Source organism: Gammaproteobacteria bacterium, assembly GCA_022450155.1.
Classification (GTDB): Bacteria; Pseudomonadota; Gammaproteobacteria; order Arenicellales; family UBA868; genus REDSEA-S09-B13.
The window spans coordinates 1-49,000 of record JAKUQR010000021.1; the positions used below are offsets into that span (position 1 = coordinate 1).

The 49,000-nt window shown below is 53.7% G+C and carries 45 protein-coding genes and 1 pseudogene; 29 read left to right on the forward strand and 17 right to left on the reverse strand.

Going from position 1 to position 49,000, the window contains the following annotated elements; genetic code table 11:
* Positions 1 to 139: 139 nt before the first annotated feature.
* A complete protein-coding gene (locus MK323_11325; protein ID MCH2482744.1) occupies positions 140 to 1,273 on the reverse strand; it encodes an aromatic ring-hydroxylating dioxygenase subunit alpha in 1,134 nt (377 codons plus the stop codon).
* 200 nt (positions 1,274 to 1,473) lie between these two features.
* On the opposite strand from MK323_11325, the gene MK323_11330 reads away from it, so the two are divergent.
* From MK323_11330 to MK323_11370, 9 genes are all read left to right on the forward strand, one after another.
* Positions 1,474 to 2,457, forward strand: coding sequence for a D-2-hydroxyacid dehydrogenase (locus tag MK323_11330; protein MCH2482745.1), 984 nt, complete (start codon positions 1,474 to 1,476; stop codon positions 2,455 to 2,457).
* A gap of 174 nt (positions 2,458 to 2,631) precedes the next feature.
* Entirely contained in the window at positions 2,632 to 3,261 is a 630-nt protein-coding gene (locus tag MK323_11335) for an urea carboxylase-associated family protein (GenBank protein MCH2482746.1), read from the forward strand.
* A gap of 30 nt (positions 3,262 to 3,291) precedes the next feature.
* Positions 3,292 to 3,954: an amino acid ABC transporter permease gene (locus MK323_11340; protein MCH2482747.1), complete on the forward strand. Its 663-nt coding sequence runs from the start codon at positions 3,292 to 3,294 to the stop codon at positions 3,952 to 3,954.
* A gap of 3 nt (positions 3,955 to 3,957) precedes the next feature.
* Positions 3,958 to 4,740: an amino acid ABC transporter ATP-binding protein gene (locus tag MK323_11345; GenBank protein MCH2482748.1), complete on the forward strand. Its 783-nt coding sequence runs from the start codon at positions 3,958 to 3,960 to the stop codon at positions 4,738 to 4,740.
* Between the two features lie 102 nt (positions 4,741 to 4,842).
* Positions 4,843 to 5,658 carry an ABC transporter substrate-binding protein gene (locus MK323_11350; protein MCH2482749.1) on the forward strand — a complete coding sequence of 272 codons (816 nt, stop codon included), beginning with the start codon at positions 4,843 to 4,845 and terminating at the stop codon, positions 5,656 to 5,658.
* A gap of 388 nt (positions 5,659 to 6,046) precedes the next feature.
* A complete protein-coding gene (locus tag MK323_11355) occupies positions 6,047 to 6,184 on the forward strand; it encodes a hypothetical protein (protein ID MCH2482750.1) in 138 nt (45 codons plus the stop codon).
* Positions 6,185 to 6,300: 116 nt separating this feature from the next.
* Positions 6,301 to 7,272 (forward strand): CoA transferase subunit A, encoded by a 972-nt coding sequence (locus MK323_11360; protein MCH2482751.1) that lies wholly within the window; start codon positions 6,301 to 6,303, stop codon positions 7,270 to 7,272.
* Positions 7,265 to 8,035: a 3-oxoadipate--succinyl-CoA transferase subunit B gene (locus MK323_11365; protein MCH2482752.1), complete on the forward strand. Its 771-nt coding sequence runs from the start codon at positions 7,265 to 7,267 to the stop codon at positions 8,033 to 8,035. Before MK323_11360 ends, MK323_11365 begins: the two co-directional genes overlap by 8 nt.
* A 41-nt stretch (positions 8,036 to 8,076) precedes the next feature.
* Entirely contained in the window at positions 8,077 to 9,024 is a 948-nt protein-coding gene (locus MK323_11370) for a TIGR03619 family F420-dependent LLM class oxidoreductase (protein ID MCH2482753.1), read from the forward strand.
* A 189-nt stretch (positions 9,025 to 9,213) separates the two neighbouring features.
* Here MK323_11370 and MK323_11375 read toward each other — a convergent pair whose 3' ends face one another.
* Positions 9,214 to 9,987, reverse strand: a complete 774-nt coding sequence (locus MK323_11375) for a 5-oxoprolinase subunit PxpA (GenBank protein MCH2482754.1) — start codon at positions 9,985 to 9,987, stop codon at positions 9,214 to 9,216.
* 122 nt (positions 9,988 to 10,109) lie between these two features.
* On the opposite strand from MK323_11375, the gene pxpB reads away from it, so the two are divergent.
* From pxpB to MK323_11410, 7 genes are all read left to right on the forward strand, one after another.
* A complete protein-coding gene (gene pxpB / locus MK323_11380; GenBank protein MCH2482755.1) occupies positions 10,110 to 10,838 on the forward strand; it encodes a 5-oxoprolinase subunit PxpB in 729 nt (242 codons plus the stop codon).
* Entirely contained in the window at positions 10,835 to 11,884 is a 1,050-nt protein-coding gene (locus MK323_11385) for a biotin-dependent carboxyltransferase family protein (protein MCH2482756.1), read from the forward strand. Before pxpB ends, MK323_11385 begins: the two co-directional genes overlap by 4 nt.
* 72 nt (positions 11,885 to 11,956) lie before the next feature.
* Positions 11,957 to 14,311 (forward strand): xanthine dehydrogenase family protein molybdopterin-binding subunit, encoded by a 2,355-nt coding sequence (locus MK323_11390; protein MCH2482757.1) that lies wholly within the window; start codon positions 11,957 to 11,959, stop codon positions 14,309 to 14,311.
* Positions 14,308 to 15,147: an FAD binding domain-containing protein gene (locus tag MK323_11395; protein MCH2482758.1), complete on the forward strand. Its 840-nt coding sequence runs from the start codon at positions 14,308 to 14,310 to the stop codon at positions 15,145 to 15,147. Before MK323_11390 ends, MK323_11395 begins: the two co-directional genes overlap by 4 nt.
* On the forward strand, positions 15,144 to 16,364 hold the full coding sequence (locus MK323_11400) for a 2Fe-2S iron-sulfur cluster-binding protein (protein MCH2482759.1): 1,221 nt from the start codon (positions 15,144 to 15,146) through the stop codon (positions 16,362 to 16,364). Before MK323_11395 ends, MK323_11400 begins: the two co-directional genes overlap by 4 nt.
* A gap of 508 nt (positions 16,365 to 16,872) precedes the next feature.
* Positions 16,873 to 17,802 (forward strand): LLM class flavin-dependent oxidoreductase, encoded by a 930-nt coding sequence (locus MK323_11405; GenBank protein ID MCH2482760.1) that lies wholly within the window; start codon positions 16,873 to 16,875, stop codon positions 17,800 to 17,802.
* Positions 17,803 to 18,332: 530 nt separating this feature from the next.
* Positions 18,333 to 19,214 carry an alpha/beta hydrolase gene (locus MK323_11410; protein MCH2482761.1) on the forward strand — a complete coding sequence of 294 codons (882 nt, stop codon included), beginning with the start codon at positions 18,333 to 18,335 and terminating at the stop codon, positions 19,212 to 19,214.
* 16 nt (positions 19,215 to 19,230) lie between these two features.
* Here MK323_11410 and MK323_11415 read toward each other — a convergent pair whose 3' ends face one another.
* Entirely contained in the window at positions 19,231 to 19,458 is a 228-nt protein-coding gene (locus MK323_11415; protein ID MCH2482762.1) for a hypothetical protein, read from the reverse strand.
* A 573-nt stretch (positions 19,459 to 20,031) separates the two neighbouring features.
* Here MK323_11415 and MK323_11420 point away from each other — a divergent pair.
* Positions 20,032 to 20,469, forward strand: coding sequence for a nuclear transport factor 2 family protein (locus tag MK323_11420; GenBank protein MCH2482763.1), 438 nt, complete (start codon positions 20,032 to 20,034; stop codon positions 20,467 to 20,469).
* A gap of 353 nt (positions 20,470 to 20,822) precedes the next feature.
* Here the strand turns inward: MK323_11420 and MK323_11425 are convergent, their stop codons facing one another.
* Complete coding sequence (locus MK323_11425; protein ID MCH2482764.1) at positions 20,823 to 21,209, reverse strand: hypothetical protein; 387 nt, start codon at positions 21,207 to 21,209, stop codon at positions 20,823 to 20,825.
* 1,952 nt (positions 21,210 to 23,161) lie between these two features.
* On the opposite strand from MK323_11425, the gene MK323_11430 reads away from it, so the two are divergent.
* Complete coding sequence (locus tag MK323_11430) at positions 23,162 to 24,238, forward strand: 50S ribosome-binding GTPase (GenBank protein ID MCH2482765.1); 1,077 nt, start codon at positions 23,162 to 23,164, stop codon at positions 24,236 to 24,238.
* Between the two features lie 231 nt (positions 24,239 to 24,469).
* Here MK323_11430 and MK323_11435 read toward each other — a convergent pair whose 3' ends face one another.
* The gene (locus tag MK323_11435; protein ID MCH2482766.1) at positions 24,470 to 25,261 is read right to left on the reverse strand and encodes a slipin family protein; all 792 of its coding nucleotides are present in this window, start codon (positions 25,259 to 25,261) and stop codon (positions 24,470 to 24,472) included.
* Between the two features lie 134 nt (positions 25,262 to 25,395).
* A complete protein-coding gene (locus MK323_11440) occupies positions 25,396 to 26,580 on the reverse strand; it encodes a nodulation protein NfeD (protein ID MCH2482767.1) in 1,185 nt (394 codons plus the stop codon).
* An 801-nt stretch (positions 26,581 to 27,381) separates the two neighbouring features.
* On the opposite strand from MK323_11440, the gene MK323_11445 reads away from it, so the two are divergent.
* The 3 genes from MK323_11445 to MK323_11455 all read left to right on the forward strand — a co-directional run bounded on the left by MK323_11445 (position 27,382) and on the right by MK323_11455 (position 30,372).
* Positions 27,382 to 28,347, forward strand: a complete 966-nt coding sequence (locus MK323_11445) for a Gfo/Idh/MocA family oxidoreductase (protein MCH2482768.1) — start codon at positions 27,382 to 27,384, stop codon at positions 28,345 to 28,347.
* Positions 28,348 to 28,554: 207 nt separating this feature from the next.
* Entirely contained in the window at positions 28,555 to 29,148 is a 594-nt protein-coding gene (locus tag MK323_11450; GenBank protein MCH2482769.1) for an amino acid synthesis family protein, read from the forward strand.
* A gap of 774 nt (positions 29,149 to 29,922) precedes the next feature.
* Positions 29,923 to 30,372, forward strand: coding sequence for a nucleoside deaminase (locus MK323_11455; protein ID MCH2482770.1), 450 nt, complete (start codon positions 29,923 to 29,925; stop codon positions 30,370 to 30,372).
* Positions 30,373 to 30,549: 177 nt separating this feature from the next.
* On the opposite strand, the gene MK323_11460 is transcribed toward MK323_11455, so the two are convergent.
* Positions 30,550 to 31,080 (reverse strand): class I SAM-dependent methyltransferase, encoded by a 531-nt coding sequence (locus tag MK323_11460; protein MCH2482771.1) that lies wholly within the window; start codon positions 31,078 to 31,080, stop codon positions 30,550 to 30,552.
* An 833-nt stretch (positions 31,081 to 31,913) separates the two neighbouring features.
* Positions 31,914 to 32,762, reverse strand: a complete 849-nt coding sequence (locus MK323_11465) for an LLM class F420-dependent oxidoreductase (GenBank protein MCH2482772.1) — start codon at positions 32,760 to 32,762, stop codon at positions 31,914 to 31,916.
* Positions 32,763 to 33,329: 567 nt separating this feature from the next.
* Between MK323_11465 and MK323_11470 the strand changes: the two genes are divergently transcribed.
* Positions 33,330 to 34,157 carry an ectoine synthase gene (locus tag MK323_11470; GenBank protein ID MCH2482773.1) on the forward strand — a complete coding sequence of 276 codons (828 nt, stop codon included), beginning with the start codon at positions 33,330 to 33,332 and terminating at the stop codon, positions 34,155 to 34,157.
* Between the two features lie 15 nt (positions 34,158 to 34,172).
* Here the strand turns inward: MK323_11470 and MK323_11475 are convergent, their stop codons facing one another.
* Positions 34,173 to 34,538 carry a hypothetical protein gene (locus tag MK323_11475; protein MCH2482774.1) on the reverse strand — a complete coding sequence of 122 codons (366 nt, stop codon included), beginning with the start codon at positions 34,536 to 34,538 and terminating at the stop codon, positions 34,173 to 34,175.
* 323 nt (positions 34,539 to 34,861) lie between these two features.
* Here MK323_11475 and alr point away from each other — a divergent pair, with 323 nt between their 5' ends.
* Complete coding sequence (gene alr / locus MK323_11480) at positions 34,862 to 35,980, forward strand: alanine racemase (protein ID MCH2482775.1); 1,119 nt, start codon at positions 34,862 to 34,864, stop codon at positions 35,978 to 35,980.
* Positions 35,981 to 36,055: 75 nt separating this feature from the next.
* Positions 36,056 to 36,193 (forward strand): hypothetical protein, encoded by a 138-nt coding sequence (locus MK323_11485; protein ID MCH2482776.1) that lies wholly within the window; start codon positions 36,056 to 36,058, stop codon positions 36,191 to 36,193.
* Positions 36,194 to 36,256: 63 nt separating this feature from the next.
* Here MK323_11485 and MK323_11490 read toward each other — a convergent pair whose 3' ends face one another.
* The 6 genes from MK323_11490 to MK323_11515 form a co-directional block, all read right to left on the reverse strand.
* Positions 36,257 to 37,255, reverse strand: a complete 999-nt coding sequence (locus MK323_11490; GenBank protein MCH2482777.1) for a mandelate racemase/muconate lactonizing enzyme family protein — start codon at positions 37,253 to 37,255, stop codon at positions 36,257 to 36,259.
* 673 nt (positions 37,256 to 37,928) lie between these two features.
* Complete coding sequence (locus tag MK323_11495) at positions 37,929 to 39,614, reverse strand: Mur ligase (protein ID MCH2482778.1); 1,686 nt, start codon at positions 39,612 to 39,614, stop codon at positions 37,929 to 37,931.
* A gap of 26 nt (positions 39,615 to 39,640) precedes the next feature.
* Positions 39,641 to 42,427, reverse strand: a complete 2,787-nt coding sequence (cphA, locus tag MK323_11500) for a cyanophycin synthetase (GenBank protein MCH2482779.1) — start codon at positions 42,425 to 42,427, stop codon at positions 39,641 to 39,643.
* Positions 42,428 to 42,443: 16 nt separating this feature from the next.
* The gene (locus MK323_11505; GenBank protein MCH2482780.1) at positions 42,444 to 43,274 is read right to left on the reverse strand and encodes a cyanophycinase; all 831 of its coding nucleotides are present in this window, start codon (positions 43,272 to 43,274) and stop codon (positions 42,444 to 42,446) included.
* Positions 43,275 to 43,332: 58 nt separating this feature from the next.
* Complete coding sequence (locus MK323_11510; GenBank protein ID MCH2482781.1) at positions 43,333 to 43,647, reverse strand: hypothetical protein; 315 nt, start codon at positions 43,645 to 43,647, stop codon at positions 43,333 to 43,335.
* Between the two features lie 268 nt (positions 43,648 to 43,915).
* Complete coding sequence (locus tag MK323_11515; protein ID MCH2482782.1) at positions 43,916 to 44,353, reverse strand: DUF1127 domain-containing protein; 438 nt, start codon at positions 44,351 to 44,353, stop codon at positions 43,916 to 43,918.
* Positions 44,354 to 45,003: 650 nt separating this feature from the next.
* On the opposite strand from MK323_11515, the gene MK323_11520 reads away from it, so the two are divergent.
* The 3 genes from MK323_11520 (at position 45,004) to MK323_11530 (ending at position 46,313) form a co-directional block, all read left to right on the forward strand.
* Positions 45,004 to 45,396, forward strand: coding sequence for a DUF411 domain-containing protein (locus MK323_11520; protein MCH2482783.1), 393 nt, complete (start codon positions 45,004 to 45,006; stop codon positions 45,394 to 45,396).
* 93 nt (positions 45,397 to 45,489) lie between these two features.
* Positions 45,490 to 45,951, forward strand: a complete 462-nt coding sequence (locus MK323_11525) for a GFA family protein (protein ID MCH2482784.1) — start codon at positions 45,490 to 45,492, stop codon at positions 45,949 to 45,951.
* Between the two features lie 110 nt (positions 45,952 to 46,061).
* A complete protein-coding gene (locus MK323_11530; GenBank protein ID MCH2482785.1) occupies positions 46,062 to 46,313 on the forward strand; it encodes an accessory factor UbiK family protein in 252 nt (83 codons plus the stop codon).
* A 55-nt stretch (positions 46,314 to 46,368) separates the two neighbouring features.
* Here MK323_11530 and MK323_11535 read toward each other — a convergent pair.
* Positions 46,369 to 46,515 (reverse strand): annotated as a pseudogene (locus tag MK323_11535) (tyrosine-type recombinase/integrase).
* A gap of 143 nt (positions 46,516 to 46,658) precedes the next feature.
* Between MK323_11535 and MK323_11540 the strand changes: the two are divergent.
* Together MK323_11540 and MK323_11545 are read left to right on the forward strand one after the other, a co-directional pair.
* On the forward strand, positions 46,659 to 47,264 hold the full coding sequence (locus tag MK323_11540) for an urea carboxylase-associated family protein (GenBank protein MCH2482786.1): 606 nt from the start codon (positions 46,659 to 46,661) through the stop codon (positions 47,262 to 47,264).
* Positions 47,265 to 47,382: 118 nt separating this feature from the next.
* A complete protein-coding gene (locus tag MK323_11545; GenBank protein MCH2482787.1) occupies positions 47,383 to 48,006 on the forward strand; it encodes a class I SAM-dependent methyltransferase in 624 nt (207 codons plus the stop codon).
* 576 nt (positions 48,007 to 48,582) lie between these two features.
* On the opposite strand, the gene MK323_11550 is transcribed toward MK323_11545, so the two are convergent.
* On the reverse strand, positions 48,583 to 48,852 hold the full coding sequence (locus MK323_11550) for an ester cyclase (protein ID MCH2482788.1): 270 nt from the start codon (positions 48,850 to 48,852) through the stop codon (positions 48,583 to 48,585).
* Between the last annotated feature and the right edge of the window lie 148 nt (positions 48,853 to 49,000).

Genomic DNA, 49,000 nt, shown 5'->3' on the forward strand with positions numbered 1-49,000 from the left:
GGCTGGATTTGACCAGAGACCCCCGCTGTGTGAAGAATGCAGCGGGCGAAATCGTACTGCTGAATTTCCATACCAATCTCTATGATCGCAGATCACGACGGGGCTGAGGCTTGGCTCTTGGACTGTTACCCCACCCGGTTCAGGAAGATTTGATTGTCTGGTCCAGTACCCAGTTGGCGATGGCGTGAACGCATGGCTCGTAGTAAGACAATCGGCCGGGCCGACTGCTTCTCGAATTGAGCCCCTGTTGCTGGCGTTCGGATATCGCATTGTCTTCGGGAAGCGCCTTGTCCCAGCGAGCGTAGTATTTCAGCACCTCGCGCGCGAAGTCCTCGCGAGCGATGCTCGAGCGGGGAAAGCACGAGCCGATGACTACGGTCGTGCGGTCCGGTGCATGTGGAAGGAGTTGCAGCCACCACATGCAGTCCTGGTGGGTGGCAAAGAAGGTGCCTGGATAAATCACCGAAAAGTAGGTGCCCTTGGCTGCCAGGCCACTCAGTTTTTCAATATGGGGTAGGGTGGTGTTGTCTTCGGTCAGCACGGCGATCGTGTCCGCCGCCTCGAGGTGGATTGCGGCCCACTGGCCCTTGGTAGAAACGGGAACACAGTCCTGGTTGCCGATCGAGTCCTTGTGAACGGTGGCGGTGTGGTAGTCCTCCATAGCGTTCTCGATGTAGAGTTTCCAGTTGCACTTGAGGTCGTAGCTTCTACGCCGGACACAGAGCATGTCGGCAAACCGGTATGACGCGTACTGCTCGGTCATGTCGCCGAGGTGTTCCTCGAGTGGCATCACGTCGTTAGCAAAGGAAACAAACAGGAAGCCGGCCCAGGATTCTACCTGGAGCGGGATCAGCCCGTTCTCGGCCGGATCGAACCCAGCTGTCTGCTCCATGCCTTTCATCCGGAGTAAGGTGCCGTCGAGATCATAGACCCAGGAATGGTACGGACAGACGATGGTTCGGCAGCGGCCACGGCCTTCCAGCAGCCTTGCGCTGCGGTGCCGGCAGACGTTGGCAAAGGCGCGCACCACGTCGTCCTTGCCGCGGATGACAATCACAGACTCGCCACAGAAGTCGAGCGACATGTAATCACCCGAATCCGGAATCTCGTCGAGGCGGCCGGCGAAGTTCCACTGCTTTAGGAAAATCTGTTCAACCTCGCGCTGGTAGAAGGCCTCGCTGGTATAGCACCATGATGGCAGAGTTGAGGCCTCGATCAGAGGTCGGCGGACATCTTCGTAATGCGTGGAATCGAACAGGTTGGCTGGTAACACGGGATTAAATTGCGACTGAGATTGTCTGCCTGTCTGTCTGAGTTAACGAGACGCTCGATGACCCTGGGTTGCGGCTTAGGATGACCATGAGCTACCAATTCCCGAGAGATGTAAAGTCGAGTCGTTGCTGATAGATTTTACAGCAGTTTCCCAACTAGGTCATAAAACACAATTGATCTAGATCACTCAGGTTAAGGACCATGAAATTTCATCTCCATGTCGAAAACACGAGCGCGCTGGGCCCGGTATTCGAAGCATCGCCAGCGCGGGTGGCGGCGGCATTGGACCGAGTGCCGGGATTGGCAGAATCGCTTCGGGTAACCATTGGATACGATTATGACAACCTCGATAAGCACCTGGCCACGGCCGATGCTGTGTTCTGCTGGGATTTGCCTCGCGACAGGCTCGAGGAGCGGGCACCGCATCTGCGGTGGATTCACGTACACGGGGCCGGGATCAACCATTGGATGCCGCTCGAGGCTTTGCCGAGACGAATTACCCTCACCAATAGCCGCGGCGTCCATGGCGAGCGGGCCACCGAGTACGTAATGATGGCGGTACTGGCATTGAATAACCGGTTGCCGGAAATGGTTACTCACCAGCGCTCGGGAAGATGGCAACAGTGCTTCAGTACTGCCCTAGCCGGCAAGACGTTGCTCATTATTGGGGTCGGGCATATCGGCAGTGCGGTCGCGCGCTGGGCAAAGGGTGTCGGCCTCCATGTCATCGGTATCCGGCGCTCCGGTAAGCCGCGGCGATGGGTCGACGAAATGTACCAGACAGGCGAACTAGTGTTTGTTCTTCCACGTGCGAACTTTGTTCTCATCAGTGCGCCGCACACCCGCGAGACCGACCAACTGATCGGGGCCCGCGAACTGGACAAGATGAAATCTGGGGCGGGGCTCATTAATTACAGCCGGGCTGGCCTGGTCGATTACGAAGCACTCAGGGCCCGGCTCGACACTGGCCGGTTGAGCGCGGTGCTCGACGTGTTCTCGCCGGAGCCGTTGCCAACCGAGTCACCGCTGTGGCAGACAAAGAACCTGCTGATTACACCGCACTGCTCATCGGACGACCAGGCCTATTACACACCGCGAACGCTGGACCTTGTGTTCGACAATGTTCAACGCTTTATCGAGGGCAAACCACTGCGAAACTGCGTGAGCCGCCGGCTTCAATACTGATGGGTGTTTTCCAGCGGTGTCGAGTTGGGAGAAAAGCAATCACTATTGAATCTGAATTACTGATTGTTAATGGCTTCTTGGCAGTTGGAAGGTTATTCTGTAGTTTGTGACCAATCTGTTTCTGCACGCTGTTAATTCAAACTACTGGATAACAAACCTGCTACTGGAGGGAGTATGACTTTTACTAACCCGATCGAAGGCGGTACGGTACTTGAGGATACCGTCGTTCCCGAAGGCGAACCCTGGAGCGTCAGGCTGGCCGCAGGCGATGTGCTCCGCTTGGTTGACCTTGAAGGCCAGCAAGCGGTGGATTTCCTTTGCTACAGCACCGATGATCTAGCCGACAGGTACAACGCGGCAAACACGATCAAACTCAACGGGAACATCTACCTAGGCCAAGATTCAACGCTATGGTCAGTACGGGCGCGCAAATTGATGACCATAATAGAGGATACTTGCGGTTTCCATGACACGATATATGGTTGCTGTTCAGTAGAGGTCGACGACGTGCGGTTCGGGAAAAATAACGGCAAGGGCTGTCAGGGTAATTTCGAGACGGAACTCGCCAAGCACGGGTTGGACCGAAGAGACATCGTTGCCAATGTTAACTTTTTCATGCGCGTTCCGGTTGAAGAATCTGGTGTACTAAGCATCGTCCCAGGCCTCTCCAAACCTGGAGACTACCTCAGTTTACGCGCGGAACGGGATGTGTTGGCGGTTCTGTCAAATTGCCCGGAGTGCCTGAATAATGCGGCCGGTTTCAAACCGACTCCGATCCGCGTTATCGTCTATTCCACTAAATGACTGGGGTAACCCTAGCCACAGGAGGTCGCGATGTATGACTGGAACTTCAATGTCATCTGGGACTACCGGATGGTCTACATGCGAGGGGCCTTGATCACGCTGGAACTCAGTCTGTTGGCCTTGGTGTTCAGCATGTCTTTAGGCTTGTTTGTGGGCATCGCCAGGCATAGTAAACGCTATATTCTTTCGTTCCCTGCCTCCTGGTACGTGGAAATATTCCGGGATACCCCGCTTCTAATTCAGATCGTCTGGATCTACTATTGCCTTCCGATCCTCCTGGGTGTGACGTTGACGGCGTTCTGGGCTTCTACCGTAGCGCTGTCTTTGCACATGTCTGCCTACGTGGCGGAGATTTTTCGCGCAGGAATCGCGTCAGTCGACAAAGGGCACGTGGATGCCGCAAAAATCTTGGGATTGAATTACTTTCAGACCATGACCCGCATCATTTTGCCACAGGTCTTCCGCCGGATGCTTCCGCCTCTGGTCAATAATTTTGCCGACATCTTGAAGCTCTCGGCCCTAGCCTCGGTGATCGGTGTTTACGAGCTGCTCCACTCAGTCGACAATGTCATCATGAACAACTTCCGCCCGCTGGAGATGTATTCTGTCCTCGCGCTTGTGTACTTCGTCCTGATTTTTCCAGTGGCCTTCGGCGCAAGGCGCGCCGAACTCTATTTTGCTCGGAGAATTTGATCGATGACTCCGACAGTTCCGGCCATTCAATTGCAAGATGTTAAAAAGCGTTTCGGGTCTCTTGACGTTTTGTGCGGAATCAATCTTGAAGTGGACCCGGGAGGGGTAGTATGTGTAATAGGGCCTTCGGGTTCCGGGAAAAGCACTCTGCTGCGGTGCATCGCTTACCTGGAAGACGATTTTGAAGGGAAGATTTATCTGGAAGGCGACCTTCTAGGTCGAGCCTTACGCAACGGCCACCTAGAGCGGGTAGGAGGTGCTGCGCTACGGAAAGTACAGATAAAGGTGGGCATGGTGTTTCAGAACTTCAACCTTTGGCCCCACAAGACCGTCCTCGGGAACATTATCCAAGCTCTTATCCTGGTAAAGAAGATGACGAGGACCGAAGCCGAGGATATTGGTGATCAACTCTTAGCCAAGGTGGGTCTGAGCGACAAGCGTAAGGAATATCCCTCGCGTCTCTCGGGTGGACAACAACAGCGAGTTGCTATCGCCCGGGCCCTGGCCATGCGCCCCCGGATCATGCTTTTCGATGAGGTTACTTCCGCTCTCGACGCTGAGTTGGTGGACGAGGTTCTCCAGGTTATGAAGCAACTTGCCGAAGAGGGAATGACGATGTTGGTGGTGACCCACGAGCTTGGTTTCGCCGCCAGGGTGGCAGATCGGGTTGTCTTCATGGATGAAGGGGTGGTTATTGAGGAAGGGCCGTCAGAGAAAGTTCTGAAGAACCCTAGTCAATTAAGGACCCGGGAATTCCTCTCGTTGGTGACCCATGAAGAAATTTGATGTAATCTGCTCCGGCGTATTTTACGATCCAAGTTGGAAGGTCGATTTTCCAAGGAGTTTAAGCACGGGCACATGCCCATGATAACTAAGAGGAGTAACACTATGATTTGTAAAACAAAATGTATCTATCGTCTCCTGCCGTCTTTGTTTGCAGTTGTGGCAATGGTGTCATTGGTGATGGCACCGGCAGCGGCAAGGGATATGGCTGAAATCACCAAGGCAAAGCAGTTCAACATTGGGGTTGTTCCCTTCCCCCCTGATGTAATCAAGGATCCCATTACCGGCGAGTACAAGGGCATTTTTGTGGACGCTGCCCGATACATCTGCGAGACCATCGAAGTCGAGTGCGTATTCAAGGAGTTTGCCTGGGCTACGTTTATCGCCGGGCTGCAGTCAAGGCAGATTGATCTCTCTGTTGCCTCAACTTACTCGAAGATGAAGAGGGCTCTCGTCGTAAACTTCAGTCAGCCTATTTATTTCCTCGGGTACAGGGCCGTAGCGAAAAAGGGGGACACCCGGTTTAACAGTCCCGAAGACTTGAACAATCCCGGTATCACGATTGGGGTTACCCAGGGGACAGGTGAACATGACTGGGTACAAAAGGTGGCTCCCAAGGCCAAGTTAAGCGTTGTCAAGACAGAAGAGATGAATATGCTTCAGATTGTGACAGGCAAGGTTGACGTCGCTATTGGCGACTCAGTTGCGGCCCACCATGCACTAGTCAAACAGTCAGGTATCGAGGCGGTGCTCGGAGGGCGGATTTACAGCAGGAACATGGTTGCCTGGGCGATGCACAAAGAGGACACCGATATCTTGCGCTTCGTAAATACAGCGCTTAATCAGCTCATCGCCAGCGGTAAGTTGGAGGATCTCGCGAAGGCGTATGAGGCACCATGGATTAACGACTTAGCTTTCTGACAGTGGCTCAGGGTGCGGGGGTTCTGAATGACGGCTTGTGCTGTCGAACCCGCGCGCCCTGGCAAATTCATTGCTCAAAAGCACCGGTGATTCGATCTCGTTGATTCAGCGACAACTCATCTTTTCGGCCTAGGTGGTGCGTCGGCAACCTACCCCGATTGGCAACAAGGTTAATCGAGACCGCCAAAGTGTGATGATCGGGTTCTTAGCTGACTGGATGAACGCGGGTTTGAAGAGATGAAAACCAAAGTCGGAGCAAGAACCATCGGTTGTATTTGCTCACGCTGGATGGTCAGCCACTAGACGAAAGGGCCAAAATTAACAGTTCACCGGCAACTGTTTTGAGTCGGTCGCCGAAGGCGATGCGCTACAGCAACTGACATTGGCCGTGTTTGCAGACCGCCTGGGTGGAAACGAGCGAGTACTGGCGTTACCTGAAGGGTTTATGAAGCAGGTGACCACGGACCTTGACAATGTATGGGTCCCCACCAGCACCGGCATTGATGTCGCACTTGACAACAACTAGCGGTGTTGCCAGACAGGAGTGCAGACACACCCTGATAGGCAGATTACCATGCCGTTTCAATTGCAGCCGGTTGGGTGCAACAGAACGGGCTGGCAGGAAATTAACGAGGGAGTAGCATGACCGATCCACTTCAGGTTAAGCCGTACCTTGACCTTCGCGCGGAAACCCAGGCACGCGACCGGGGGCTCAAAGAAAAAGTCATGTCGCTCGAGGAAGCGGCCGCACTGGTGTGCGACGGTGATCACGTCGCAATCGGCGGTAGCACGATATCTCGCACTCCGATGGCAATGATCTGGGCGCTGATCCGGCAGGGCCGGCGTAAGCTCATCGCCTCGCGCAGCATCATGTCGCACGAGGGTGACCTGCTGCTGGCTTCTGGCGTCAGTTCGCACGTAGTCACGAGCTGGTTCAGCCAGGGTATCGTCTGGGGTGTATCGAAGGTCATGCGTCTTCACGTCGAATCTGGCAAAGCCCGCTTTGACGAGTGGTCACACATGTCGATGGGCTTGCGTTACCGGGCTGGCGCGATGGGTATTCCCTTCATGCCAACACGATCCATGATGGGATCGGGCGTGGGCGAGAGAACGAGGTCGGAAACACACGAGATGACCTGTCCGTTTAGCGGCGACCAACTCGTCTTGCTGCCGGCACTCAACCCAGACGTGGCCATCATCCACGTCCAACGAGCCGACGCGTACGGCAACGCACAGATCGACGGCCTCCAGTTCATGGACATAGATATCGCGATGGCGGCAACAAAGGTGATCCTTACCACCGAACGGCTGATCGACAACGCCCAGATTCGCCGTACCCCCGACCGAACCCGGATTCCGTTCTTCACCGTAGATGCGGTTGTCGAGGTGCCGTTTGGTTGCGCACCCCACGAGTGCTACGGCACCTACGAACCATTCTTCGATCAAATGGACGACTACGCGAAACAGGTCTCTGCAGACCCGGAACAGGGTGCTGCCAATTACCTAAAAGAGTACTTCTACGATACCGCGACCTGGCAGGACTACCTCGAGAAATTCGGCATAGCCGCGATGCTGGACGCGAGCCGGCGCGGGCGGAGCATTTATGATGACTGACAAGCCTGCCTGCACCGCATCGGAACTATTGGCTGTGATGAGTGCGAGACTCCTCAACGACGGCCAGATCGTGTTTGCCGGTGTCGGTATACCGCTGTTGGCCGTGACGCTCGCACAGAGACTGCACGCACCCAGCCTCACGATCATGTTCGAGGGTGGCGTGATTGGCCCGTTCATCGAGCCCGGTAAATTACCGCCCTCGACCAACGAGCAGCGCTGTACGCGCAAGGCCAACATGGTGCTGCCGATTACCGATGTCCTGCTGCTGCTGCAGCGGGGCTATATCGATATCGGTTTCATGGGCGGGGCCCAGATCGACCGCTACGGTAACCTCAACAGCTCGTTCATCGGTGATCCGGACAAACCGAAAATCCGTCTTCCCGGCACCGGCGGCGGCAACGACATCTCCAGCCTGGCCAACATGATCGTGGCTATGAAACACGAGAAACGCCGCTTCGTAGCGGAGGTCGACTTCGTGACCAGCCCTGGATTCCTGACCGGCGGCACTTCGCGGATCGATGCAGGCCTCGTTACCGGCGGCATGTTTCGGGTCGTGACTGATCTTGCCTTAATAGGGTTTGACAGCGAGAGCCGGCAGATGAGTGTGTTGGCACTGCACGAGGGAGTAACCCGCGAGCAGGTGCTGGATAACACCGGCTTTGACCTTGCGTTCGATGACACACTCGCCGTGACCGCCCCGCCTTCTTCGGACGAACTTGCAGTGTTACGGGAACTGGATCCGGAACAACTCTACACCGCCTGAACCGCAGCTACACTAACTGAATTCAACTGGAGGCTAAGAAGATGCCGTCGAACCAAGTTGCCTATGGCATGACACTGCGCAATTTCGTGGCCTACCCGGAACTGCCCAACCCTGCCGGCCTAATCGAACAAGGCGAGTGGATCGAGCAACTCGGCTTCGAATCGGTCTGGGTCTGGGACCACATCCTGCTTGGGGTCGAGCCCCACTTCCCGATCATCGACTCGCTCTCGCTCCTGACCGCGATCGCGGCAAGAACGCGCACAGTCAAACTCGGTACCGGTGTTCTTATTCTGCCACTCAGGAATCCGGTGATCCTTGCCAAGCAGCTCTCCAGCATGGACGTAATCTCAGGCGGGCGACTGCTGCTGGGTCTCGCCTCGGGCTGGTACAAGCGCGAATTCGATGCCGTTGGCGTTGACTTTCACCAGCGGGGCAAGATCATGGACCAAAACCTCGATATTCTCGAGCGCCTGTGGACCGAAGACAAGATAACCGCCGAGTACCCACCACACAAATTAAGAAGCGCAGCCATGTTCCCTAAACCACAGCAACAGCCCCGGCCACCGATCCTCATCGGCGGTTACGCCGACCGCGTACTCAAACGTGTCGCGACACGAAGCGATGGTTGGCTTACCTACTGCTACACCGCCACTTCCTATGCCGAAGACAAGGCACGAATTCTCCAGTTCGCCGAGGAAGCCGGCCGCGACCCGACAGCGCTGTCATTCACTAACCAGTTACCAATCGGAATCGGCCCACGGGAAAAAATGGAAGGACCGATGATGGAGTGGCTTAACACGGAGTGGGATTTCGCCTCCTGGAGCAAATCGACTGCAGACAGCGCGATTATCGGCACGGTGGACGAATGCGCCGAACAACTTCGCGCCCACTTCGAAAAGGGCCTCGATCGGCTGGTCTTCATGCCCTACCGGTACCAAGACGAGCAGGTGGAAGCGATAGCGAAGGAACTGATCCCGCTACTTGGTTGACACTGATCACCGCACTCTGTGCGCTAGACCAACTGGAAACCGTTAGCGCTCGCTGACAACAACCCCATCGCGAACGCCATTGCCGATCGACTGGGTGAACACATGGCCCCAGGCAACTGTCCTGGCCAGGGCCCAGGGATGCGCGCCTGACCCATCGCTATACCTACCAGCGAGGTCAGGCTGCCAGACTCAGATGAGCATCTCCGGCAGCGGCACCACGGCGATGCCCGCTGCCTCGAGCCCTTTCCGTACTTCGCGCGCGACGGCCACACCGGTCAACTCGTCACCGTGGACACACAACGTTTCCACCTGGACCGGAATCACCTTGCCATGGCGGGATACGACCTCGCCATCCCGAACCATGCGAACCGCCTGTTCGCACGCCACTACAGGATCCTTGATCACAGTGCCGGAAATCGATCGTGACGCAAGATTGCCATCGTCCTCGTACTGGCGGTCGGCGAATCCCTCGCGCGCCAGGCGCAGGCCGAGCTTTTCCGCTGCGGTGTGCATAGAGGAACCGGCCAGCGCGACGTAGATGATGCCGGGATCAGTGATCTGGATGGCACGGCCAATCGCCATTGCCAGTGTCTCGTCCTCAGCTGCCATGTTATTTAACGCGCCGTGGGGCTTAAGGTGGGTAACCGACAAGCCCTCGTAACGCACCATCGCCTGGAGGGCACCGATCTGATAGGCGATGAGGTATTCGAGGTCCTCGGCAGGCATCGTGATCCGCCGGCGGCCAAATCCCCAAAGATCATTGAACCCCGGGTGAACGCCAACGCTGGCACCAACCCGGGCAGCGTGGGCGACTAACCGGCGCATGGTCAAGGGGTCGCCGGCGTGAAACCCGCAGGCGATGCTGGCAGATTTGATAATCTCCATTAACTCGGCGTCATTGCCGATGTCGTATGCACCGAACCCTTCACCGATGTCGGCATTGAGATTGATCTTGTCAGCCATGCACAAACTCCCGGGTCAAGAAACTAGAATCACCAGAATGAAGGTCCCGCATACCCACCGGGCGACGCCATCCAGTTTACTATAGTACCTAACTGTCCCAGCCTAAGCCAACGACCAGATCGATGAATCCGCCGGCCAAATTTCTCCCTAACGGCGACACCGTCATGGTTGTTGAATTTGGCGAAGAAATTGATCTGGACATAAGCCGGAGGGTGACTGCGCTCTATGCTGGTGTGAACGCGCTCGAACTCGCTGGCATCACTGATTTGGTGCCGACCTTCCGTTCCCTCGCGATCCACTACGACCCCGAAATCGTCTCTTTCGCCGGACTCGAAAATACACTTGCCAAAATCCTGCCCGACCTTCCCATTGATGACTTCACCGGGCGTGACTGGTCAATACCGGCCTGCTATGACCTGGATCTGTCACCGGACCTTGAAGCGGTCGCTGAGGCATGTTCCTTGTCGATCGAGGAGGTCATCCAGCGCCACAGCAGTGACACCTACCATGTTTACATGGTCGGGTTCCTGCCGGGTTATCCCTACCTGGGGGATCTCACCGCGGAAATCGCTTTGCCCCGCAAGGCCACACCCAACCTGCGCATCCCTGCCCGTTCAATCGCTATTGCCGAGCGGATGACTGCGGTCTACCCGATCGAGTGCCCCGGCGGGTGGCACGTGATTGGCCGAACGCCGGTGAGGTTGTTCGACCAAACCGCTTCGCCCCCGGCCCTTCTGGCACAAGGCGACCGGGTTCGCTTTACACCGATCAGCCGTCGCGAGTACGACTGTCTTGCTGAAAAGGACGCCGGGGCTAACCACGTCCTGCCACACGGGAAATCGGCAACGTGATTCCCATCCTCCGCGTGCACAAGCCCGGCCTGCACACCACGGTCCAGGATCTGGGCCGCTACGGCCTGCAGTCTATGGGAGTGCCGGTCTCCGGTGCGCTTGACACGACCGCGCTTCGTATTGCAAACCACCTCGTTGGCAATGAACCGACGATTGCGGCCCTCGAAGTGCTTGGCGCGGGGCCCGTGCTGGAAGTCACCACAGAATCAGTGCGCATCGCCGTTGCGGGTGGCAAAGCGTTGATTGAACTTCTCTCGCCGTATCGCCGTCAGCTGCCCACGTTTGAGAGTTTCTGCCTGCACCGTGGTGATGTCTTTTGCATTGGGCCGGTCACCGACATGGCAATGACATACCTCTCGGTCGAGGGCGGCTTCGACCTGCCACCCGCTATGGGCAGTCTCTCGACCTACACCCGTGGGGGCTTCGGCGGCTTCAACGGTCGGCAGCTAGAAAGTGACGATGAACTTTCTCTGGTCCTGTCAGCAGCACCGGTTCGGGATGAATTACGCTTCGTCGAGCGTAGGCTGCCAGGCGACCTCCCCATCCGCATCATCCCGGGACCGCAGGATGACTTTTTCACTCCCGAGTCTTTGCACACTCTGGTCAGCTGTGACTACACGGTCTCATCCGCCGTTGATCGCATGGGCATGCGCCTGAAGGGTCCGCAGCTTGAGCATGCACGCGGCTTCAACATTACTTCTGACGGTACGGCACCCGGTTCGATCCAGGTGCCAGGTGACGGCCTGCCGATCGTGCTCCTGGCTGATAGACAGACCACCGGTGGTTACCCGAAGATAGGCTGTGTGATCTCAGCCGATCTGCCAACGGTAGCGCGCCTGCGTCCGGGGAACACAATCCGGTTTGCCCTAGCCACACTCGAACAGGCGGCCGAGGCGCGGCGCGAACGGGAAAGCTGGTTTGCCAGGTTCCGCTCACACATCAAGCGGTCGACCTTATCTGGTATCATCGATCCCATTACCCTTCACACGCAAAACCTGGTCAGCGGGGTAGTTGGGCCCGATGATGCTACCGAGCTTGGTAAATAGGAAACATCCTGTTCGACCCCGGGCACACGACAAACCTGCTTGTTTGGAATTATCTGACTGACGGGGCATCCGATGAGCACACACGGTGTCGGCGCTTCAGTGCTGCGCAAGGAAGACGATCGCTACCTGCGTGGGCGGGGAGAATTTGTCGGCGACATTCAGCTGGCAGGTACCCGCCATGTCGCCTTCCTCCGGAGCCCCGTTGCTCACGGCTACCTCCGCAATGCCTCGATTCCGAACGAATGCCGTCAGCAGGTGTTTGTCGCTGACGATCTCGCGGCGGTCGCCCCGATCCGGGCGCATTCCACCCTGCCTGGTTTCAAATCCTCCGATCAACCAGTACTGGCGAGCGGTAAGGTCCGCCATGTCGGCGAACTGATCGCAATGTGTGTGGCTGACACACGGGCTGAGGCCGAGGACATCGTTGATGCGATCGGCGTCGAGATCGAGGAACTGCCAGTACTTAGCGACATGCTCGCCGCTCGCGAAGCCGGCGCGCCCCTGGTGCACGAGGAGTGGGGTGACAACGTGTTCCTTACAACAGACTTTGAACAGGACCTCGACCCGATCATTGCTCGAGCTGCTGCTTCGGTCACCCGCACAATTCGTACCGCACGCCAGTCGATGAGCCCACTCGAGGGCCGCGGCGTCCTCGCCAGATGGGACAGCCGACTCGAACAACTCGTGGTTTATACCTCGACCCAGCAACCCCATATTGTACGTACCGGTCTTTCCGAATGTCTCGGCATTGAACATGCCCGGATCCGGGTGGTGGCACCAGATGTCGGTGGTGGTTTCGGCTACAAGGGCATTCTTCTACCGGAAGAAATCTGCCTTGCCTGGGCGGCAATAAAGCTGGGGCACCCGCTCAAGTGGCTGGAAGACCGGCGCGAAAACCTCATCGCATCATCCAATTGTCGCGAGCACCACTACACCATTACCGTTTACGGTGATGCGAACGGCAAACTCCTCGCCATCGATGCCGAGGCAACGGTCGATGCTGGTGCCTACTCTTCTTATCCTTTCTCCGCCTGCCTAGAAGCAGCCCAGGTCGTCAGCATTCTGCCCGGTGTGTATGACCTGGAGGGGTACCGCTGCCGGACCTATGCCGTCGCCACCAACAAGCCCCCCATCCTGCCGTACCGCGGCGTTGCCCGTTGCGGGGTCTGCACTGCACTGGAACTAATGGTCGATGCGCTGGCGCGGGAACTGGCAATCGAACCCACCGAAGTGCGTTTCCAGAGTCTTATCGGTCCCGAGCAGATGCCATTCAACAATATCACGAGCAAACATTTTGACAGCGGCGATTACCCGGAGTCGCTGCGCCAGGTGATCGACACAATTGATCTCGACTCTATCCGAAGCCGCCAGCAACGTGGCGAAGCAGACGGGCGACGGATCGGGATCGGCTTTGCGATGTACACAGAACAAGGAGCCCACGGTACCACCGTTTATGCCAACTGGGGGATCCCAATGGTGCCGGGCCACGAACAGTGCACGGCCCGCCTGACCCCGGATGGGGGGTTGGAACTGCGCATTGGAGCCCATTCCCACGGACAGGGTTTGGAAACCACCCTGGCTCAGGTCGCGCACGAGGTTCTCGGTATCCCGCTGGAACAGACTCGACTGATCCACGGTGACACCGCGATCACGCCTTACTCGACCGGTACCTGGGGCTCACGCTCAATGGTGATGTCTGGCGGAGCAGTTGCCTGCGCATGCGATGAGTTGGCACGGCGGGTGTTGCGCATTGGCGCCAACTTGCTCCAGTGTCCAGTGGAGGCAGTGCGACTAAAAGACGGCGCTGTCCAAGGCGCCGCCGGCAGTATCCAACTTGCCGAGATCTCCCGCACCTGGTACCTCAAGCCGCAGGAGCTGGATACCGAGGCAGACCCGGCGGGTCTCGAGGTCACCGCGGGCTACAAGCCAGAACGGGATTCGGGTACTTTCAGTTACGCCACCCATGCTGCCGTCATAGCTGTTGACCCGCTGACCGGCGAGATTGAATTACTTGATTACGTGATTGCCGAGGATGGTGGAGTGCTGGTCAACCCCATGATTGTCGATGGCCAGATCCTTGGCGGGCTGGCCCAGGGTATAGGTACCGCCCTGTTCGAGGAAATGGTCTACAGCACAGACGGCCAGCCACAGGCATCCACTCTGTCGGAATACCTGTTGCCTGGCCCGACCGAGGTCCCGGACGCGCAAATCATCCATCTGGAAACGCCCTCGCCCTATACCCGTTTCGGCGTCAAGGGCATCGGTGAGGGTGGCTGTATCGCACCACCGGCCGCGATCACCAACGCGATTAACGATGCGCTTCGAGCTATCGGAGTGGAACTGTCGGTGCTACCAGTCACACCGCGGCGTATCGTGGAGGCTGTTGCCGCGGCAAGCGATTCGTCACTTGGCAAGGTGACAACATGAAGCCAGTCGACTTCGATTACGAACAGGCGAAAAGCGTCGACGAGGCAATTACGCTCCTGACTCAGTCGGCGGACGCCCTGATTCTCGCCGGCGGCCAGACGCTCGGTCCGATGCTCAACCTGCGACTGGTTCAACCTGAACTGCTGGTAGACATTACTCGCATCGATGAACTCGTCCGCGTTGAGGCGTCGACAACCCACGTCACCATCGGTGCCTGCGTATCCCATGCCGCGGTCGAAGACCGGCGAATTGCCGATCTGGGTCATGATTTTCTTGCCCGGGTCGCTGGCGGCATCGGTTACCGCGCGGTCCGGAATCGTGGCACCCTCGGCGGCAGTGTCGCCAATGCGGATCCAGCGGCTGACTGGGTGTCGTGTTTTGCCGCGCTCGACGCCGAGATCCTGGTCTCCGGCCAAAGTGGGCAGCGGATTGTCAAGATCGATGACTTCCTGGTTGGAGCAATGGAAACAACCATCGGCACAGGAGAACTGATAAACGGGATCCGCATGCCCCGACTCGGCGCCTCCGTGCGTTGCGGATATGCCAAGATTTCACGCAAACCCGGTGAATTTGCCGACGCGATCGCAGCGATTGTGCATGACCCCGACCGTGGTTGTTGTCGTGTGGTTGTCGGCGCCACCGACGGCTTGCCTCTCTTGCTCGACAATGATGCACTTGGCCTCGGCCCCGCTGTGGCACTCCCCGCTGTACTGGACCCAGGACCGGTTCGCGATCATCTTGCGTGGCACATGCCGGTGCCCGATCTCTATCGCCTCAATGTCCAGTGCGCTGTACTCCAGCGCGCGCTGGCCGATGCCCACGCATTCCCGTCATGAGACCGTTTGAGGTGACGGTCAATGGGCGTCTTCATCGTGCTGCGGTGTCGCCACGCACTTCCCTGGCCGATTTCCTGCGCGATGATATCGGCCTTACCGGTACCCATCTTGGCTGCGAGCATGGGATTTGTGGTGCCTGCACCGTACTCATCAATGGTCAGATATCCCGCTCCTGTATCACGTACGCCGTTACCTGCGCTGGTGCGACAGTAGAAACCATCGAGGGTCTGGACGACGACCCGCTGATGGGGGAGCTGCGCCGGACATTTTCAGAGGAGCACGCCCTGCAGTGTGGCTACTGTACCCCAGGTATGCTGATCACCGCTCGCGATGTGCTCTCGCGGCACACAGATCTCACGCAGGCGCAGATACGGCGCGAGATGAGCGGCAACCTGTGCCGCTGTACCGGTTATCGCGGTATCGTCCGAGCCATTGCGCGGGTCGCCGCTCAGCCTTTGGTCAGTGGCCCGCAGCAGAACACAGTTGGGCTCGGTCCTGCACCGGGGCCCGGTGCGTGCGAGACAAGATCAACGCCGGAGGCGATAGGCACTCCTCAAGGCTTGGCAACGCCGTCGCCGACAACGCCAGTCCCGGGTGGTTTGCCGTCGGGGATTACCGTCAGTGTCCGTGACGTAAGAGAGTCCGATGGCTGGGTTACTATCGAGCAGGTGTTCACGTTACCCCACCCCCGCACCACGGTGTGGCCGTTGCTTTCAGACCTCGAAAAAACCTGTGCAGCACTGCCTGGGATCGAACTCGATGGTCCACCGGTCGACGGTGCGGTCAGTGGCAAAGCCTCGATCAAACTGGGTCCGATTAGACCGGTTTTCGCCTTTTCCGGGACATACGCTGTGGATGATCGAAGTTACTCGTCAACAATCGAGGGCGTGGGAACGGATCGCCGGAGCCACTCGCGGGCCAAGGCGCGCATCCAGAACCGTTTGTTCGACCTCGACGAGGAGAACACGCGGGTGGAAGTTGAGATCGCTTATACCATCGCCGGTCCACTGGCCCAGTTCGGTCGCTCGGGCTTTGTCCGCAATCTTGTTGGCCGACTGGCGACCACCTTTGCCCACAACGTGAACGCCGCCTTGTCTGGTGAGTCCGGGTCCGCCGCTGCACTGGCACAATCCCAGGGCTGGTGGAAAAAGTGGCTGGCACCCCTCTGTCGCCTTATCGCCGCCTTCAACCGACGACGCCCACGACAAGGGGATTAGTCGATCCATCCAACCCACCCCAATCAATCAGCCATCATGCAGTAGACTCAAACACTCTCACATCAACTGGACTAGATTATCGGGCACGTCAGGTCCATTTGCGTGGAGTCGGAGTCTGTTATTTGAGGGGTTTTTGGACTGTTAGTTGGTAGGACTCTGCCTTCACACGGAAGCGGTCGCTGGTTCAAATCCAGCCGCGCCCACCATTTTCTACTGCTTCTAGGCTATTCTGGTAGAGCACTGTCTTTTTAGTTTTTCGGTGTGCTGAAAACGTACTGAAAATTCGAGATTAGCCACTCCATCATGCAGATAATCCGAGGCCAGATGGGCATACCGCTCTGTCATCTAGATATTGGCATGGCGAAGCAGTTTGTTCACTTCAAAGAGCGGCACAACTTTCATCTCGAACCAACCGGCAAAGGTGTGGCGCAGGTCATGGATTCTATAATTACGCCTGAGAACCCAATGTTCATATATTTCAATTCGTCGTGCCATTTCTAGTGAAGAGATGCCACTGAAAAAGACTAAAGTCGGCGTACTTTATCATCGCTATCTGCCAGGCTATAGCGCAGAACGGTTTGCTATCGATGCTGAAGAGTTAGGCTTCGATTCGTTGTGGGTAAGCGAAAACACATTTTCCCGTGCACCCAAAGCGGATCCATTCGTCGTACTTGGAATTTTTGCTGCAGTCACAAATCGTCCGCTAATTGGAACAGCAGTCGTGCGACTGCCGCTGAGAAGTCCAGCTGCAATGGCAAAGGCTTGCGCCTACGTCGACCAACTGTCGAACGGACGATTAATCTTCGGAATCGGCGTCGGCGGCGACTTCCCAGAGGAGTTCACTGCAGCCGGAATACCGTTTGTCGAGCGCGGTGCGAGAACGGATGAGTGTATGGATATACTAAAGGCATTGTGGAAAAACGCAGAAACGACATTTCACGGCCGGTTCTACCAGTTTGACAAAGCAATTCAGTATCCAAAACCAATTCAGGCAGGTGGACCACCACTATGGGTGGGTGGGCGTGGAGATCCGGCGTTGCGACGGGCGATCCGTTATGGCCATGGTATTTTCCCCCTCTTTTTTACGCCCCAGCACTATCGGGAGGCCTGCTCCCGTCTGGAAGAACTGGCCACGGAAACGAAGCGGGATCCAACTGAGATTACGCGAGCACTGACTGTGTTCCTGTCGATAGGTAAGACACGACAAGCCGCGTTACGCATGATGGGTGAAAGCATCGGTGTGGATTACAACCTGCGTGAGGATCAGGTCGAACGCCTCAACGTAACCGGCACGCCAAGTGAAGTTACTGAGCAACTCGAAGCTTATATTGAAGCCGGTGTCGAACATTTTGCCATAGCATTTGGATGTCCTCACGATGAGGTTGCCACACAACTGGAAACACTGGGGTCAGAAGTGTTACCGCATCTGAGTAGGTAGAGGGTCGCTATGGTGCCTGCTCAATGTGTAAGCGGTAGGTCGTGCAAATGACCGAGAGGTTACGTATTCTTTTGACCGCATTTTCGTTTGCTACGTCAGACAATTCTGAAAGTCTTTCGTCAATCAAGCTTACCGCTTCGTCGAACCGCGACAACTCTCGCCTGATCTCGGCTCAAAACTCAGGTAGTCAGGGATAAGGAGCGCTGCTTTCCCCTGGCTGTGCCTTTTTTAGGCCTATTCATCGTGGCACAGTGGGGTCTTGGGCGTGTCTTTAGCCTTAAGGATCGTCCGCCTGAGGGTGTGGGTAGGCGTTAATATCGGGGTTATGGTTGCTATGCTCCATTACGAATAACGAAATCAAACTTACTCATTGACCTGATCTGTTTGCGGCCATATGACTTGCGAATGCGCCTGAGTATGGTTCAGTATCAGACTCTATTAGCAAGACAGCACGACATTGGAAGCAGCCATTTGACAGCACGCTTCGGTCCTGGTGACTGATTGATTCTTAACCCTAAGGCGACCAAACCATGCCCTATGTCACGACAGATGATGGCATTCAGTTGTACTACGAGGAAGCAGGCAGTGGCGACACCGTACTGTTCGTGCACGAATTCGGCGGCGATCATCGCTCATGGGAGCCACAAATCCGATTCTTCTCGCGCCGCTACCGTTGCATTACCTATGGTGCCCGCGGCTATCCCCCCTCAGATGTGCCCGATGACCCTGCCACATATTCGCAGCAAAGAGCCGTAATCGATGCCATCAATGTTCTCGACGAGTTGCACATCAGTAACGCCCATATCGTAGGACTTTCGATGGGGGGCTTTACGGCACTGCACGTTGGGCTTGAATATCCTCAACGGGCACGCTCCCTAGTCGTCGCCGGTTGTGGTTACGGCGCGGAAAAAGAACACGCCGAATATTTCAAAGGGGTATCGCTGGAAGTCGCTCAGCAATTCGAATCACTGGGCAGCAAAGCTTTCGCAACGACCTACGCCAGCGGCGCAGCGCGCGTCCAGTTTCAAAACAAGGATCCACGAGGATGGGGCGAACTGGTCGAATGGCTCGGCCAGCACTCTTCCGTGGGTGTGGCGAATACCATGCGTGGCGTTCAGTGCCAACGACCTTCCCTATACGATTTGGAACCCGGACTGAGCAACCTCGCCACACCGACGCTCGTCATTAACGGAGACGAGGACGACCACTGTCTGCAACCCGGCCTATTTCTCAAACGCACCATTCCTGCCTGTGGATTGTTAGTGCTGCCAAAGACCGGGCACACGATCAACCTTGAAGAGCCAAATATGTTCAACTCAGCGGTGGCGGAGTTTTTTGCCCAGGTCGACGCAGGCCAGTGGGCACCGCGCGATCCGCGCGCCGATCCGGCCCAAGTCATGCGTACCCGCTGACCGGTCGGACAAAACTTCAGGTGCAGTCCGCCAGGCGCGCTACGGTGCCCGTGAGTACCCGTGTGCCGTGAAACAGGTCCTCTGCCTTGCAGGATTCGGGCGCCTTTAGGATCAGGCCAGTGTGACCAGAATGTGACCAATCCTCGAGTACTTTGACTGCATTTCGCAGGTTCTCAGGTACTAGGTGTGCATACCTCTCCGTCATCTTCACAGTACTGTGTCCTAAGATTTCGCGCACTTCCATCAAGGGTCTGCCTGCCAGCCATGACCATCCAGGACGCACAAGTATGCCGACGGGTATTAGGCGTGCAATCCTCGATCTGAGCCTCAGTGTTAGGGGACTTTAAAGCCCAAACACTATTATTTAAGTCTTTTCTGAATATTCACGTACAATGTTTTAGATAAAACAGGGGTTTGCCCTTAGTAAGTCACCAGAGGAGCTTAAATGGACTTACGGGCTAAGTGATCCCAGTAATGGAGAAGGCGATTCATACAACCTTGTCTACTCCCAATACCCAACTAACACTGTAAACCTCTCTGCAGGAACAGACAGAGGAATGTGTAGATGTGTTTCATCCGACCGCAGTTTCAATTCCTTTGCGTGAGTAAGGCATGATTAGATGCAGGCATACGACTGTATGACTCGTTTTCTTTGGGAATTTGATGGAGAGGCTAGGCGAGTTACTCCCAGCACTCCACTGCCAGAACTTCGGCTATCTACATATACTTTCAGCCACCTTCAATAAACAATACTACTAAATGAAAAAATGGAGGGTGCCAAAAGTCAATCGCACCATTCTCGAAGCGGAGAGATCGTATGAGTGAACAAAATGGACTATCGACTCAAGACTACCTGGACATTCAAAACCTGTATGCCTTGTACAACCTCAGCAGCGATGCCGCAGACTCCGACACTTATGCCTCGTGTTTTACCAACGATGGTGTTCTTGAGGCGCCGGATATAGGCATCAGTGTCTCCGGCCGAGAAGCTCTGATAGCTCACAAGGAACGCGATAAAGCGAACCGTGGGGGCAAATATAGGCGGCACTGGAATGGCAGCTTGCATCTAGAACTCAGATCCGATGGCTCAGTCCTGGGGCGTTGTTACCTGGTTGCCTACAACGGCTCGCCGGGACAACTTCCGGTATTGGCCGACTGCGGCGTATACGAAGACACCGTGATCCAGCATAACGGTCAGTGGAAATTTTCCCGACGCATCCTGACCATGGATGCTTCGAGTTGGGGGAAAAACTGAGGAAATAAGAAAACTGAAGACGGACATCACGTACATGTCGGTTGCCTTGATCGTCGGATTCTGTTGATAAACTAGAAAATAGGATCTGATTGGTTTAACCATTTCTCTCCAGGGCCGAATAAGTCGCCCTGCTGATATCTCGTCTTCTATTAATGGTAGGAATCCCAGCGCAATATCTGAAGTATCGTCGTATTGATCGAGATTTTCTTTCACAAAATCAACATATCGCTGTTTCTCACTGTCTGACATAGCAATGGCATTTGTGGTGAAAAATGCTCCTAAGAAGAAGATTGTTACTAGCAACTTGGGCATTTCGACCTCCAAAATGTTTTTGCAACACGAATATCTATGGGCTATAAATCAAGTCTTTGGAGAAACCACATACTGTGTTTTTCGATCGTTACCGGATCATTGATCCAGACCCATTGACCAGTCTTACCTAGTCCCTCAAGGATTGCGTCACCAGAAATGCTGGTAGTCAGTTCATCACTACACGTGATCTCTAAATAGTAACTTTGCCGAATTCTTGAATAAGTATTAGCAGAACCTATGTCTTCTACAAAAGGACCAACAGAAAGCATGCCTTCATTCTTATCGCGCCACTCGTATGGAATATCCAACTTGCTAAGCTGTTGAGCAATTGATTCTCGAATCCTCGTACATGACACATCGTGTACACCCATACTTGCTCCCATCGACACACGCTCTAGTGATTCTGTTTGCAAAGAAGTTGTTTGCACACAACCCACCATGCCAAAGATCACTGCAATAAGATAATAATATAAAGCAATCCTAATTACTTATTCTCCTCCGTAAAATAAATCCCCAGCGGAATCAGTTTTCTTCCATTCTTCTCATATGCGATAGACGATTTAGGAGACCGTGAATAGTTACTGGTTAATTTTGAACTAATATTTTTTCCCGGCGACAGTGAGTATAAAAGTCCAATCATATTGGTGACTGCAGACGTTCTCGGGCCAACTCCTACATATTTGTTCATTACAGTTTTGTCATCCGTGTGTCGCGCAAACCCACTACAATGGCCTATCTCATGCTCCATAAGGTCTGCGTGGGTACAGTTCATGTTGCCTATGTCGGAGTTAACGTAAATCTTACACTTAGCATATTCCCCCGAACTGTACATATACGGAACTGCCCAACCACAAGCATTTCTATATTGACTCGAGTAACCCATAATTTGAATGCCCTGAGCAGGTGCCGACCCAACAAAGCTAAAACTTACAGTTGGCCACCATTGCACCCTCTCGCCACTCTGATCTCGTCGCTCCGGACACTTGTATTCTTGTTGATGGCCAGCGTCGTGTCCTATTCGAGAATTTTGTACATTCATTGTGCTTACATAGGTAGTTGTAAACTCCACTCGGCCAACTACATGTAGTAGTTGTAGTTGTACTCGTTGAAGTCGTAGAACAAGCTGAGCGTCCCTCCGTTTGTCCATGATTGATGTAGTGCGAATTACCCCATGCTTCAATACTTTGTCCACCACCGGATGAGTTATAAACAGCCAACAAGTCTGGATATTTGCGAACGTAATCTCCGTAGCAACTTTCGGCACTCGAAGAAGTCGTCGTGGTAGTAGTTGTGGCGGTCGTTGAGCTACAGCTTGCAGCGGACAATCCGCTGTAGGTTCGACCTTCTGTGCGACCATTATTGCAGTAGTGGTTCTTTCCCCACGCACTTTTGGTTTGTCCGCCTCCACTAGCATTGTAGACAGCCAACAGATCACCATATTTATTAACATAACCAACAGTCACAACGTTATAAGCGCCACTACCACTACTACACTGCTGCTCATCAGCATCAATGATGGTAGTAGTACTACCATGTTGGCTTGTACACCAATTGTCCAACGCTTGAATTAACGTCGCCGTACTATGAGGTTTTCCGTGATAAGCATAGTACTTGTTAACCGAATCGCATTTCGCCAGAACTTTATGCAATATGTGGTCGACATATTTCGTCCCAGCAAATACGAGATCACAACTGGCTGACCGATTATAGGGAGAACCTTCTACATCCAAATTATCAGCTGCAGTTGGCGCAACATCTGTCCCAGCTAATCCCAACTCCACACCAGATTGTGTGCTGTTATCACTACAAGAAGAGATCACCAATGCCGTTAGGCATACGGATGCAACCAAGACTAAGCGCTTGATCATAGAATCCTTCCTCTTCTTCAGTACAACTTAACCAGCCTCCAACGGGTCGTATTACTCACGAATTTATAGGGTTTATTGATGCTGGCAATCCTTAAGTCAGCGTCAGTCTGATACAGCTTCAATGGCACGATTAGGTTAGGTGTGAGTGCGGGGTATACACCGGTTAGTTTCTTAATCTTTATCTTCGCTAATGGTGCAAATTTCCCTGTCTCATCTCTTCTAATGTGCTCTGGTCCAACCCCATCCAACCAAATCCAGCACTTTGGACGGTGACTTTTTGACTGTTCTGACGATACCGTACTACAATTCAATACCTTATCGATCAGTGTGGAGTCTTCCGGACTTACCATCTTTTCAACGACTTACGTAGTCTGATTACCGGTTTTCTCTTCGACTGTGCCTAAAATGTACCTAACTGTTGTGCACGTTAGACAGTTCTGTCACTGCGTCATGCATCCGTTTCTTATCTATCATTCGAGAAATCACTTATAGATGAAGCACGAGAAATAGAAATGCCGACCAACGTCAGCCCGGAATACAAACAGGCCGAGGTGGAGTACCGTCAGGCACGGGAACCTCGTGAGCGCCTTGACTGCCTGCAGGAGATGCTCCGTACCATCCCAAAGCACAAGGGTACGGAGAACCTGCAGGCCGATATCAAGACCCGTGTCAAGCAACTCAGGGAAGAGCTGACGGGGCCCAAGAAAGGGGCTCATCGCAGTGGACCTTCCCATGTAATTCGCGCAGAGGGTGCCGCGCAGGTCAGTCTAATCGGTGCCCCTAACGTTGGAAAGTCGAGCCTCCATGATCGGTTGACTCATTCCGGCGCCGGCATCGGCGTGTATCCGTTTACGACCCACTTACCACAGCCGGGCATGATGGCATTTGAGGACATTCAGTTTCAATTGATCGACCTGCCACCCGTATCTGCGGATTTCATGGAAAACTGGTACATAAACGCATTGCAACCGGCGGACGCAGCTCTGCTCGTGGTCGACCCTGCTGAACCGGACTGTGTCGAGCAGGTGCAGGTGATCCTCAATCGGCTGGTGGAAAAGAAGGTCACGTTGCTCGAGTCTTGGCCCGGACCGATCCCACAGGCTAACGCCGCAGCGCTCCCAGCTGCCAACGGTAGATTCGATGATGGCACCTCGCAAGACGGTGATGAGATCAAGGATCCCTTTCGCAACGACCTCCCCACGTTGATGGTGGCAAACAAGGCAGACCTGAGTGGTAGTGGCGAGGAGTTGCAGTTGCTGCAGGCTCTGCTCGGCACCCGGTTGCCGGCGATGGTGGTTTCGGCCAAAACCGGCGACGGATTGGAATACCTGGGGCCGTTCCTTGCCAGTGCACTGCAGATTGTTCGCGTGTACACCCGTATCCCCGGTAAATCCGCTGATCTCGATCGACCGTTTACAGTACGCCAGGGCGGCACCGTGCGGGACGTCGCCCGCCTGGTGCACAAGGATATTGCGCACTCGCTCAAGTTTGCCCGCCTCTGGGGTGGTGGCCAGTTTGTCGGACAGCGAGTGAGTGCTGAGTACCAAGTCGCCGACGGCGATATTATTGAGTTACACAGTGACCCGTGATTGAAAACCAAAGCAGCTGTTTTCAAGCAACCCGGCGATACATTGGCAATCGAGGAGGTGACCGATCCCACTACGGCAGCGTTTCTTCTGTGTGCAATCCGTGGGTAATTCTGGCCAGCCCCCAGCTATCTTGAATGACGTCGATAGGGGATGTCATGGCCGGCAGGGAGGTCATTTTCCTGCTTTGCGGTCAGAGAGCACCGTCTCGTTCATTGATAACGGCCCCCTTCTTTAGTCAGGTTCCTGGTGAGTGCTGCCGTCGTCCGTCCGGTCTTGCTTGACCAGATTCGCCAAGGACCCTAGGAAATCCATTGGCAGTGGAAACACAATCGTCGAGGTGCCTTCTCCTGTAATCTCGGTCAGCGTCTGCAGATAGCGCAATTGCAGCGCCTGTGGTTGCCTAGAGAGTACCTGGGCCGCCTGCAGCAGATTCTCCGATGCCTGGAGTTCACCTTCGGCATGGATGACTTTGGCACGCCGCTCCCGTTCTGCTTCCGCCTGTCGGGCAATGGCCCGGACCATGCTCTCGTCTAGGTCAACGTGTTTGATCTCGACGTTGGACACCTTGATTCCCCAACTGTCAGTATTCTGGTCCAGTATCTCCTGAATGTCATGGTTGAGTTTTTCCCGTTCGGACAGCATTTCGTCGAGCTCGTGCTGGCCCAGCACCGAGCGCAGTGTAGTCTGCGCGAGCTGGCTGGTCGCCGCGAGGAAGTTCTCGACCTGGATGATGGCCCGTTCAGCATCAATGACACGGAAGTACACGACCGCGTTGACTTTGACTGAGACGTTGTCTTTGGAGATGACATCCTGTGTGGGAACGTCCATGACGATAGTACGCATGTCTACGCGCACCATTTGCTGAATGCCGGGAATCAGGATGATGAGTCCGGGGCCTTTTACTTTCCAGAAGCGGCCCAGCATAAACACAACGCTACGCTGGTACTCCCTCAGAATGCGAATGGCGGAGGCAAATAACGCCACAACAACAAGCAGTCCAATACCCCATGACAACATTGTCATTCCACTACCCCCGGGCTCCTTGCCTGCCAGTACTGGTAGAACCGAATTACTCGAGAAGATCTCTACAAGGACATACCCTATCACAAAGAGCAAACCGAGAAGACTTGTGATTAGGGCTCCTTTCCACATTCTTCTTAATCCCGCGGATGTGGCTCAACAATGACCGTCAGGCCCTCCACCGCAGTGACACGCACTCTGTCGCCCGCCTTCAGCGGAACCCGAGTGCGCGCTTTCCAGTCCTCACTGTGGACCCGCACCCGCCCTTCATCTGCAAACTCCGTAATTACTTCACCGACACTGCCCAACAGTTCTTCCTGGCCCGTGACAATTGGTTGGCGCCGAGCTTTTGCAGCTAGACCAACAATCCCAACAAACACCAAGGCATTAACGATCCCTATACCAATCATCATAGGTAACGACACGGCAAACCCCTCAATATCTGTGTCGATCAGAATGACTGTCCCGATTACAAATGCGACCACACCGCCGATTCCCAACGCCCCGAAACTAGGAAGAAACGCCTCCGCTACCATAAAGCCAATGCCAACTAAGATGAGTCCTACGCCCGCATAGTCAACCGGTAGCACTTGCGCGGCATAAAGCGCTAGCAGCAAACAAATTGCCCCAACCACTCCTGGCAATACAAATCCTGGGTTAAGTAACTCATATATTAGGCCCAACATGCCGAGTGTCATCAATATAGGAAGAATGGTCGGGTGCGTGATTACCGACAACAACTGACTACGCCAGTCGGGTCGAAGATATTCTACGGAAACTTCTGTAGTTTTTAAGACCTGCTCGACCCCAAGGACATTGACCGTGTGTCCGTCCAACTTCTGCAGTAGGTCTGTTACATCATCTGCCAGGAAATCGATAACTTGCTGGTCAATAGCCTCGTTTGACGAGAGGCTTGCTGCCTCCCGGACAGCTTTCTCGGCCCAGTCGGCGTTACGCCCGCGTAAGTGCGCCAACCCGCGAATGTACGCAGCCGCGTCATTGACGATTTTTCGCTCCATAGCACTTTCAGGTTCGTTGTTCTGGTCCGCGTTCTGGTCGCCGCCCGGACCCGGCGTTTCTTGATTTTCTCTATCCTTTGCATCTGAATCACGGCGCGGATCGGATGGAAGATCGGGGAGACCAGGGGCACTACCAATTTGTACAGGAGTGGCCGCACCAAGCGTTGTAGCAGGCGCCATTGCTGCGATATGACTTGCGTACAAGATATAAGTACCCGCGCTCGCAGCCCGTGCCCCGCTAGGTGCCACAAAAGTTACGACCGGAATCGGCGAGGCAATGATGTCCTGTATGATGTCCCGCATTGCGAGATCTAGCCCCCCTGGCGTGTCAAGCCGAAGGATTGCAACAGCAGCGTTGGATTGCTGAGCGTCTTTGAGTCCGCGCCGAATATAATCACTAGTGGCGGGGCCAATAGGTCCATCTACTTCTAGTACTACCGCCTGTGTCGCTGTAGATTCTTGACTTAACGACAAGAATGGCCATATTAGTAAAGCAACCCAAGTTATCCAACGAATTCGGCACGGGGTCATAGTTATGGCTCCTTATTCCCTATATCAACTAACTACATAAGCACGTCGATGTGCTTCCAGTGCTAAGACAATGACACAAACTCCAACCAAGAGAGCGTCTAATTCCTAGGTCGATATGGTGTTTTCTTATACACCCACGCTATCACTTGTAGCAACAACAGATCTACTAAAAATGCCCTGCCCGATAATCTAGTCCAGTTGTTGTGAGCGTGTTTTGAGCTTACTGCATGATGGTCATTTGGTTGGTTGGGGTGGGTTTGATGGCTCGGGTTACTGGTGCTGGGGGCCTGTCATAGTCCAATCAAATCCAGCACTTTCGACGGTAGCTTTGACGGTAACAATATGGCCGTCGTAAGATTACATTCACTATTTCAATCTCTTACAGATCAGTTCGATCCCACCCATAGCCACCATCTAATCAAATACTTAGGTTTGTGCGTGACGACGCTGACTCGCCGGGGTGCAAATACGGCACAGCAGATTCCCAACAGCCAGAAAATTCTGTGTTTCTCCGAGAACAGAACGGAATTATCGACATTCGGACGCAACGTAAGCCACGGTTAGAATCCATGCATGGCAGAACATCATGGTATCGGCTTCATCGGCCTCGGTAGCATTGGACAGCGTATGCTCGCTCAGGCCTGGAGTCATCCGCGGGTCCAACCTACCGTCGCCTGGGACCTAGCCGCAGAAAGATTAGCCCAAACAGTGGCCAACTCAGTTGGGTTGCGGGCTGCCGCGGACGTGAATAGCCTGATCAACGATGATGCGGTAGATGTGGTTTATATCGCATCGCCACCCCTGACCCATGCAGCACATGCCAACGCTGCCCTCGAGTTCGGCAAACCGGTATTTTGCGAAAAACCCCTTGGAATCGACATCGCGACCAGCGAGGCCTTGGCAGCGCGTGCAACTGCCAGTGGCATTGCACACGGCGTTAACTTTATTTTCGCCTCTGCACATCCCACCACGCAGATCGAGCAGGCGCTGGCACGGGCAGAACTCGGTGAAATCAAAGGTGCGGAAGCCCAGTTGCACCTACCGAATTGGGCGAGGCGGCGATATGCCGAGGCCCCTTGGCTAATGGAGTCCGATCAGGGTGGTTTTGTCCGCGAAGTACTTTCTCATTTCATTTACCTGACTGAGCGTCTGTTCGGGCCGGCCGTCGTCAACTATTCGCATTGCCGCCAAGGCCTTCGACATGGCAGCGCAATCACCGGCGTTGTTGCAGAACTCACCTGTGGTGATATCCCGATCAACATCCATGGCAGCACACTGGGCTGGGGTCCGGACGTCTGCAATTACACAGTATGGGGCGAACACTGTTCGTACCGTGTGCACGATCTGCACGGATTGCAGGTCACTACCGGTGAGCGTTGGCTCGATTCAAATACCGCTGGCACCGATCCCGCAAATGACTGGCACCAACGACAATATGATCAACTTGCCGCAATGCTTGACGGCCAAACTCATACTTTGCCCGATTTTGCGGCAGGTCTATCGGTACAGAGACTGATCGAAGAGATATTGGCAGACTGATTCGATGACCGGGACTGTTGTGGTGCTCTCAGAAAACCGCAGAAATCGAAGGGGGCCAAAATATCGCGGCCTCGAAATCGCGCTAACGCATCTGCAAGCTTACGAATTCCACCACGCGCAAACAGCGTCTGAGGAAGCCTTAGCGCTGGCGTCTCAGCCTTAAATTGAACAAGTCAAATTTCAGACCGAACAAAGGAGATACCAATTATGGAATTACGTAAAATTGCGATTTTTGTTGATGATATTCTTAGTGAAGGCGGCCGGAAACTCCCGTCGCCCACAAGGCGGGTTGCCGCGTGTGGGGTTATCAGAAATCCCTTCGCTGGCAAACCACCCATCGACGATTTTTCAGAGTTGGTTGATATCTCCGTGGATGCTGGGGAGGTGCTTACCCAGCGAGCCTTGGAGGCTCTGGGAGAAATTGAACCTCACGCCTACGGCAAAGGAGCGATTGTTGGCGCCGCAGGGGACCTGGAGCAGGGTGCTGCGATGATCCATGTCCGAGTTGGTCTGCCGATGCGCCGCCAAGCCGGCGGTGGACCTGCATTGATTCCGGGAAACGCTAAAGTTGGTCCAATGGGGGGGACTATCGACATCATTTTCGGTGGCATGGAGGATAGCTGGGACTATGACGCCATGGATGCCATGACGATTTCGGTTTCGGACGCGCCCAAACCGGATGAAATCTTGCTTGTCATTGCGTTTCTTGGCGGCACACGTCCAAACGCTCGTATTAAGGGCAATCCGCCTGAACAAGTGGCCGCATTTGTTGAGAAGCTTCGCGAGTCGGGAAGCAAGTAGCAACCCCACCTGTCTCGCATACATGGGAATGACAGTTGAAGGAAAGCCCGCCTTGGGTCACTAAGAGACAAAAACGGCGAGACGGAATATGGTCCGTTGTGCGTCCGTCACCGTAAGTCAAAAGACGGCCCTTCCTGGAGACAGCAACATACCTCTAGATTGGGTGACACCGCCACCTCTAGCTGATTACACCACTTTGTTTATGTGTGTGATATGGTGTTTATAGGCCCGATAGAGGCTGATCTAAATCAACTTGTGGAGAAAGACAATGAAAAGATGTTAATCGTAGTGCTAGGCATATTGGCTTTTCAGAGTGCTGCCTGGGCTGAGACTTGGGAAGACCGCGCCGCAAGGATAAGCTGCTTGGAGTGCTGATTTTACAGATGATCCCGCCTGTTGGAACCCACCTGTTGGATGGAACACCGAAAACCTATGGGTCGTAGATAAGGGGGATCACGAAGCTTATTACGGGCTTGCCAACTGTTTTAGAGGCTGTGCGGAAAATGACACCTGTTACAAAGATAGTTGGCGGGATGAGGCTGCAGCGTCAACGACATGTGATTTGCGGGGTATTGATCAATTCATAGTCATGTGTGCGCAAGAGGGTGCCACCTGCCCTGCGGGTAGCAGTGGGCCGCCATGGTGGAAAGCTACAACGGCTTTAAAATCGATTAAACCGATAGGCGCCGGCGGTATGCCAGGGAAATTGTATGCCATGGCGTGGTGTGAATAGATAAACTAGAAATGCTGTGATAAGGGCAGAGTTAGTAGTGTATGGCTGATCACGAACATTACATGCGCATCGCGTTAGAGGAGGCGGAGCGAGGAGCAGCGGAAGGGAATGCTGCCGTGGGCTCGATTTTGGTCGGAGTGGAAAGGGTGGTGGCGCGCGGTCGCAATCTTGTGACTTCCACCTCCGATCCGACCGCTCATGCGGAAACGGTGGCGTTGCGTCATGCCGGCGAGCAGCTCGGTCATACTGATTTTTCGAAATTGACACTCTATACGACCTTTGAACCGTGCCCCATGTGTTGCGGTGCAATTTTGGCCAGCGGCGTGCACACATTAGTCATGGGCGCGCGTCATGATTTGACGAAAAGTCGTTGGGGAGCGTACACGGTAGAAACATTACTCGAGCTGACAAACAGAGCGGATCAGCTAATTGTAATTACCGGCATCTTAACGCAGGCATGTGCCGATGTTAGAAAGCTTGAAACAGAATGATGGCAGAAAGGTTTACAGTTTTAGTGGGATGTTGGGAATGAGAGGATAGATTTACGTTGCTACGATGACCAATGCTGTAACTAATGCCTTAGGGAATCGGGCAACAGCAGCCTATGAAGTTCCTGCTGTAACTACACCAACTGTAAGTATCGGCCTAAATGAGCTTCTCAGCACCCACTAACTGGCGACATACACTTGCGTGTGCCACATCGGTGAGTCGCGGTCGAAGACACGCTTAAATCCACCCGCCTCGATAGATTCCTGGACGAGTCGAGGCTCATGCATGAAGCTGCGAAAGTCCGAGCGAAACAACCAAAAGCCAAAGTTCCAAATCTTATTGTAGATTTCGCCGAGCAAGTGCTTTCTCGGATAGGTAAGTGCGATAACGCGGCTGGTACAATCGAGAGTCGCGCGAATCAATTCCTTGGGGTCGGGATAGCAGCAAACCACTTTGTCCAAAACCGTTACGTCCACGCTGTCCAGCGACTCACTCATCTCGACGAAATCACCAAGCCGGTACTGCGTGCGCTGCTCTAATTCGTGCTCCTTGGCGCGGCTCTCGGCAAGTTGCAACATGCGCGGTGCGAGGTCGATGCCGGTGGCAGTCGAAGCCCCCTTCTCCAACAACGTTTGGTGTAAAGCGCCCACACCGCAGCCTACTTCTAACAAGGTTAGACCATCGAGCCCCATCGATTCGAGTTCGCGCACAAGTTGCAGTTGGTTGTCATCGAGCCCTTTGCGTCGGTATCGGCGCTCATAATGCTTCGACATCCAACCGAAGCACGTTTGAGCAGCGCCTATATGTCGTGAGCAACAGTTTATGCAGCCCTCCCGAATTTGGGCCATAGACTTGCACAGCAGGATACCACGCCCGGAAATGGGCTGTTCCAACCAACGCCTGCGCTCCTAACGAGCTGCGAGCGAGGCTATACGAGGATTTTGGGGATATACACAGCGTTGGATTTAAGAGTTGGTGGAGAACAAGGAATTTGGACCTGAGACTCCACGACTCAGACGACCAATGCTCCACGATTCAGATTTCTAAGGCTCCACAGCCCATATTATGGCCAGTATTACTACGAAAGCTACGAATACGAATCCCGCACCACCGCCTATCCCTAGCACCCTTAAAACTGCGCTGCGTTTACACTTCGGATTCTTGTCTTCTGGCATAGCAGGAATCTAGCAGAACATCTCATTAGCAGGTGGTTAACCAGTTAACTCCATAAAGTCGCTAACTGGCGCACATCTTTACTCTGTTAGAAGTTAACTTTTAACGGTATTAATGATGTCCTATCCGCGCACCCTCACGCCTCAATATTCTTAGCCCTTCACCCAATTACCGTTTCCGTCGTCTCCCTGACATAACTGGTGCTATTGTCCAACCCTGCTTGTAGATTGGGTCATCAGGTTTAGCCCAGCCACCGCTGACACGGCTCGCCTTGGCAACCTCTTCACCAGTATCCTCTGGTTGCGAGTCTGAATTCGGCGGTCTACCCGAAACTCTGGTTGTAATCGTCCAACCTCGCACTATTAACGACTTAATTCATAAACGCAGTGTATTTGTCGAGCAGCGGTAAGACGACGTCGGCGCCCTCGGAAGGCAACGGCAAGATTCCCCGCAGTGCGCCGAGATCGGAATGGGCCTTCAGGTCCTCCGCGTTAGCCCCCCGCGCATAGTACATGCTCAACGCAATACTTGCAGGATCACGACCAATTTTGACGCACGCATCCCTAATCTTGGTAAGCCCAGAGTCGATGCTATGCGCGCCGCCCAAAGGCAGCCAACCGTCACAGAACTCAGCAATGTGCGCCGCAGTTTTCGGCCCCACCGAGCCGCCCATCAGAATCGGCGGATGCGGTCGCTGCGTCGGCTTTGGCCAGGCCCAGCTTTTCTCGAACTCTATGTGTTCTCCTTGGTAGCTTGCCTCATCCTGCGTCCACAGTTCCTTCATCAATAGAACTTTTTCGCGTAGCAGCTCGCGTCGCTGGTTAAAGACAACACCATGATTGCGCATTTCTTCGACGCACCAGCCGTAACCAACACCCAATTCAAATCGACCGTTGGAAATCATGTCCACGCTCGCCACCTCTTTGGCCAGCCAGATGGGATCGCGTTGCGCAACAAGGGTAATACCTGTACCGAGACGAATTTTCTCAGTCACGGCGGCGCAGGCTGCGAGTCCGACAAACTGATCGTGTGCACGCCAATAAATTTCCGGAAGCGGTGGCGCACCCTTTCTGCCACCCCAAGGCGTCTCGCGACTGACGGGGATGTGACTGTGTTCGGGAAACCAGAGCGAATCGAATCCGCGCGCTTCAACTTCCTTTGCAAGCTGAATCGGCTGAATTGACTTGTCCGTTGGGAAGATCATGACTCCAATTTTCACGACATGCCTCCTTGTGCTGGGGCAGCTGGTTTTGATGCAACAAACGCAAACAGAGCAATGATCACGCTCAGTTGCTCAAACGATAACAGGATCGAATTCCTACAAGCGACATGCGATCCTACAGCGTGCCAGATAATTGTCAACGATGAAGCGCCGTTTGTGTCGCGCCTGGAGTCCTTGACGCTGAAGCTACCAGCCAGAGGTATTTACTCGCCGTCAGCGTTCCAGTAGGCACGAATAAACCGATAGATAAAAATGCCACAGTACACCACTGCTGCGCAGATCAAGATGCCGAAAACGGTTAACCAAATGACCCCCGCTACGTCCATTTAGTCAGTCCTCTGCCGATTTCTCTTGTAGCCAACGAAGACCTTTGAACACAAATACCTTCCAGATAACCCAGACTATAACCAGAATGAGCAGTGGGAAAGTGAGCCAGAATGATTCCATTACCAGCCGTCAGTCCATTCGCCTGTCACTATTTGTAACGTAAGCTATAACCTTAACCCAATCTCTCCACCAAATTCTCTGCTCTTATTATCTGCAACGACAACAAAGGAGGCAGTCATGTTCATACGCTCGCTTAAAGATGTAAAGGACACCGACCGTTACAAGGTTATGCCGAGAAGCGCTACATACACAGCGCGGTATCTGACCGCCGCTGATGGCATGGGTTTTTCATTGCACGTAAACCGGGGCGAAGCTATCCCACCCACGCAACTCTGGTACAAGAACCATTGGGAAGCCAACTACCTAATTGGGGGTGTGATCAAGGTGACAGACATGACTAGTGGGCAGGAATGGGTGCTTGAGTCCGGTGATCTTTACCAGGTTGGTCCGAACGACCGGCATCTGTACGAAGTGCTGGAAGACGAACACCACTTAAGCATTTTCTGTCCTTCGCTACGGGGCGACGAAACCCATGATGAGGATGGCGCCTATTCCGCAAGTGGTCCGGTGCCGGTTACCGAGCAACGTATGTTCGTCAGACACATTGAACAGATGCGGGAAGCCGGTCGGGAAATGCTGGTTGCTAACGGCCAGGCACGGGTAGTTCGCGCGCTAACCAAATCTGACGGCCTGGGTTTTAGCTTTTCCGATGTCAATTTTGCCGCCGGCGCAACAACTAAGCTGTGGTACAAACACCATTGGGAAACCAACTACATCGTTTCGGGTACCGGCCAGGTTGAAGATCTGACAACCGGCGAATCCTGGAAGCTCGAACCCGATATGACCTACAACGTCGGCCCAAAAGACCGGCACCAGTTGAGCGCGGAAACTGACCTGCACCTGGCCAGTGTTTTTTGTCCACCGCTCGAAGGAACTGAGCAACACGATTCGGATGGCGCGCTTGAACCCAGCGGACCAGTTCCACCAGGACCTCCTGGTTACTGAAATTTTCTGCCAAAACTAAGCTGGTTCGTCCCAAATCTCGGTAGCGGTATCTACCACAAGCTGAAGCTTTGCGATCTGGTCGGATTCAGTAAGTTCAGTTCCAAGATCGGCACTTGCGAATCCGCACTGTGGGCTAAGGCATAGTCTCTCTAGGGGAACGAACGCTGCTGCTGCTTCGATCTGCCGGCAGAGAGCAGATCGGGACTCCATTAGAGGCGTCTTGGTGCTTATCAGGCCGAGCACAACCAGTTTGTCTTTGGGTATAAATCGTAAGGGTTCAAACCCACCGGCACGCTCAGAATCATATTCTAGAAAGGATGCATCGACGTCTAGAGAATTGAAGATTGTTTCAGCGACATGCTCGTAGCTTCCGGAACCCATCCAATCTCCCTACCAAATCCTCTGCTCTTAGGTAGGTGTACTGCATCAACGAACGGGGCACACACAGGGCACAGTACCTTATTAAAATTCCGGGTAACCCTCTTCCATTTGGCTATCTAAAGAGGTAGTCTGAATCTACGGGAATAGGCTGTGTTTACAGATGTTTCTTCATGACAAAGTGCGCCCTTATGGCGTGCTTCTGTTCATGATGATGGCGGCTTGGAGGCACTCATAATGCCGGGGTCGGTGGTTGACATATCTTAAACGGGTGTTCAGGTTAGGGTTTCTATTTTCGGATCACTGACACCCACAATTACACCCCCATGAGTGATCACACAGAAAATCTGATGGTACTTGATCTGAAGGCGCTGGCTTCGAACCTTGACTATATCAAGCATCTAGCCGGACCTGAAAAGCAGGTGATCGTATCGATCAAGGCAAATGCTTATGGGCATGACGTAAGACTTGTCGCTGGCGCTCTTCAGGAAAAGCAAGTCGATATGCTGGCCACCGGAAATATTGAAGACGCCAGAGCTTTGCGCACATGCGGTGTAGACACACCGTTACTGCTTTTTGCCTATGCAACGGCAGAAAACACGATAGACGCCGCGAAGGACGGGTTTATTTCGACTATCCCTAATCTTGCGTCTGCGATTTCACTTAATGCGATCAGTCCTGTCCAGATACCCGTCTATCTAAAAATAGATTGCGGCCTGGGTCGACTAGGCGTCCCCCTAAGTAAGGCAAAGGAGTTCGTTACCAAGATATTCCAGCTGGAGAAACTCAAAGTTGAAGGGATCTATACCCATGTCCCCTTCCCTGAAGTTGCGTCTGGCGCCTGGGCCCAAGAAAAGCTGAATCAATTCGATGAGTTTATAGAAGCCCTCGAGTCCGATGGGTATTCAATACCTGTAACCCAAGCAATGGCCAGTTGTTGCGTATTGGCCGGGTTACGTGACGAATCCAGCGCCATATGTATCGGCCATGCCCTTTATGGGCTGTCACCATTCTCATCAGAACAAGCACCAACTTTCCGGCACCTGCGACCTGTTACCCACTCTGTCTCCAGCACGCTGATCCATATTGGCCACCACGAAAAGGGATCGGACATTGCAGCCGGTGGACTCTACGGAACAGCAAATGCCCACGTTGTTGGCGTATTGCCTTTAGGTGCGGCTATGGGTATGAGACCACCCGCCGACAACAAGGAGATGTTTGTGCTTGTGCGAGGCAAGAAATGCCCAGTAATGGCTGTATCCTTAGAACATATATCGATCAACTTAGACAATATTGAGAATGTGGCTATCGGAGATAAAGTAACCATAATCGGCCAAGACGGTGACGAATCGCTATCATTGGATGAACTGGCAGACGTTTGGCAAGTGACGCCACTTCAAGCGCTAATGAGCATCTCCGGAAAATTTTCAGTCAAATCGATATAGCAAATTCAGCCTTTGATAAGAGACAAGCGGAGTCAACAATGAATCGCCTACAAGGGAAAGTCGCAGTTATTACTGGTGCTGCAAGCGTCTTTTTTGGATTGTCTGGTTTTTGATGAATTTGAGGCGTGGGAGCGAGGCATGGTGGATGTGGATGTAGGAATGGGCGGCAAATTAACCTTTTCTATGAATTTTGTTGACCAGTTAACGGGCTAACTGACTTTTAGATTAATTCACGCCGTAGAATTTTGAAATTTACAAGAATGACACTTCTATTTGTCATTTGTACATTGCCTGAGGGTCGCCCAACATATCTGCATTGATCTCTAACCCAAGGCCCGGCCCGTCGTTGCATCGGACACGACCTCTATCCATAACCGGAGCGCCACTGGCGAGTGATTTGTCCACTTTTATTGTCGTTGCGACGAGCAGGAGGTGTTCAGGAATTGTGTGGGCAAGGTGGGTAGTTGCTGCGTAGGTGATTTCCGCTCCGCCCACCTCTTGAACAAACATCGCACATCCCGCTTTGAGACACAGGTCGCGCATTTGGCGGGTTTTGGTGATCCCGCCAATTCGCTCAATTTTTAGATTCACCGCCGAGACTTGCTTGAGGGTCAGGATACTGGAGAGAACACCCAGGTCATCAATACTCTCATCAAGAACAATCGGATGGTTGGTCCGTTTGCCCAGTTCAACACAGTCGGAAACCGTTTCGCATGGTTGCTCGATCATGACCCCGGGAGCATCTTGAATGCGGTGGATGTAGGTCATAGCTTCGTGCAGCAACCAGCCGCCATTCGCATCTGCCAATATGCGATCCCCCGGTTGTGCCTGCGCAGCAACCGCCAGTGTAAGTTCAGCGTCTGCGACCGGATCATCACCAACCTTGAGGGTCAGAACCTGAAATCCCTGCCTCCGTTTTGCTTCGATACCAGCGGCCAGATCACCTTCGGCTGCGTTGACGCTTGTTCTCACCAGCGGTGCCTTATTCGTCATTCCACCGAGCAGCGTGTAAAGTGGAAGGCCCGTGGTTTTGCCAAGGATATCCCAGCACGCGATATCAATTGCCGACTTGGCATAGATATGTCCGGTGAGCGTAGCGTCCATGAACCAGTTGATCGCATCGATCTCTAGTGGGTTCCGACCGATCAATAGTGGGCAGAGTTCCTCCAGAGCCGCAAGTGCTCCGCCGCCAAAGCCTTCAAGATAATTGAGACCGAATGGACAACTTTCGCCCCAACCGGTTACTCCTGTATCAGTGGTGATCTCTACGACCACATTGGCCGTTTGTGTGACAAGACGCCCGCGCCTTTTTTTTGGTTAGGTCGACGCAATAGAGCCTGATCTGTGAGATTTTCATTCCGTTTTTCTCATCATTAAAAAGGTTTCAACGCACATGTACAGGGTGTGGTTTCACCATATTAAACAAATAGCCGTCGTCGTTAAATGGAACGCGTCAGGCTGGAGGGATACAAATTTGCTTTTGGCCGATGCGACGTCTTACGCGATCAGTGTGACCATAATGTGACCGACAGGAGTTCTCTCCAGTCCATTTGAGTCACAATCAGTCACAGTCGCCCGGGATTGTTGTGCAATTCTGACGCTATTTGACCTAGATCATCTCTTCTAATGTGCTCTGGTCCAACCCTGACCAACTAAAGCCAGCACTTTAGACGGTAACTTTTTGACTGTTCTGACGATACCTTACTACAATTCAATACCTTATCGATCAGTGTGGAGTCTTCCAGACTTACCATCTTTTCAACGACTTACGTAGTCTGATTACCGGTTTTCTCTTCGACTGTGCCTAAAACGTACCTAACTGAAGTCCATTCCAGTCCCTTTCAGTTAATTCAGGACAAACAAATGCAGCGTTGAGGTGCTTGGATGTCTCTCTTAGAAATTCCGCTCAAGTGTCCGAAATACTCTGACAACATTCACAATCGGGCCGCTAGCGCGGAGACGACAGCGATTTCAGCTTGTCCTGTATCGCCTCCCTGTCGCTAAGAGCTAGCATGATGATCAGGTCGCCGGGCTGTGCCCAGTCGAGGGCGGCATCGAGAGACTCGGTTTCTTCCATAAAGTGCTGGATCTGGTCCTTTCTTGCGCCACAATTGATCAGCTCGTCGCGAATAATGCCGAACACTTCTCCTCTTGACCGGCCACGCGCGTAAGCCTCGAGTTCCGACACGACGACTTTATCAAGGCCAATTGACCAAGCGCTTCTCGCCAATTCACGAATGGACTCATCCGTTCGATCGCCCGCCTGAGCGAAAGCGAGTAGCCGGCGTTTGGCAGGCAATGCGTGCGCCATGTTGAACAGCGCCTTCATCGCGTGAGGGTTGTGTGCGAAATCCACGAGCACTTTGAAATCCGAAATCGAATAGACGTTGCTGCGGCCGGGATTGTTGTCCTGCGACATCGAGGTCAGTCCTTCATGGATATCCGACATTGGGATACCGAGACAGTGTGTTAACGCGGCTGCGGCCAGCGCATTGGCGATGTTGTGGCTCGCCACCCCATCGAGCGCGATCGGTATCTCTGCACTCTTGCAGATTTCTTCGATCGAATCGCCGTCGACGCGTAGCAAACTATCGCCATCCAGCACGAACGCCAAGCCGCCGTTCCTGGTGTGTTCTTTGACGGTGGGATTGTCCGGATTCAATGTGAACCACACTATCACTCCCGGAAATTCGGCTGATTTCGCAACAAGCAGTTCGTCGTCGGCGTTCAAGATGAGCGAGCCGGACGTTTCAACAGCACGACTGACGATCCACTTGACGTTCAGCAATTCACCAAGGTTCTGCGAGCCGAAATCGCCGAGATGATCTTCCGCAACATTGGTAATCAGTGCGGCATCTGCCTTCATTACACCCAAGCCGCGACGCAACAGCCCGCCTCTCGCTGTTTCCAGAATTCCTAAGTCGACATCCTGTTGACGCAATACGATTCTGGCACCACCGGGTCCTGACCAGTCGCCACGATCGATCACCCGATCATTCAACGCAATCCAGTCTGTCGAACTTAGACCGACGTTCTTGCCCGATGCACGCGCAATGTGTGTTGCAAGGCGCACCGTGCTCGTCTTGCCGTTGGTGCCGGTGATCAACCCGGCAGGTATGTCATGCAGGGAGTCCCAGTCGAGTTCGTCAGGCTCAGGTAGTTTTCGTACTGGCCAGGTTAGCGAGCCGGTGCCCTGACCAACCGATGCCTTGTCGTCATCGCTAAGAAATGTAACACCGTGCGCCTCGGCAGCGGCTTCGAGCTTCAGCAGCCCAGGGTTTTCCTCTTCGGCAATCACTGTGCGCATGCGCTTGACAGTCTCGTCGAAATCCGGGACATCCGCGCCGTTGAACTCACTGTCACAACATGCCCATGCCCACTCGTTGATCTCGGATGCAGCATACAGCGCGTCGACCGGCGCAGAGAAAGCCAGGCTTACGCCTGCGGACAGGCGCCAGCTGCAGGTGGATTCATCTGCCCAACCGACGGCATTGAGCATGCGGCGGATGTTGGTGTCCCAGAACGGGATAAGCTGATCGGCCTCCTCGTCACTGCAGCAAACATCGAGGATCGTGCCCGGCTTGTTCCACAACAAGCTCGGCCCGGTGAGTCTGCGGGCGTCAATGTACTCCATCGGCGTCGTGTGTGGCGGCTTGTGGGCTAGTCGCCGGCTTCCCGGGCTATACGAACGCCGCGCTCGTCACTGATGATTTCGAGGTTGTCGTCAAAATTGAAGTCTTCGGTGTCCGGCAGTTCGATGCTCACCGACGATCTCTTAGGTGCGTCCTCGACCAAAGCGCCGGAATTGAAATAGATAATCTGCTTCCAAGTGCGCTTGATAGCATCGGCAAGAACCAAAAGCAGATCGTCGGGCCCCGCTGCCTCGAGTGCCCGCGTCGTTGCCTCCTGTTCGTCTGGAATAACTTCGATCTGATCCGTCGAAACACCTTCCTCGAGCAGTTTGTTCTTGAGCATGACCGCGACTTCATCATCACCACGTCCGCGACGGTTGTCGTCGCAGCGGCAGATGAAATGATCGAAGTGTCCGGTAGCGATTTCGGCTATTTCTCTGATGTCTTCATCTCGCCGATCACCGGGAGCAGACAGCACCACGATGCGTTTTCCTTCAGGCTCGAAACGATCGACCAGATTGCACATTGCCCGAACGGCGGCGGGATTATGCGCGTAATCGAGAATGACCTTGAATGGATGTTCGTCATAAATATTCATGCGGCCCGGTGTTTGAAAAAACGTCGTGTCAAAGGTTCGGAGCCCGTGGCGGATATCCTCGAGCCCAATATCCATGTTGTAGGCGAGCGCAGCGGCAAACATCGCATTTTGCACATTGTGAATTGCCCGGCCTTCAATCGTTGCGGGAATCAGGTGTGTCCAAAGCAGTGGAATATGGCTTTCCTTATCGTAAATCGTGATCATGTGGCCATTCATGCCCTCTTCGAGCACGAAGGCCTGCCCACCGGCACGAATATGCTGTTTGACCAGCGAATGCCCGGGATTCATCGTCACATAGCAAAGCGTTGCCGCGTTGGTGTAGTCCGCCATTTGCAGGCAATGCGTATCGTCGGCATTGAGGACGGCCGCGTCCTTGGCGATCTCTATCGGGACACGTTTGATTTCGGCCAACTGCTCGAGCGTATTGATGCCCTTTAGGCCCAGATGATCTGCAGCAACATTGAGGCAGGCAGCGACGTTACACTCTTGGAATCCCAGCCCGCTGCGCAACATGCCGCCACGAGCCGTTTCCATGACGGCTGCGTCAACAGACGGATCCCGTAGAATTATCTTCGCCGATAGCGGGCCCGTCATGTCACCCGGAACTCTGAGTTGCCCGTCGATATAGATACCGTCTGTTGACGTCAGGCCGACGGTCAAGCCGCGCATCTTCAGAATGTGGGCAAGCATGCGTGACGTTGTCGTCTTTCCATTCGTGCCGGTCACTGCAGCAATCGGGATACGGCTGGGGGAGTCCGGTGGAAAGAGCATGTCGAGCACCGGGCCGGCTACGTCTCGTGGTGTGCCTTCACTCGGTGCAACATGCATTCGGAAACCGGGCCCCGCATTTACTTCGCATATGCCGCCGCCTGTTTCACGGTATGACTCGGTGATGTCTTTAGTGAGGAAATCGACGCCACCGATATCCAGGCCGATTGCTTTGATGGTGCGAATTGCCATCTCGCGATTGTCAGGATGAATGGTGTCTGTTACGTCGATCGCCGTACCGCCGGTTGACAGGTTCGCGGTCGATCGCAGATAAACAATCTCCCCGTCCTTTGGAACCGTATCGCGGTCGTAGCCCAGTTTTGCCAGCAGGCGCTCCGCCTGGTGGTCCAATTCCAGCCGTGTCAGCACCTTCTCATGACCAACGCCACGCCGCGGATCTTCATTAACGATTCCCACAAGCTGCTCGATCGATTGACTGCCATCGCCGACGACATGGCCCGGGACGCGCTTGGCTGCAGCAACGAGGTCGCCATTGACGACGAGCAGCCTGTGATCGTAGCCCTCGAGATAACTCTCCACGATGACGTTGCGATCGTGCTCTCTTGATTTATCAAACGCGACTTCAACTTCATCGTTCGTTTTCAGATTGATGGAGACGCCGCGCCCATGATTACCGGCGAGTGGTTTCAATACGACAGGAAAACCGATTTGCGCCGCCGCGCGTTTTGCGTCACTCGAGTTCTGCACTAGTCGCTGCTTCGGCACCGGCAATCCAAGATCGCGGAGAATATTGTTGGTTTCCTCTTTGTCCGATGCAAGTTCAACGGCGATATTGCTGGTGTTACCAGTCGTTGTCGCCTGGATGCGTTGCTGGTACTTGCCGTGACCGAATTGCACGAGGCTTTGCCGGTTCAGGCGAATCCAGGGTATGCCGCGCTCTTCTGCAGCACGTACCAGCGATGCGGTACTCGGACCAAATGCACGACTCTGCGCGTAGCGAATGAAGCTGTCCCGTTCTTCGGCGAATTCCCAATCGTCGCCGGGCGCATCGTCTAGTTTCAATTCGGCCGGCAGGAGGCTATGGAGCAACGCCAGAGACAACTGGCTCGCTTCGCGACCGACTGCATCGTCGTGGTATTGAAAGACCATGTCGTAGTGGCCGGGCTGGTCGTCGATCGAACGCGTACGGCCGAAAGTCACCGGATAGCCGGCAATATTCTGCAACTCGATCGCGACGTGCTCCATAACATGCCCGAGCCACGTGCCCTCGTCCTCCTTCAGTCGGCGCACGAACCCGCCGGGTTCCTTGTAGGAGCAGCCGTGTTCCTGCAACCCAGGTAGATATTGAAGTAACGGATCAATGAAGCCCGTACCCAGTCGGCCTGTCGGCCAGTCCTCCAGATCACCCAAATCGAGAACATGCCGGATTACCGGGAAGTGTGCATAAATATTAGGCCCAACATAGATGTTGGTACTGACGATTTTCATGGACCAGGTTCCATCGTTATTCTTTTGGCTCTACGAATGCTTCTCGGGAAGCAATCTCGAAGCGGCCGCCGGCTATCAGTATATGCAGCTTTACGTCGATCAGGCTAACAGGTTCGCCCTTTTGTGCACGGTCCATTGAAGAATAGCTAAGGTTGCTCGGATCGATGATCGTGATGCCGCCGCTGCCGACGACTTCGAGACAGTCGCCTGGCTTGATGAAAGCTGCCGTGTTTTCATCCAGCCCGATACCGACCGCAAACGGGTTGTAAGCGAGCGCCGTCAGAAGGCGTCCGAGCCTGTCTCTCTTGCGAAAATGCTGGTCGATGATGAAGCTGTTGGTCAGGCCGAGGCCAGGGGCCATCGTCACCATGTCCATCCTGGGCGTGTTGCCTTCGTCGCCACCCGCGATCATGTGTTCGGGCATGAATGCCGCACCCGCTGACGTTCCCGCGACGTGCATGCCGCCGGCATTTCGGCGCCGAATCATCTGTGCAACGGGTGTTCCGCCCAGCGTTGTCGACAGTCGCAGTTGGTTTCCGCCCGTCATAAAAACACCCTGGGCGCCCTCGATGTAATCGAGAAACTTCTGCGAGTGGCAGTCTTCGCGCATCTGCATCTGCAAGACACGTACATGCTTGATGCCGAGTTTGCGGAATAGCTTCTCGTAAGTCCGGCCCGTATCTTCGAGCTCGGACGCAGTGGGTATGATCGCAATGCGGGCCGACCTGCCGCCGCAAACTTCGACAAAGCTTTCCAGGATTTCCGGGTTGTGCAGTTTTTCCTCGGCGCCACCGATCGGGATGATGAAGCCACGCTCACCCTCGTCTGTGTGATTCGACGGACCCATTACTGTTTCATCCCGTTCTGCTCTTCGAACTGACCAAAGATTTGCTGATGGCGATCTTTCACGTGCCAGATCCAGCGATTATGACATCGAGAATATCGTGGGTCTCATCGAGCGCGATGACATCGGCGGCATTTCCCGCCCTGATTCTGCCTCTGTCGCGCAGGCGCAGAATGTTTGCGACGTTCGAAGTGAATGCAGGCAGTACCTGCTCCAGCGGTGTGTCTCTCGCCAGTAGATTCTTAAGCGTTAGCGGCAGACTTGCGGCCCGGCCGATGTCCATCTCCTCGACCTCGCCCTGTTCAGAGTATAGGAAGAATAAACACTCGTTCTGTTCTGAACAACCGCCAGGAATGGCCCTGTAAATGGGAGACATACCCAGGTTCTAACCCTCTTTTCTACACCCCGGCCGTGGATATCCCCGCGCCTTTTACTGCCGCCCTGCTCTGGTTGGGTGCGAGACCGATTTAGTTCAGCGTCTGCAGAATTTCCCCTAATGTAAAAGCCCCGCCGAGGTGCGGTGAAATTGCACGGAGGAAGAACGTTGGTGTATTTTAAGTTTAAAACTCAACTCACCTTCATGTATTAGATTTGTGGCAATCAGAGTGAGGGATTATTCGCAGAATTTCGAACAGACCAAGCAATCAATACGGCCAGCCAGAACGACGAATCTCACTCAGCTCGTCAGTCCTGATCCGACCGGACGCAACGACCGAGATATCCCCGGCTGTCAGGCCGATGTCCTTAAGTAGCTCAGGCGAAAGGCGGGACAGCTCAGCAACCGCAAGACCAGTCTGGTGATTAGATTTCAGTCGACGCCACAAGGATCGGGCCAGGCTGGGTACGGTTGAGGACAGGAATCGCTTGATTCCGCGACCCATCGCACTGAAAGATTGCGCGAAGGCTTCGGCCTGCAGTTTTTTCCCCATCTGAACAGCCGAATGGTAGTCCAGATAAGCAAATTCTTTGCCATCTAAGACTGTGAGAACGGGTTTTTCACGGTTTCGGGGGATATAGACGTCATCATTAGCCGCCAGCCAATCGGAGACGATTGGATCGGTGTTGGGAGGCGTTTTAGCCATGTTAATATACCTATACAATAATTAATTGGTGTTCAACTTTTCAGGCTGTAATTTAGGTATGATTCACTTTACTTGCAAACGATAATAAATTGAATCTAGTTTAGATAAACTAATGTCTAATCGATCCCCGGCTATCGTTACTTCCAGTTAGGGCGCTGGAAGCTATCAGATCTGCCCGCCTGTCCGTGTTGTCAGGGCCACGAGGTCAACAACCACCGATCCGATTACGGGCCCCGGCGGTTTGCGCAGGAGCGCAATTCTTCGTGGCTACGCTTAACCTTGCCCCAGCCACACTGAGATTGTTCGAGCTAGGCTCGACTTGCGTCGTCTAATCACTGGTCTTCATCTTTGACTGTACCTAAACTGCATCGTCATTACGGATGAAGTTGCTAGCATGACAGTATGACCAGCCCCTTGTTGTCGCTGACCAGTCATGAATGGGAGAGCCTTTGTGACGGCTGTGGCCGTTGTTGCCTGGTTAAACTCGAGGATGAGGAAACCGGGGAGTTGCACTACACCAGTGTTGCCTGCCTGTAACAGGAATAAGATAACGGTCTTTCGATTCCAGTTGGATTTAATTACCAAGCAAAACAATGAAGATACAAATAAGGTATTACTCAATCGTTCTGGTAATGGTTTTCGCGTTTGTAATGAACCCGGCGTTCTCGGTCGAACCCACTATTACTGTATGGAAGTCGGCGAGTTGTGGTTGTTGCCAGCGATGGGTCGATTATCTGCAGGACGATGGATTTGAAGTAACAGCTCACAATGTTGACGATGTTGTTTCAATAAAGCAGAAGTTGGGAATTACCAATCCGGCGCTATATTCTTGCCATACGGCCAAGGTGGGCGGCTATATCATTGAGGGTCATGTCCCCGCATCAGATATTCGCCGACTATTGGATGAGCGCCCAAAATTGATGGGGCTTGCTGCACCGGGTATGCCGCAGATGTCCCCCGGCATGTTGAGTATCGAACCCAAAGGCTACGATGTTTTGCAATTTAATACGAAACAGGAAACCAGCGTGTTCTCCAGTTACTAGTAGTGAAGATTAATCAGCGTAACAGTCTGGTTGTCTCCCTGTAACAAGAATAGGATAGCGGTATAGGGTTTTGACTAGTAAAGGCGGACAAAAATGAAGATCCAGAAAAGGAAAGGCGGCTGTCAATGCGGGGTAATTTCGTATGAATTGTTGGGTCCACCTATCACTTTATATCGTTGCCATTGCACTGATTGTCAAACCGCATCGGGTTCAGCATTTGGTATGAGCATGTGGGTGAAGAAAGATGATTTCAAACTCACTTCTGGCATTCTCAAATCATTCGTTAGAATTGCAGACAGTAATGCCAAGGTAGAGAGTTTCTTCTGTGGTTCTTGTGGCGTAAGGATCTATGCCAAAGCAGCGGTATTAGATTCCGAACACATAGTTTTGAAGCCGGGTACGCTTCAAGATACTGACGATCTACGTCCTTCTGCAGATATCTGGATTGAAAGCAAGCAAGAGTGGTTTGAGCTACCAACAGATACCAAGCATTTTCAAGGGCAACCACTTCCTGAGGAGTTAATTGGAAGTTATGAAGAAGTAAAACTTTCCTAACCCAATCTCCCCAATGAAGTCCGTAAAGGGCGGATCAATGGGTGGTCCGATCGTGGCTACTTAATTAGGTATATCCTGTTATTCTAGATTTAGACTGGAGGTCAGAAATTATGGCGATTGGTAAATTCACGACAGCCGTTCAAGCCGCTAAAGCAATTAAAAGCATGTTGCCTGACAGTTTTTATGAGAACATGAAGAAATATGTTGAAACCCAAGTCCAGTCCGTAATTGGGAAAATGAACCTCGTGGGCCGGGAAGAATACGAGGAGCAGAACAAACAGTTACGTCAACTGCGCGAGAAAATCGAAACATTAGAACAGTCAGCCGCAAAACCCCAACAACAAACCGAGAACAAAACCTAGATAATTCCGTAATAATGAACAGCAATTTACGGTACTAGTGGGGTGTGGGCAGCAACTAATCCAGCCTCTCCACCAAATCCTCTGCTCTTAAATGCGTATAGCGCATCAGCATCTTGATGTCTTTGTGTCCGGTAATGGTTGCTACTTCTACTGGGTTTAAGCCTTTCTCAAAGAATCGTGATGTGGCTTCATGGCGATATTCAAGGCACTACGCCGGTCTATGATGGAGATTGCCAGCCACAGGAGAACAGCGCATCCTATCTTCTGGTCACCTTTTGTAGTGGTCGGTAACAGTCGTTAGTCTTGGCAACCATCCATACGTCACAGCGAAAGAGAGGTCAGCACATGGAAACACTGGTTATTCCAGCGGGCGAAGGCCGCGCGTTTCACCTTAGTGAGGGTCAGGGTCTGCGCATCATCACCCCTAAGGGCCAGCAGTCCGCCGACTTCTTTGCCTTTTGCGCCGACGACATCAGCGAGTGGTTATCACCCCCCCATACCTGGATGCCGACACGCGCGCTACACCCTCGGGTCGGCGACACTTTTCTAAGTCGCTTCCGCCAGCCGATGCTTGATTTTGTCGAGGACGGGGCCGATGGCATCCACGACCTGATCATCGCCCCCTGCGATGCCATTCGCTACAAGCAGTTCGGCGTCGAGGGTCATCACAGGAGCTGCGCTGAGAACCTCGAAATAGCGATGGGTGAACTGGGTCATGAGGTCATCGTGACCCCCCTCGCAGTAAATTTCTTCACCAACACAACGGTGGAGGACGGCTTCATGTTCAATACACCGGCTGCACCCGTGGTCAAGCCGGGTGGCTATGTCGTGCTGAAGGCACGCATGGGCCTCATCTGCGCCGTCTCCTCTTGCCCCTACGACCTGGTAGGGCCTGGTTGGGCGATCAACGCGCCCGATGGACCAACGGAGATCGTCGTTGAACTGCTCTGAGTGTTTCGGTACCGAGCCAAATGATTGCCGCCCGGGTTCTGGCCGACAAACCGTGCGACCCCGATAATAGGCGTGTACGGTTCTGCAAAATCCCCTGTCCATCTAAAAGGAAAAGTTCATGCCCAAAACGAACGTTTCTCACTCCTACCAGGCAACCAGCCTGGAAGAACAGCAGGCGGCCTATGACCGGTGGGCCAAGGAATATGAGTTTGACCTTTGCGCCATGGGTTATCGGATACCCGCGGTGATTGCTGCCGTCTTTACACGATTCGTTGCGTCGGGTACGGCACCGATTCTCGATGCCGGGTGCGGGGGTGGTATCCAGAGCGAAGCACTTGCCATGCTGGGCTATGGGCCGATGACGGGTATCGATCTATCCGAAGGGATGCTCCACATTGCCCGTGATAAAGGGATCTATGCAGAACTACATCAGATGACACTCGGCGAACGACTGAGGTTTAGTGACGATACGTTTGCTGCTGTGCTGTCGAGCGGAACGATCACTCCGAAACATGCGCCGGCCCACAGTTTTGATGAACTGATTAGGGTGGCAATGCCGGGTGCATCCATTGTTTTCAGTTTGCGTGATGACCCTACTCAGGAGCCCGCCTACCCAGAAGCACTGTTGCGCCTGACGGCATCAGGCGCTTGGCGCGAGACCTTTGTGACAGAAAGTTTTAAAAGTATGCCTTATGGGGAACCCGAGATATCCCATCGAGTTCATGTCTACGAGGTAAGCTGAGTAGGTTTTGGATCGGCTCTGCTAGATCAAGATGTGATTTCCAAGGACCTGGCAAGTACGGGAGGTGGTACTCAGAATCTTTCGGGTCCCCGGGTTCATGTACGGGGCTCGATACAGTTGCCACTGAATTTGGAGCGCAAGGACTTGAGTTGGACGCTTGTTTGCTCGCTTGGGGAACTGACTTCATTCGTCGTGACGGCCGTTGGAGTACAGAGTTTGCTGCTGGTTATAGGGAATCCAGCAGAGTTGTAATTCCAGCAAGCCTTCGTATGAACTCATATCGAGTGTTATTAACCCGTGGCAGGGATGCCTGCGTCGTATTCATTCCTCCAATACCTGACAAGACTAGAGAAACATTCAAATATCTAAAGGACTGCGGATTTTCTGAATTGAGGGAACAGTAACATTACGAAAGTCGAAGATTCTGTAAAATTTCTCAGTGACTCCCTACATGTACAAAGCCCCCCAGAAACTGATATACAACAACCAGTTCACTCATACCGTGTTGGGCCCCGATACCAAAGGCGGGGCCACCGGGCTATCTCTGAAAAGACAGCTAAGTAAAATTATCGCCACTTAGCCTGCTAATCCCAATTGAGACAGCATTGTCATCATGTCCAAGTAATTTTTCACAGACTTGACCTTGCCGTCTTGGAATTCCCAGATCAGCACGTTCTTCAGGTTGACGCTTTTGCCAGTTGGCGGAATGGTGCTTCCATCAGGTGCCACAAGATTTCCTGTGTTAGTGCTAGTCCAGGAACACTCTTCAACTAGGACATCTCCGGCATCAATCCTGTTCTCACATTTTCCAACCATATCAGGAAAACCAGTTTTCCAACCCTGCACATACGCCAGTACTTCGTCAGAACCAACGGATTTGCTTCTCCATTTGAGAGTTTAGTTTGGGGCCTGCGACTACCTGATTAAAAGTCAGATGCTCTAAATCGAGGGCCCTTTCGACACAAACAGTGTAACCAGAATGTGACCGACAAGA

Coding starts and splice junctions, on each gene's coding strand:
- MK323_11340 (MCH2482747.1), top strand. CDS start 3,292: ATGTATGACTGGAACTTCAATGTCATCTGGGACTACCGGATGGTCTAC.
- cphA (MCH2482779.1), bottom strand. CDS start 42,427: ATGAAAATCGTCAGTACCAACATCTATGTTGGGCCTAATATTTATGCA.
- MK323_11420 (MCH2482763.1), top strand. CDS start 20,032: ATGAGTGAACAAAATGGACTATCGACTCAAGACTACCTGGACATTCAA.
- MK323_11545 (MCH2482787.1), top strand. CDS start 47,383: ATGCCCAAAACGAACGTTTCTCACTCCTACCAGGCAACCAGCCTGGAA.
- MK323_11430 (MCH2482765.1), top strand. CDS start 23,162: ATGCCGACCAACGTCAGCCCGGAATACAAACAGGCCGAGGTGGAGTAC.
- MK323_11530 (MCH2482785.1), top strand. CDS start 46,062: ATGGCGATTGGTAAATTCACGACAGCCGTTCAAGCCGCTAAAGCAATT.
- MK323_11365 (MCH2482752.1), top strand. CDS start 7,265: ATGACTGACAAGCCTGCCTGCACCGCATCGGAACTATTGGCTGTGATG.
- MK323_11515 (MCH2482782.1), bottom strand. CDS start 44,353: ATGGCTAAAACGCCTCCCAACACCGATCCAATCGTCTCCGATTGGCTG.
- MK323_11415 (MCH2482762.1), bottom strand. CDS start 19,458: ATGGAAGTGCGCGAAATCTTAGGACACAGTACTGTGAAGATGACGGAG.
- MK323_11455 (MCH2482770.1), top strand. CDS start 29,923: ATGGCTGATCACGAACATTACATGCGCATCGCGTTAGAGGAGGCGGAG.
- pxpB (MCH2482755.1), top strand. CDS start 10,110: ATGAATCCGCCGGCCAAATTTCTCCCTAACGGCGACACCGTCATGGTT.
- MK323_11405 (MCH2482760.1), top strand. CDS start 16,873: ATGCCACTGAAAAAGACTAAAGTCGGCGTACTTTATCATCGCTATCTG.
- alr (MCH2482775.1), top strand. CDS start 34,862: ATGAGTGATCACACAGAAAATCTGATGGTACTTGATCTGAAGGCGCTG.
- MK323_11520 (MCH2482783.1), top strand. CDS start 45,004: ATGAACCCGGCGTTCTCGGTCGAACCCACTATTACTGTATGGAAGTCG.
- MK323_11330 (MCH2482745.1), top strand. CDS start 1,474: ATGAAATTTCATCTCCATGTCGAAAACACGAGCGCGCTGGGCCCGGTA.
- MK323_11475 (MCH2482774.1), bottom strand. CDS start 34,538: ATGGGTTCCGGAAGCTACGAGCATGTCGCTGAAACAATCTTCAATTCT.
- MK323_11435 (MCH2482766.1), bottom strand. CDS start 25,261: ATGACAATGTTGTCATGGGGTATTGGACTGCTTGTTGTTGTGGCGTTA.
- MK323_11450 (MCH2482769.1), top strand. CDS start 28,555: ATGGAATTACGTAAAATTGCGATTTTTGTTGATGATATTCTTAGTGAA.
- MK323_11395 (MCH2482758.1), top strand. CDS start 14,308: ATGAAGCCAGTCGACTTCGATTACGAACAGGCGAAAAGCGTCGACGAG.
- MK323_11470 (MCH2482773.1), top strand. CDS start 33,330: ATGTTCATACGCTCGCTTAAAGATGTAAAGGACACCGACCGTTACAAG.
- MK323_11345 (MCH2482748.1), top strand. CDS start 3,958: ATGACTCCGACAGTTCCGGCCATTCAATTGCAAGATGTTAAAAAGCGT.
- MK323_11400 (MCH2482759.1), top strand. CDS start 15,144: ATGAGACCGTTTGAGGTGACGGTCAATGGGCGTCTTCATCGTGCTGCG.
- MK323_11360 (MCH2482751.1), top strand. CDS start 6,301: ATGACCGATCCACTTCAGGTTAAGCCGTACCTTGACCTTCGCGCGGAA.
- MK323_11445 (MCH2482768.1), top strand. CDS start 27,382: ATGGCAGAACATCATGGTATCGGCTTCATCGGCCTCGGTAGCATTGGA.
- MK323_11335 (MCH2482746.1), top strand. CDS start 2,632: ATGACTTTTACTAACCCGATCGAAGGCGGTACGGTACTTGAGGATACC.
- MK323_11390 (MCH2482757.1), top strand. CDS start 11,957: ATGAGCACACACGGTGTCGGCGCTTCAGTGCTGCGCAAGGAAGACGAT.
- MK323_11510 (MCH2482781.1), bottom strand. CDS start 43,647: ATGTCTCCCATTTACAGGGCCATTCCTGGCGGTTGTTCAGAACAGAAC.
- MK323_11370 (MCH2482753.1), top strand. CDS start 8,077: ATGCCGTCGAACCAAGTTGCCTATGGCATGACACTGCGCAATTTCGTG.
- MK323_11440 (MCH2482767.1), bottom strand. CDS start 26,580: ATGCGGGACATCATACAGGACATCATTGCCTCGCCGATTCCGGTCGTA.
- MK323_11375 (MCH2482754.1), bottom strand. CDS start 9,987: ATGGCTGACAAGATCAATCTCAATGCCGACATCGGTGAAGGGTTCGGT.
- MK323_11410 (MCH2482761.1), top strand. CDS start 18,333: ATGCCCTATGTCACGACAGATGATGGCATTCAGTTGTACTACGAGGAA.
- MK323_11505 (MCH2482780.1), bottom strand. CDS start 43,274: ATGGGTCCGTCGAATCACACAGACGAGGGTGAGCGTGGCTTCATCATC.
- MK323_11540 (MCH2482786.1), top strand. CDS start 46,659: ATGGAAACACTGGTTATTCCAGCGGGCGAAGGCCGCGCGTTTCACCTT.
- MK323_11525 (MCH2482784.1), top strand. CDS start 45,490: ATGAAGATCCAGAAAAGGAAAGGCGGCTGTCAATGCGGGGTAATTTCG.
- MK323_11495 (MCH2482778.1), bottom strand. CDS start 39,614: ATGGAGTACATTGACGCCCGCAGACTCACCGGGCCGAGCTTGTTGTGG.
- MK323_11350 (MCH2482749.1), top strand. CDS start 4,843: ATGATTTGTAAAACAAAATGTATCTATCGTCTCCTGCCGTCTTTGTTT.